The organism is Pseudomonas sp. JQ36, assembly GCF_053851495.1.
In genome coordinates, this window is sequence record NZ_CM132642.1 from 4,057,319 (window position 1) to 4,111,571 (window position 54,253).

Annotated in this window: 60 protein-coding genes (2 of these 60 cut by a window edge); 21 read left to right on the forward strand and 39 right to left on the reverse strand. The window is 59.8% G+C overall.

Going from position 1 to position 54,253, the window contains the following annotated elements:
• The 7 genes from thiL to nrdR form a co-directional block, all read right to left on the reverse strand.
• On the reverse strand, positions 1–947 hold the 5' portion of the coding sequence (thiL, locus tag ACS4NR_RS18275) for a thiamine-phosphate kinase (RefSeq protein WP_456018023.1). It extends 19 nt beyond the left edge of the window; 947 of the gene's 966 nt are visible here — the first part of the coding sequence; its start codon is at positions 945–947; its stop codon lies off the left edge, out of view.
• Between the two features lie 17 nt (positions 948–964).
• On the reverse strand, positions 965–1,465 hold the full coding sequence (nusB, locus tag ACS4NR_RS18280) for a transcription antitermination factor NusB (RefSeq protein ID WP_095139119.1): 501 nt from the start codon (positions 1,463–1,465) through the stop codon (positions 965–967).
• Positions 1,462–1,938 (reverse strand): 6,7-dimethyl-8-ribityllumazine synthase, encoded by a 477-nt coding sequence (gene ribH, locus ACS4NR_RS18285; RefSeq protein ID WP_003228649.1) that lies wholly within the window; start codon positions 1,936–1,938, stop codon positions 1,462–1,464. The genes nusB and ribH overlap by 4 nt, the downstream gene beginning before the upstream one ends.
• A 247-nt stretch (positions 1,939–2,185) precedes the next feature.
• Complete coding sequence (gene ribBA / locus ACS4NR_RS18290) at positions 2,186–3,277, reverse strand: bifunctional 3,4-dihydroxy-2-butanone-4-phosphate synthase/GTP cyclohydrolase II (protein ID WP_003228650.1); 1,092 nt, start codon at positions 3,275–3,277, stop codon at positions 2,186–2,188.
• Between the two features lie 16 nt (positions 3,278–3,293).
• Entirely contained in the window at positions 3,294–3,956 is a 663-nt protein-coding gene (locus ACS4NR_RS18295; protein ID WP_095139117.1) for a riboflavin synthase, read from the reverse strand.
• Between the two features lie 47 nt (positions 3,957–4,003).
• The gene (ribD, locus tag ACS4NR_RS18300) at positions 4,004–5,137 is read right to left on the reverse strand and encodes a bifunctional diaminohydroxyphosphoribosylaminopyrimidine deaminase/5-amino-6-(5-phosphoribosylamino)uracil reductase RibD (RefSeq protein WP_456018024.1); all 1,134 of its coding nucleotides are present in this window, start codon (positions 5,135–5,137) and stop codon (positions 4,004–4,006) included.
• A complete protein-coding gene (gene nrdR, locus ACS4NR_RS18305) occupies positions 5,134–5,598 on the reverse strand; it encodes a transcriptional regulator NrdR (RefSeq protein WP_003228656.1) in 465 nt (154 codons plus the stop codon). The genes ribD and nrdR overlap by 4 nt, the downstream gene beginning before the upstream one ends.
• 128 nt (positions 5,599–5,726) lie before the next feature.
• Between nrdR and ACS4NR_RS18310 the strand changes: the two genes are divergently transcribed.
• From ACS4NR_RS18310 to trxA, 3 genes are all read left to right on the forward strand, one after another.
• Positions 5,727–6,191 carry a YbaY family lipoprotein gene (locus ACS4NR_RS18310; protein ID WP_095139312.1) on the forward strand — a complete coding sequence of 155 codons (465 nt, stop codon included), beginning with the start codon at positions 5,727–5,729 and terminating at the stop codon, positions 6,189–6,191.
• Complete coding sequence (locus ACS4NR_RS18315; protein WP_095139114.1) at positions 6,188–6,841, forward strand: class I SAM-dependent methyltransferase; 654 nt, start codon at positions 6,188–6,190, stop codon at positions 6,839–6,841. The genes ACS4NR_RS18310 and ACS4NR_RS18315 overlap by 4 nt, the downstream gene beginning before the upstream one ends.
• Positions 6,842–7,015: 174 nt before the next feature.
• Positions 7,016–7,888 carry a thioredoxin gene (trxA, locus tag ACS4NR_RS18320; protein ID WP_166497232.1) on the forward strand — a complete coding sequence of 291 codons (873 nt, stop codon included), beginning with the start codon at positions 7,016–7,018 and terminating at the stop codon, positions 7,886–7,888.
• A 110-nt stretch (positions 7,889–7,998) separates the two neighbouring features.
• On the opposite strand, the gene ACS4NR_RS18325 is transcribed toward trxA, so the two are convergent.
• Entirely contained in the window at positions 7,999–8,358 is a 360-nt protein-coding gene (locus tag ACS4NR_RS18325) for a hypothetical protein (protein ID WP_095139111.1), read from the reverse strand.
• 135 nt (positions 8,359–8,493) lie between these two features.
• Between ACS4NR_RS18325 and ACS4NR_RS18330 the strand changes: the two genes are divergently transcribed.
• The 5 genes from ACS4NR_RS18330 (at position 8,494) to ACS4NR_RS18350 (ending at position 12,671) form a co-directional block, all read left to right on the forward strand.
• Complete coding sequence (locus ACS4NR_RS18330; RefSeq protein ID WP_456018025.1) at positions 8,494–9,102, forward strand: DUF2796 domain-containing protein; 609 nt, start codon at positions 8,494–8,496, stop codon at positions 9,100–9,102.
• A gap of 138 nt (positions 9,103–9,240) precedes the next feature.
• Complete coding sequence (locus ACS4NR_RS18335) at positions 9,241–9,951, forward strand: ABC transporter ATP-binding protein (RefSeq protein ID WP_007966120.1); 711 nt, start codon at positions 9,241–9,243, stop codon at positions 9,949–9,951.
• 1 nt (position 9,952) lies between these two features.
• The gene (locus tag ACS4NR_RS18340) at positions 9,953–11,218 is read left to right on the forward strand and encodes an ABC transporter permease (RefSeq protein ID WP_027612941.1); all 1,266 of its coding nucleotides are present in this window, start codon (positions 9,953–9,955) and stop codon (positions 11,216–11,218) included.
• A gap of 11 nt (positions 11,219–11,229) precedes the next feature.
• Positions 11,230–11,748, forward strand: a complete 519-nt coding sequence (locus ACS4NR_RS18345; protein WP_204895774.1) for a DUF3299 domain-containing protein — start codon at positions 11,230–11,232, stop codon at positions 11,746–11,748.
• 224 nt (positions 11,749–11,972) lie between these two features.
• Entirely contained in the window at positions 11,973–12,671 is a 699-nt protein-coding gene (locus tag ACS4NR_RS18350; protein ID WP_027612943.1) for an OmpW/AlkL family protein, read from the forward strand.
• 251 nt (positions 12,672–12,922) lie between these two features.
• Here ACS4NR_RS18350 and ACS4NR_RS18355 read toward each other — a convergent pair whose 3' ends face one another.
• Positions 12,923–13,852, reverse strand: a complete 930-nt coding sequence (locus tag ACS4NR_RS18355) for an NAD-dependent epimerase/dehydratase family protein (RefSeq protein ID WP_456018026.1) — start codon at positions 13,850–13,852, stop codon at positions 12,923–12,925.
• Positions 13,845–14,729, reverse strand: coding sequence for a sugar nucleotide-binding protein (locus ACS4NR_RS18360; protein ID WP_253151946.1), 885 nt, complete (start codon positions 14,727–14,729; stop codon positions 13,845–13,847). The genes ACS4NR_RS18355 and ACS4NR_RS18360 overlap by 8 nt, the downstream gene beginning before the upstream one ends.
• Before the next feature lie 297 nt (positions 14,730–15,026).
• Here ACS4NR_RS18360 and ACS4NR_RS18365 point away from each other — a divergent pair, with 297 nt between their 5' ends.
• Positions 15,027–19,313 (forward strand): DEAD/DEAH box helicase, encoded by a 4,287-nt coding sequence (locus ACS4NR_RS18365; protein ID WP_456018027.1) that lies wholly within the window; start codon positions 15,027–15,029, stop codon positions 19,311–19,313.
• Between the two features lie 125 nt (positions 19,314–19,438).
• Here the strand turns inward: ACS4NR_RS18365 and ACS4NR_RS18370 are convergent, their stop codons facing one another.
• Positions 19,439–21,532: a mechanosensitive ion channel family protein gene (locus tag ACS4NR_RS18370; RefSeq protein WP_456018028.1), complete on the reverse strand. Its 2,094-nt coding sequence runs from the start codon at positions 21,530–21,532 to the stop codon at positions 19,439–19,441.
• A gap of 338 nt (positions 21,533–21,870) precedes the next feature.
• Between ACS4NR_RS18370 and ACS4NR_RS18375 the strand changes: the two genes are divergently transcribed.
• The 5 genes from ACS4NR_RS18375 (at position 21,871) to ACS4NR_RS18395 (ending at position 27,252) form a co-directional block, all read left to right on the forward strand.
• Positions 21,871–23,076 carry an MFS transporter gene (locus ACS4NR_RS18375; RefSeq protein WP_456018029.1) on the forward strand — a complete coding sequence of 402 codons (1,206 nt, stop codon included), beginning with the start codon at positions 21,871–21,873 and terminating at the stop codon, positions 23,074–23,076.
• A 213-nt stretch (positions 23,077–23,289) separates the two neighbouring features.
• The gene (locus ACS4NR_RS18380) at positions 23,290–24,216 is read left to right on the forward strand and encodes a DUF72 domain-containing protein (RefSeq protein WP_456018030.1); all 927 of its coding nucleotides are present in this window, start codon (positions 23,290–23,292) and stop codon (positions 24,214–24,216) included.
• A complete protein-coding gene (locus tag ACS4NR_RS18385) occupies positions 24,213–25,010 on the forward strand; it encodes an endonuclease/exonuclease/phosphatase family protein (protein ID WP_047602496.1) in 798 nt (265 codons plus the stop codon). The genes ACS4NR_RS18380 and ACS4NR_RS18385 overlap by 4 nt, the downstream gene beginning before the upstream one ends.
• Positions 25,007–26,281: a cardiolipin synthase ClsB gene (gene clsB, locus ACS4NR_RS18390; protein WP_456018031.1), complete on the forward strand. Its 1,275-nt coding sequence runs from the start codon at positions 25,007–25,009 to the stop codon at positions 26,279–26,281. Before ACS4NR_RS18385 ends, clsB begins: the two co-directional genes overlap by 4 nt.
• Positions 26,278–27,252, forward strand: a complete 975-nt coding sequence (locus ACS4NR_RS18395; protein WP_095139078.1) for a lysylphosphatidylglycerol synthase domain-containing protein — start codon at positions 26,278–26,280, stop codon at positions 27,250–27,252. Before clsB ends, ACS4NR_RS18395 begins: the two co-directional genes overlap by 4 nt.
• A 114-nt stretch (positions 27,253–27,366) precedes the next feature.
• Here the strand turns inward: ACS4NR_RS18395 and ACS4NR_RS18400 are convergent, their stop codons facing one another.
• From ACS4NR_RS18400 to ACS4NR_RS18420, 5 genes are all read right to left on the reverse strand, one after another.
• The gene (locus tag ACS4NR_RS18400) at positions 27,367–28,125 is read right to left on the reverse strand and encodes an alpha/beta hydrolase family protein (RefSeq protein ID WP_027614239.1); all 759 of its coding nucleotides are present in this window, start codon (positions 28,123–28,125) and stop codon (positions 27,367–27,369) included.
• Positions 28,115–29,224, reverse strand: a complete 1,110-nt coding sequence (locus ACS4NR_RS18405) for a DUF3182 family protein (RefSeq protein ID WP_456018032.1) — start codon at positions 29,222–29,224, stop codon at positions 28,115–28,117. Before ACS4NR_RS18405 ends, ACS4NR_RS18400 begins: the two co-directional genes overlap by 11 nt.
• A gap of 181 nt (positions 29,225–29,405) precedes the next feature.
• The gene (locus ACS4NR_RS18410) at positions 29,406–30,140 is read right to left on the reverse strand and encodes a TenA family transcriptional regulator (RefSeq protein ID WP_456018033.1); all 735 of its coding nucleotides are present in this window, start codon (positions 30,138–30,140) and stop codon (positions 29,406–29,408) included.
• A 90-nt stretch (positions 30,141–30,230) separates the two neighbouring features.
• Positions 30,231–31,424 (reverse strand): MFS transporter, encoded by a 1,194-nt coding sequence (locus ACS4NR_RS18415; protein ID WP_456018034.1) that lies wholly within the window; start codon positions 31,422–31,424, stop codon positions 30,231–30,233.
• Positions 31,425–32,555, reverse strand: coding sequence for a HesA/MoeB/ThiF family protein (locus tag ACS4NR_RS18420; RefSeq protein WP_115986884.1), 1,131 nt, complete (start codon positions 32,553–32,555; stop codon positions 31,425–31,427).
• Positions 32,556–33,127: 572 nt separating this feature from the next.
• Here ACS4NR_RS18420 and ACS4NR_RS18425 point away from each other — a divergent pair.
• The 6 genes from ACS4NR_RS18425 to ACS4NR_RS18450 all read left to right on the forward strand — a co-directional run bounded on the left by ACS4NR_RS18425 (position 33,128) and on the right by ACS4NR_RS18450 (position 37,656).
• Positions 33,128–33,796 (forward strand): YjfI family protein, encoded by a 669-nt coding sequence (locus ACS4NR_RS18425; protein ID WP_115986885.1) that lies wholly within the window; start codon positions 33,128–33,130, stop codon positions 33,794–33,796.
• A 17-nt stretch (positions 33,797–33,813) separates the two neighbouring features.
• The gene (locus tag ACS4NR_RS18430) at positions 33,814–34,512 is read left to right on the forward strand and encodes a PspA/IM30 family protein (protein ID WP_007966153.1); all 699 of its coding nucleotides are present in this window, start codon (positions 33,814–33,816) and stop codon (positions 34,510–34,512) included.
• A 197-nt stretch (positions 34,513–34,709) separates the two neighbouring features.
• The gene (locus ACS4NR_RS18435; RefSeq protein ID WP_095139068.1) at positions 34,710–35,360 is read left to right on the forward strand and encodes a DUF2491 family protein; all 651 of its coding nucleotides are present in this window, start codon (positions 34,710–34,712) and stop codon (positions 35,358–35,360) included.
• 15 nt (positions 35,361–35,375) lie between these two features.
• Entirely contained in the window at positions 35,376–35,801 is a 426-nt protein-coding gene (locus tag ACS4NR_RS18440) for a DUF350 domain-containing protein (protein ID WP_095139066.1), read from the forward strand.
• A gap of 17 nt (positions 35,802–35,818) precedes the next feature.
• The gene (locus tag ACS4NR_RS18445) at positions 35,819–36,496 is read left to right on the forward strand and encodes a DUF1190 domain-containing protein (RefSeq protein WP_443533918.1); all 678 of its coding nucleotides are present in this window, start codon (positions 35,819–35,821) and stop codon (positions 36,494–36,496) included.
• A gap of 2 nt (positions 36,497–36,498) precedes the next feature.
• A complete protein-coding gene (locus ACS4NR_RS18450) occupies positions 36,499–37,656 on the forward strand; it encodes a glutathionylspermidine synthase family protein (protein ID WP_456018035.1) in 1,158 nt (385 codons plus the stop codon).
• A 202-nt stretch (positions 37,657–37,858) separates the two neighbouring features.
• On the opposite strand, the gene ACS4NR_RS18455 is transcribed toward ACS4NR_RS18450, so the two are convergent.
• Together ACS4NR_RS18455 and ACS4NR_RS18460 are read right to left on the reverse strand one after the other, a co-directional pair.
• Positions 37,859–38,377, reverse strand: a complete 519-nt coding sequence (locus ACS4NR_RS18455) for a single-stranded DNA-binding protein (protein ID WP_007966163.1) — start codon at positions 38,375–38,377, stop codon at positions 37,859–37,861.
• A gap of 9 nt (positions 38,378–38,386) precedes the next feature.
• Positions 38,387–39,784: an MFS transporter gene (locus ACS4NR_RS18460; RefSeq protein WP_115986889.1), complete on the reverse strand. Its 1,398-nt coding sequence runs from the start codon at positions 39,782–39,784 to the stop codon at positions 38,387–38,389.
• Positions 39,785–39,975: 191 nt separating this feature from the next.
• On the opposite strand from ACS4NR_RS18460, the gene uvrA reads away from it, so the two are divergent.
• Complete coding sequence (gene uvrA / locus ACS4NR_RS18465; RefSeq protein WP_095139060.1) at positions 39,976–42,810, forward strand: excinuclease ABC subunit UvrA; 2,835 nt, start codon at positions 39,976–39,978, stop codon at positions 42,808–42,810.
• A 64-nt stretch (positions 42,811–42,874) separates the two neighbouring features.
• Here the strand turns inward: uvrA and bfr are convergent, their stop codons facing one another.
• From bfr to rpmC, 21 genes are all read right to left on the reverse strand, one after another.
• Positions 42,875–43,339 carry a bacterioferritin gene (bfr, locus tag ACS4NR_RS18470; RefSeq protein WP_247254549.1) on the reverse strand — a complete coding sequence of 155 codons (465 nt, stop codon included), beginning with the start codon at positions 43,337–43,339 and terminating at the stop codon, positions 42,875–42,877.
• A 150-nt stretch (positions 43,340–43,489) separates the two neighbouring features.
• Complete coding sequence (locus tag ACS4NR_RS18475; RefSeq protein WP_027614253.1) at positions 43,490–44,944, reverse strand: catalase; 1,455 nt, start codon at positions 44,942–44,944, stop codon at positions 43,490–43,492.
• A 239-nt stretch (positions 44,945–45,183) separates the two neighbouring features.
• Entirely contained in the window at positions 45,184–45,570 is a 387-nt protein-coding gene (gene rplQ / locus ACS4NR_RS18480) for a 50S ribosomal protein L17 (protein WP_003176402.1), read from the reverse strand.
• 42 nt (positions 45,571–45,612) lie between these two features.
• On the reverse strand, positions 45,613–46,614 hold the full coding sequence (locus ACS4NR_RS18485; protein ID WP_003186012.1) for a DNA-directed RNA polymerase subunit alpha: 1,002 nt from the start codon (positions 46,612–46,614) through the stop codon (positions 45,613–45,615).
• Positions 46,615–46,636: 22 nt separating this feature from the next.
• The gene (gene rpsD, locus ACS4NR_RS18490; RefSeq protein ID WP_003176404.1) at positions 46,637–47,257 is read right to left on the reverse strand and encodes a 30S ribosomal protein S4; all 621 of its coding nucleotides are present in this window, start codon (positions 47,255–47,257) and stop codon (positions 46,637–46,639) included.
• 18 nt (positions 47,258–47,275) lie between these two features.
• Positions 47,276–47,665 carry a 30S ribosomal protein S11 gene (gene rpsK / locus ACS4NR_RS18495; RefSeq protein WP_002555466.1) on the reverse strand — a complete coding sequence of 130 codons (390 nt, stop codon included), beginning with the start codon at positions 47,663–47,665 and terminating at the stop codon, positions 47,276–47,278.
• Between the two features lie 30 nt (positions 47,666–47,695).
• Positions 47,696–48,052: a 30S ribosomal protein S13 gene (gene rpsM, locus ACS4NR_RS18500; protein ID WP_008374135.1), complete on the reverse strand. Its 357-nt coding sequence runs from the start codon at positions 48,050–48,052 to the stop codon at positions 47,696–47,698.
• A gap of 130 nt (positions 48,053–48,182) precedes the next feature.
• Positions 48,183–48,299 (reverse strand): 50S ribosomal protein L36, encoded by a 117-nt coding sequence (rpmJ, locus tag ACS4NR_RS18505; RefSeq protein ID WP_002555468.1) that lies wholly within the window; start codon positions 48,297–48,299, stop codon positions 48,183–48,185.
• 27 nt (positions 48,300–48,326) lie between these two features.
• Positions 48,327–49,655 carry a preprotein translocase subunit SecY gene (secY, locus tag ACS4NR_RS18510; RefSeq protein ID WP_003228718.1) on the reverse strand — a complete coding sequence of 443 codons (1,329 nt, stop codon included), beginning with the start codon at positions 49,653–49,655 and terminating at the stop codon, positions 48,327–48,329.
• Complete coding sequence (gene rplO / locus ACS4NR_RS18515; protein WP_003228720.1) at positions 49,656–50,093, reverse strand: 50S ribosomal protein L15; 438 nt, start codon at positions 50,091–50,093, stop codon at positions 49,656–49,658.
• A 3-nt stretch (positions 50,094–50,096) separates the two neighbouring features.
• Positions 50,097–50,273, reverse strand: coding sequence for a 50S ribosomal protein L30 (gene rpmD, locus ACS4NR_RS18520; protein WP_003176408.1), 177 nt, complete (start codon positions 50,271–50,273; stop codon positions 50,097–50,099).
• 2 nt (positions 50,274–50,275) lie between these two features.
• Positions 50,276–50,776 (reverse strand): 30S ribosomal protein S5, encoded by a 501-nt coding sequence (gene rpsE / locus ACS4NR_RS18525; RefSeq protein ID WP_003176409.1) that lies wholly within the window; start codon positions 50,774–50,776, stop codon positions 50,276–50,278.
• A gap of 3 nt (positions 50,777–50,779) precedes the next feature.
• The gene (gene rplR, locus ACS4NR_RS18530; protein ID WP_003186037.1) at positions 50,780–51,130 is read right to left on the reverse strand and encodes a 50S ribosomal protein L18; all 351 of its coding nucleotides are present in this window, start codon (positions 51,128–51,130) and stop codon (positions 50,780–50,782) included.
• Between the two features lie 10 nt (positions 51,131–51,140).
• A complete protein-coding gene (gene rplF, locus ACS4NR_RS18535) occupies positions 51,141–51,674 on the reverse strand; it encodes a 50S ribosomal protein L6 (RefSeq protein ID WP_007966176.1) in 534 nt (177 codons plus the stop codon).
• A gap of 12 nt (positions 51,675–51,686) precedes the next feature.
• The gene (gene rpsH / locus ACS4NR_RS18540; RefSeq protein ID WP_007966178.1) at positions 51,687–52,079 is read right to left on the reverse strand and encodes a 30S ribosomal protein S8; all 393 of its coding nucleotides are present in this window, start codon (positions 52,077–52,079) and stop codon (positions 51,687–51,689) included.
• Between the two features lie 209 nt (positions 52,080–52,288).
• The gene (gene rpsN / locus ACS4NR_RS18545) at positions 52,289–52,594 is read right to left on the reverse strand and encodes a 30S ribosomal protein S14 (RefSeq protein ID WP_003228726.1); all 306 of its coding nucleotides are present in this window, start codon (positions 52,592–52,594) and stop codon (positions 52,289–52,291) included.
• A gap of 13 nt (positions 52,595–52,607) precedes the next feature.
• Entirely contained in the window at positions 52,608–53,147 is a 540-nt protein-coding gene (rplE, locus tag ACS4NR_RS18550) for a 50S ribosomal protein L5 (protein ID WP_003210069.1), read from the reverse strand.
• A 20-nt stretch (positions 53,148–53,167) separates the two neighbouring features.
• The gene (gene rplX / locus ACS4NR_RS18555; RefSeq protein WP_003186046.1) at positions 53,168–53,482 is read right to left on the reverse strand and encodes a 50S ribosomal protein L24; all 315 of its coding nucleotides are present in this window, start codon (positions 53,480–53,482) and stop codon (positions 53,168–53,170) included.
• Between the two features lie 11 nt (positions 53,483–53,493).
• On the reverse strand, positions 53,494–53,862 hold the full coding sequence (rplN, locus tag ACS4NR_RS18560) for a 50S ribosomal protein L14 (protein ID WP_002555479.1): 369 nt from the start codon (positions 53,860–53,862) through the stop codon (positions 53,494–53,496).
• Positions 53,863–53,885: 23 nt separating this feature from the next.
• Entirely contained in the window at positions 53,886–54,152 is a 267-nt protein-coding gene (gene rpsQ, locus ACS4NR_RS18565) for a 30S ribosomal protein S17 (RefSeq protein WP_003194644.1), read from the reverse strand.
• 2 nt (positions 54,153–54,154) lie between these two features.
• Positions 54,155–54,253: the 3' portion of a 50S ribosomal protein L29 gene (gene rpmC, locus ACS4NR_RS18570; RefSeq protein ID WP_002555481.1), read on the reverse strand. The gene runs 93 nt beyond the window's last position; 99 of the gene's 192 nt are visible here — the last part of the coding sequence; the start codon falls outside the window, past its right edge; it ends in the stop codon at positions 54,155–54,157.

The following is a 54,253-nucleotide window of genomic DNA, read 5'->3' on the forward strand; positions in this document are numbered from 1 at the left end:
TGTTGATAACCCCGGATTTGCGGGGTGATGTCGTGTCCTTCGCGATCCAGCAGCGCCACGCCCTGACCCTGCACCACACGCCCGATCACATGGATCGGCCAGCCATCGGCCAGCAGCGCCGGCAACTCGACGGACGGTAGCGTGAAGGCCAGCACATAGTCATCGCCGCCGCTCAACGCCGCCCGTTCCGCGCCGCGCTGGCCGAGAAACGCCACTAAAGCATCGGACAACGGTACGCGCTCACGTTCAACTTCGAGTCGAACCTGCGAAGCCAGAGCGATATGCCCGCAGTCGGCGAGCAGGCCGTCGGAGATATCGAGAGCCGCAGTGGCCTTGCCACGCAGCGCCTGACCAAGAGCCAGTTGCGGCTGGGGCGACCAGTAATGATCGAGCAACGGTTGGGCGATCTGCGGATCGGCTTCACGCTGGCCAAGCACCAGCGGCAAGGCACCAGCGGCATTGCCCAACTCGCCGCCGACACAGAGCAGATCGCCCGGTTGCGCGCCGCTACGGGTCAAGGCCTGCCCGGCCGGAACCCGACCGAACACCGTGACCGTCAGGCTCAACGGCCCGCGCGTGGTATCGCCGCCGACCAACGCTACACCGCAGCCCTGCGCCATGCGGTTCAAACCGCGAGCGTAAGCTTGCAGCCAATCGGCGGTCACCGTCGGCACAGTCAGGGCAAGGGTAAAGGCAACGGGCGTGGCGCCCATGGCGGCCAGGTCGCTGACCGCGACGGCCAGCGAGCGCTGACCGAGCAGAAACGGATCGCAGGGATCGGCGAAATGCACACCGGCCACCAGCGTATCGGTGGAGATCGCCAGCTGTTCCCCGTGGGGAACCGCCAGCAAGGCGCAGTCGTCGCCGATCCCCAGAGCAACGCCCTCGCCGCCCTGCGCACAAGGCGCGGCAGCGAAGAAATTGCGGATCAGCTCAAACTCGCCCATGAGGTCTCAAGCGCGTATCAGCGCTTGAACGCCTTCACTTCAGCTTCACGCAGGCGCGGAGCCAGCTTGTCGAGAACGCCGTTGACGAACTTGTGGCCGTCGGTCGAACCGAAGACTTTGGCCAACTCGATACCTTCGTTGATCACAACGCGGTACGGCACGTCGACGCGCTTGAGCAGCTCCCAGGTGGACAGGCGCAGCACGGCCAGTTCAACCGGGTCCAGCTCTTCGATCGGCAGATCCAGGCAAGGCGCCAGGGCGGTGTCGATTTCGCTCTTGAACTGCGGAACCCCGTGCAGGATCTCGCGGAAGTAAGCGCCATCGACATCGATGAAATCGTTATCAACGCGGAACTGCGCTTCGATCTCGTTCAGTGACTGCTTGGCCATGTGCCATTGATACAGGGCCTGAGTGGCGAGCTGACGAGCTTCGCGACGCTTGGCGCTTTTCGACGGCTTGCCGGCATCCGCAGGTTTCGGATCGCGCGGGTTGAAACGATCGCTATCGTCGCTAATCACTTGGCCTCCAACTGCGCCAGCAGGCTGACCATTTCCAGAGCGGACAGGGCAGCTTCAGCACCTTTGTTGCCGGCCTTGGTGCCGGAACGTTCGATGGCTTGCTCGATTGAATCAACGGTCAGGACGCCGAACGCGACCGGTACGCCGAACTCCATGGACACCTGGGCCAGACCCTTGGTGCACTCGCCTGCTACGTATTCGAAGTGCGGAGTGCCGCCACGAATGACCGCGCCGAGGGCGATGATGGCTGCGAACTCGCCTTTCTGGGCGACTTTCTGCGCAACCAGCGGGATTTCGAAGGCGCCAGGCGCGCGGATGATGGTGATGTCGCTTTCGCTCACGCCGTGGCGAACCAGGGCATCAACTGCACCGCTGACCAGGCTTTCAACCACGAAACTGTTGAAACGGCCCACTACCAGAGCGTAGCGGCCTTTAGGGGCGATGAAGGTACCTTCGATGGTCTTCAGGGTCATTCGTCAGATCTCTTAAAGAGCCGGGACGCGTTTCGTACGCATCCCTCAGTGATATTTGAACCGCGAATACAGCGTCGGAAATCGCACTCGGTGTTCACTTGCACATCTTTGTGGCGAGGGAGCTTGCTCCCGCTTGGGTGCGCAGCGCCCACAACAGGGGCCGCTCCGCAGCCCAGCGGGAGCAAGCTCCCTCGCCACAATAAATCAAATATGCCTTGAGCGAACAACGAGGCCAAAACCCGGCGTCTTATTCGGAGGGCACGTATTCTACAACTTCCAGATCGAAACCGGATATCGCATTAAATTTCATTGGCGCAGACATCAGGCGCATTTTGCGTACGCCGAGGTCACGCAGGATCTGCGAGCCGGCACCGACGATGCTGTAAGTGGTCGGTTTTTTCACCGCCGCCTGCTCACCGGTTTCGCGGATATGCGCCAGCAGCACATCGCCGTCCAGCGGGTGGCCGAGCAACAGCACCACACCGCTGCCGGCCTCGGCCACCGCAGCCATCGCGGCGCGCAGGCTCCAGCGGCCCGGTTGCTTGACCATCAGCAGGTCGCGCAGCGGGTCCATGTTGTGCACACGAACCAGAGTCGGTTCCTCGGCGCAAACGGTGCCCAGTGTCAGGGCCATGTGCACGTCGCCTTCCACCGAATCACGATAGGTCACCAGGTTGAATTGGCCCAGTTCGCTGTCCAGCGGCTGCTCGGCAATCCGCTGAACGGTACGTTCGTGGATCATCCGGTAGTGAATCAGGTCGGCGATGGTGCCGATCTTGATGTTGTGTTCGGCGGCGAACGCTTCCAGCTCGGCGCGACGGGACATGGTGCCGTCGTCGTTCATCACTTCGCAGATCACGCCACTTGGTTCGAAACCGGCCATGCGTGCCAGGTCGCAGGCGGCTTCGGTGTGACCGGCGCGGGCCAGGGTGCCGCCGGCCTGGGCCATCAGCGGGAAGATGTGGCCCGGGCTGACGATGTCTTCAGCCTTGGCGTCTTTTGCCGCAGCCGCTTGCACGGTGCGCGCACGGTCGGCGGCGGAGATACCGGTGGTGACGCCTTCGGCAGCTTCGATCGATACGGTGAACTTGGTGCCGAAACCGGAACCGTTGCGCGGGGCCATCAGTGGCAGCTTCAACAGCTCGCAGCGCTCGCGGCTCATCGGCATGCAGATCAGGCCACGGGCGTGCTTGGCCATGAAGTTGATGTGCTCGGCCTTGCAGCATTCGGCGGCCATGATCAGGTCGCCTTCGTTCTCGCGGTCTTCGTCATCCATGAGGATGACCATCTTGCCTTGGCGGATGTCTTCAACCAGTTCTTCGATGCTATTGAGCGCCACAAGGCACCCCCTTCAGTCAGGATTTGAGGTAGCCGTTGGCGGCCAGAAAGCTTTCGGTAATGCCGCCAGCGCTTGGCTCAGCAGCCTTGTCGCCGAGGAGCAGACGCTCCAGGTAGCGCGCCAGCAAGTCGACTTCCAGATTTACCCGGCGACCCGGCTTGTAGGAAGCCATGATGGTTTCGCTCAGGGTGTGCGGAATGATCGTCAGCAGGAATTCGGCGCCATCGACCGCGTTCACGGTCAGGCTGGTGCCGTCGACGGTGATCGAACCTTTATGGGCGATGTACTTGGCCAGTTCTTTCGGCGCGCGAATGCGAAATTCCACGGCGCGGGCATTGTCGCTGCGCGACACCACTTCGCCGACACCGTCGACGTGACCGCTGACCAGATGCCCACCGAGACGGGTGGTCGGGGTCAGGGCTTTTTCCAGATTGACCGGGCTGCCGCTTTTCAGGTCATTCATCGCGGTGCAGTCGAGGGTTTCGCGGCTGACGTCAGCGGCAAAACCGTTGCCCGGCAGCTCAACCGCCGTCAGGCACACACCGTTGACGGCGATGCTGTCGCCGAGTTTGACGTCGCTCAGGTCGAGCTTGCCGGTTTCGACGTGCACCCGCACATCACCGCCCTTGGGGGTCAGTGCGCGGATACTGCCGATGGATTCGATGATGCCGGTAAACATGGGGTTCTCCTTGAGAACGAAGCCAGCGCTAAGGCGATGGCCGGGAATTATACGCTCGCCGAAACGACTGGCGTCGCAGTGACTCGCCAGTCATCGCCAACCGCGCGGATTTCAGTGATTTTCAGCTCGGGGGCCTCCTTCATATAGGCCAGCGGCCAGTCCAGCAGCGGCCGCGCCGTGGAGCCGAGGAACTTGCCGGCGATGAAGATCACGAACTCGTCGACCAGACCGAGTTGGGCAAACGCGCCGGCCAGACGCGGGCCGGCCTCGACCAGCACTTCGTTGACGCCACGGTTGGCCAGTTCGATCAGCAGTTGATGCAGATCGACCTGACCGTCGTCACCCGGCACGATCAAACATTCAGGGCCATTGGCATATTGCTCTTCGACCGCCATGCAGGTGGCGACCAGCGCCGGGCCGGCCTTGAAGAACGGCGCATCCAACGGCACCCGCAAGCGCCCGTCGATCAGCACCCGCAGCGGCGGACGGCTGATGGCCAGTGCGGTTTGCTCGGCATCCAGACCCAGTTCGTCGGCGCGCACGGTCAGGCGTGCGCCGTCGGCCAGTACGGTGTCGGCGCCGGTCAGCACCACGGCGGCCTGCGCGCGCAAACGCTGCACGGCGGAACGTGCAGCCGGGCCGGTGATCCACTGGCTCTCGCCGCTTTCCATCGCCGTGCGACCGTCCAGACTCATCGCCAGCTTGACCCGCACGAACGGCAAGCCGTGTTCCATGCGTTTGAGGAAACCTTGATTGAGCTGGCGCGCCTCGGTTTCCAGCACGCCGCTTTCGGTGGCGATGCCGGCATCAGCCAGACGCTGCAAGCCACGCCCGGCAACCTGTGGATTCGGATCGCGCATCGCGGCGACCACCCGAGCGACCCCGGCAGTCACCAACGCATCGGCGCAAGGCGGTGTGCGGCCATGGTGGCTGCACGGCTCAAGGGTCACGTAAGCCGTGGCGCCTCGGGCCCGTTCACCGGCAGCGCGCAGGGCGTGGACTTCAGCGTGGGGTTCGCCGGCGCGCTCATGAAAGCCTTCGCCGACAATCTGCCCGTCACGCACGATCACACAGCCAACCCGGGGATTGGGATGGGTGGTGTAGTGGCCCTTGCGCGCCAGTTCCAGCGCGCGTGCCATGAAGTGGGTGTCGAGGATCGCCTGCTCGGCGGCGCTGGTCATTCCTTCACCGGTTCGCGGGCGAGGCGGTCGATCTCTTCGCGGAACTCGTTGAGGTCCTGAAAACGCCGGTAGACCGAAGCGAAACGGATGTAGGCCACTTCATCGAGCTTTTGCAGCTCGGCCATCACCAGTTCGCCGACCACGAGGGATTTGACCTCCCGCTCGCCGGTGGCGCGCAGCTTGTGTTTGATGTGGACCAGAGAGGATTCAAGGCGCTCGACGCTCACTGGACGTTTCTCCAGCGCGCGTTGCATGCCGGCGCGGAGTTTTTCTTCGTCGAACGGTTGGCGGCTGCCGTCGGTTTTGATCAGGCGCGGCAACACCAGTTCGGCCGTCTCGAATGTCGTGAAACGTTCGCCGCAGGCCAGGCATTCACGCCGGCGGCGCACCTGTTCGCCCTCGGCGACCAGACGCGAGTCGATGACCTTGGTGTCGTTGGCACCGCAGAAGGGACAGTGCATGGTGGCTGGCAACAAAAAAAGGGAGGGCCATGGTAGCGCATCCCCGTGGCAAGACAAGCCATAGGGTTTGCGGTATACAGACTGGCATGATCGTTTGATCCATGGATTTCATTTTGCTGGAGCTGCCAATGCCGCTACGACCGCTCGTTTTGCTCAGTCTTTTCGCCCTGCTGGTGGCCTGCGGCAGCGATAAACCCAAGCCGCAGCCGCCGACACCAGGCCCTGCGCCGCAACAGGCGCAGAAAAAAGCCAAAGAGGCCGCCGACCTCGGCCCGCTGCCGGCCTATCAACGGGAACTGAGCGGCACCCTGCAAGGCGTGCCGGCCGGGGCTGAAGTCGAGCTGGCGCTGCTGGTGATCGATGAAAAATCGCGCCCGCAACAACTGCTCGCCAGTTCCAGCCTGATCGGCAACAACCAGATCCTGCCGTTTCGCCTGCGCTTCAATCCGGAGTCATTTCCGGCCGGCGCACGGGTTGAGCTGCGCGGTCGTGCCACGCAGTCGGGCCAGTTGATCCTGCACCTGCCGTCGCAAACCATCACCCAGCCGACCACTCAGGCAATGGGCCAGCTGCAATTTGTCAAAGCACCATGACGGCACCGCTCGACCTGCAACAGGCGCTGGGGGAATTGCTCGGTGATGCGCGGCTCAAGGCCTGCGCATTACCGGATACCGATTTGCAGCTGTGGCTGATCGACGGTGACAACATGCACCGCGAGTTCAGCCCGGATGAAACCCGGCGCATCCTCCACGAACCGCCCTATTGGAGCTTCTGCTGGGCCAGCGGTCTGGCGGTGGCGCGCTATCTGGCCGAGTTCCCGGAATGGGTGCGCGGCAAGCGCGTGCTGGATTTCGGCGCCGGCTCGGGCATTGCCGGGATCGCCGCCGTGAAGGCCGGGGCGCTGGAAGTGGTGGCCTGCGACCTCGATCCGCTGGCGATTGCCGCGTGCCGGGCCAATGCTGAACTCAATGATGTACAGATGAGTTATTCGACGGACTTCTTTGCCGAGGCTGATCGCTTCGATCTGATTCTGGTGGCGGATGTGCTCTACGACCGCGAGAACCTGCCGCTGCTCGACGCGTTTCTAAGCCGTGGCCGCGAGGCGCTGGTGGCAGATTCGCGGGTTCGGGATTTTCGTCATCCGTTGTATGAGCGGATCGAAATGCTTGAGGCGATGACACTACCGGATCTGGCGGAGCCGGAAGAATTTCGGCATGTGAGCCTGTACCACGCGCGTCGCTAGTTAAAAGCTTCGCGAGCAAGCCCGCTCCCACAGGGGTAACGCATTCCAAATGTGGGAGCGGGCTTGCTCGCGAAAGCGTCCTGCCGGGCGACACAACTCTAAAACCTGTCCCGCTTCCGGCCACACCCCGCCAAGCCGTATAGTTGCCCCATCCACGCTTTTACGAGATCCCCCATGAGTCAGCAAACGCCGTACATCTTCGACGCCACGACTGCCGATTTCGACCAGTCGGTGATCGAAGCTTCCTTCAACAAACCGGTGCTGGTGGATTTCTGGGCCGAGTGGTGTGCGCCATGCAAGGCGTTGATGCCGATGCTGCAAGGCATTGCCGAGAGCTATCAGGGCGAACTGCTGCTGGCCAAGGTCAACTGCGACATCGAACAGGACATCGTCGCCCGCTTCGGTATCCGCAGCCTGCCGACCGTGGTGCTGTTCAAGGACGGTCAGCCAGTGGACGGCTTTGCCGGTGCGCAGCCGGAATCCGCGGTGCGCGCCCTGCTCGAACCGCATGTGCAGATGCCGCCGCCGGCCGCCGCCGACCCGTTCGAACAGGCGCAAGCGCTGTTTGACGATGGCCGTTACGCCGATGCCGAAGCGGCACTGGTGGTGATGCTCAACGAAGACAACAGCAACGCCAAGGCGCTGATCCTCTACGCCCGCTGCCTGACCGAGCGCGGCGAACTGGGCGAAGCGCAAACCGTGCTCGACGCAGTCAAGAGCGATGAGCACAAGGCTGCACTGGCCGGGGCCAAGGCGCAGATCAAGTTCCTCGGCCTGGCCCGCGATCTGCCGGATGCCGCCGACCTCAAGGCGCGTCTGGCCAAAGATCCGCAGGACGACGAAGCGGTGTATCAACTGGCGATCCAGCAATTGGCGCGTCAGCAATACGAAGCGGCGCTGGAGGCCTTGCTCAAGCTGTTCATCCGCAACCGCAGCTACGGCGAAGGGTTGCCGCACAAGACCTTGCTGCAGGTGTTCGAACTGCTGGGCAATGATCACCCGCTGGTGACCGCTTACCGGCGCAAGGTGTTCGCTGCGCTTTATTAAGATCAAAAGATCGCAGCCTGCGGCAGCTCCTACATTTGATCGTGTTCACCCGTGTTTGCGGACGAACGCTGAAACTGTAGGAGCTGCCGCAGGCAGCGATCTTTTGCGTTTCACTCGATCCAGCTGTAAAGCGGCGTATCCCCGCCGCTCGCCACTTTCACCTGTGAACTGTGGCGCAAGCGCACCAGCAGGCGTTTGCCTGCGGCCGCGCTGCCGGTCAATCCCTCAAGCTGCTCCAGCAAATCCGGCCCGCTGAGCTGCCCGGCCTTGCGCAACAGATCCTGCGCGACCTGCCACAACGCATCATCCTGGTTCAATGGTTTCGCTGCCGGCGTGCTCAATGCCGCTTCAGGCTGATCGCCCTGCGGCTGCGCGCCAAGGGCTGCACCAAGCTTCGCCCAATCGCTGTCATCCAGTTCCACCGTCAAATCCACCGGCATCGCGCCGACGGTTCCGCGTATCCGCAACATCTGCTTCGCTCCTGCACATTTCTGACCTGCATGCTCCCACGGGACTTGTGCATCGCCAAGCGCACGGGCAAACTCTGCGGACTTTCGTTATAAGATTACATAACAAACTCTTCACTTTACTTCCCGGAGACCGCCATGCGTCGTCTGCTGCTCGCTTTGCCGTTTGCCCTGTTGCCGCTGGCCATCGCCCACGCCGCCGATGAGCACGATCATGACCACGAGCACGAGCACGGCAGCCTCGGTGCCCACGAACATGGCGTCGGCCGACTGAACGCTGCACTCGACGGCCAGACCCTGGAGCTGGAACTGGAAAGCCCGGCGATGAACCTGGTGGGCTTCGAACACGCCGCCACCAGCGACGCCGACAAGGCCAAAGTCGTCGCCGCCCGCGCCAAACTGGAAAACCCGCTGGCGCTGTTCAGCCTGCCAGCCGCCGCCGGTTGTAAAGTCACCAGCCAGGAACTGGAAAGCCCGCTGTTCGGCGACAAGCCGGCTGCCGACGAGCATGACGATGATGACCACGACGAAGATGCCAAGGGCGGTGAAGCGCATCATCACGATCACAGCGAAATCCACGCGCACTATCAATTTACCTGCGCGGCCCCGGGTGCTCTGAAGACGCTGGATCTGGCGAACATCTTCAATACCTTCCCGGCCACCCAGAAAATTCAGGTACAACTGATCGGCCCGAGCGGTCAGCAAGGTACCGAAGTGACGGCCAAGGCGGCTGCCCTGAATTTCTGATCACACCGAAAATCCCCTGTGGGAGCGGGCTTGCTCGCGAATGCGGTGTGTCAGTCAACATAGATTTGGCTGATCCACCGCATTCGCGAGCAAGCCCGCTCCCACAGGGTTATGTGTTCACTCCATGAATCTGGTGCCATGACCCAAGCACTCATCGAACTGTCCGACCTGGGCTTCAACTGGCCCGGTCACCCGCCGCTGCTGGACATCCCGGCGTTTCGCCTGGAGCCGGGCGAAACCCTGTTCCTCAAAGGCCCCAGCGGCAGTGGCAAGACCACCCTGCTCGGCCTGCTCGGTGGCGTGCAGAAACCCGGGCGCGGCAGCATTCGTCTGCTCGGCCAGGAACTGACCGAACTCGGTGCCGGCGCCCGCGATCGCTTTCGTGTCGACCACACCGGCTACATCTTCCAGCAGTTCAACCTGCTGCCGTTTCTCTCAGTGCGCGAAAACGTCGAGTTGCCCTGCCACTTCTCCAAACTGCGTGCCGAGCGGGCGAAACAGCGTCACGGCAGCGTCGATCAGGCTGCAGCCACCCTGCTCGCCCACTTGGGCTTGAAAGATGAAAGTATCCTCGGTCGTCGCGCCGATTCGCTGTCGATCGGTCAACAGCAACGGGTCGCCGCCGCTCGTGCGTTGATCGGCCAACCGGAACTGGTGATCGCCGACGAACCGACCTCGGCGCTGGATTACGACGCTCGGGAAAACTTCATTCGTCTGCTATTCGCCGAATGCCGCGAAGCCGGATCGAGCCTGTTGTTCGTCAGCCACGACCAGAGCCTGGCGCCGCTGTTCGACCGTCACCTGTCCCTGGCCGAGCTTAATCGCGCCGCCACGTCTGCCGAGGTCTGAGATGTATCTGTTTCGTCTGGCCATGGCCAGTCTGGCCAACCGCCGCTTTACCGCCCTGCTCACCGCGTTCGCCATTGCTCTGTCGGTGTGCCTGTTACTTGCCGTCGAGCGCGTGCGCACCGAGGCCAAGGCCAGTTTCGCCAGCACCATCAGCGGCACCGACCTGATCGTCGGCGCCCGCTCCGGTTCGGTGAACCTGCTGCTGTACTCGGTGTTCCGCATCGGCAACGCCACCAACAACATCCGCTGGGACAGCTTCGAACACTTCGCCAGCAACCCGAAAGTAAAATGGGCAATCCCGATGTCCCTCGGCGACTCCCATCGCGGCTACCGGGTGATGGGCACCACCGAAGCCTATTTCGAGCATTACCAGTACGGGCGCCAGCAGCATCTGCAACTGGCTGACGGCCGGGCGTTTGCCACCGATCCGTTCGAAGTGGTGCTCGGCGCCGAAGTCGCCGAAGCGCTGCATTACAAGCTCGGCGACCAACTGGTGCTGGCCCACGGCGTGGCAGCGATCAGTCTGGTCAAGCACGACGACAAACCGTTCACCGTGGTCGGCATTCTCAAACGCACCGGCACCCCGGTGGACCGCACGTTGCACATCAGCCTCGGCGGCATGGAAGCGATTCACATCGACTGGCACAACGGCGTGCCGGCCCGGGGCAACGGGCGCATCACGGCGGACCAGGCGCGCAACATGGACCTGACGCCACAGGCGATCACCGCGTTCATGCTCGGTCTCAACAGCAAGATTTCCACCTTCGCCCTGCAACGCGAAATCAACGAATACCGCGGCGAGCCGATGCTGGCGATCCTGCCGGGCGTGGCCTTGCAGGAATTGTGGAGCCTGATGAGCACCGCTGAAAAGGCGCTGTTCGTGGTCTCGCTGTTCGTGGTGCTGACCGGGTTGATCGGCATGCTCACGGCGATTCTTACCAGCCTTAACGAGCGTCGCCGCGAAATGGCGATTCTGCGTTCGGTCGGTGCGCGGCCGTGGCACATCGCGAGCCTACTGGTGCTGGAAGCCTTCGCCCTGGCGCTGACCGGCGTAATCGCCGGGCTGGCCTTGCTGTACATCGGCATCGCCGCCGCGCAGGGTTATGTGCAGGCCAATTACGGTTTGTATCTGCCGCTGGCGTGGCCGAGCGAGTATGAATGGACGCTGCTCGGTGGCATTCTGGCGGCCGCGCTGCTGATGGGCAGCGTGCCGGCCTGGCGCGCGTATCGCCAATCTTTGGCCGATGGCCTGTCGATCCGTTTATGAGGATATTCACCATGCCCCGCGCCGTGCTCGCGCTGCTGTTGCTGGTTGCCCTGCCTGTGTGGGCAGCGGCGCCGAAAGACCTGACCTGGTCGGAGATGATCCCGCCGGACGCCGCGCCGGAAGTGCCGAACATGACGCCGTTGCACGACCTGTCGAAGATGAGTGATGCGCTGTCCGCCGAGTCGGCGCCAGCCGCCAAGCAGGACATGCCCAACGCGCCGGTGGTGCAGAGTCTCGACGGGCAGAACATCCGCCTGCCGGGCTACATCGTGCCGCTGGAAGTCAATGAAGAAGGACGCACCACCGACTTCCTGCTGGTGCCGTACTTCGGCGCCTGCATCCACGTGCCGCCACCGCCGTCGAACCAGATCGTGCATGTGAAAAGCGAGCTGGGCGTGAAGCTCGACGAGCTGTATCAGCCGTACTGGGTCGAGGGACCGTTGCAGGTCAAGGCGTCCACCAGCGAACTGGCCGATGCCGGGTATCAGATGGCGGCGGACAAGATTTATGTGTATGAGCTGCCGGAGTGAATCCCGGTAGTTTTTGTATTGTTTGATCCGGCCTCTTCGCGAGCAAGCCCGCTCCCACAGGTGACCGCGTTCCAAAGTGGGAGCGGGCTTGCTCGCGAAGGGGCCGGCCAAGGTTCCACAAAAAACCGCGGCATCACTGTTTCATTGAGCTGAGTCAAAAGACCGTATCAGTTGGCTTCATACCATAGGACATCAGAAACTTTTAACGTCCTTTTGGAGCCCCCATGAACAAGTCCTTGCTCAGCGCCTCGCTGTTTGCCCTCGCGCTCGCAGCCCCGCTCGCCCACGCCCACGAAGCCGGCGACATCATCGTTCGCGCCGGTGCGATCACCGTCAACCCGAAGGCCGACAGCTCCAATGTCAAGGTCGATCAGGGTCCGTTGAGCGGCACCAACCTGGGCGGCAAGGCGACCATGAGCAGCGACACCCAATTGGGTCTGAACTTCGCCTACATGCTGACCAACAACATCGGGATCGAGTTGCTGGCGGCCTCGCCGTTCGAGCATGACGTAAAAATCAAAGGCACCGCGCTGCCAGCCGCCAACGGCAAACTCGGCACCCTGAAACACCTGCCGCCCACCCTCAGCGTCGTGTACTACCCGCTGGATGCGAAATCGCCGTTCCAGCCCTACATCGGCGGCGGCATCAACTACACCTGGATCTACGACGAGCATGTCGGCAGCGAAGCCCAGTCCAACGGCTTCAGCAACTTCAAGGCGAAAAACTCCTGGGGCCTGGCCTGGCAGGTCGGCGCTGACTACATGCTGACCGACAACATCATGCTCAACGCCCAGGTGCGCTACATCGACATCGACACCCGCGCCACCGTCGAGAACAACGCGGTGGCACCGGGCACTCGTGCCAAGGTGAATGTTGATGTCGATCCGTTTGTGTACATGGTGGGTCTGGGCTACAAGTTCTAATCAACATTCGAACATTCGCGTGGTGGTGAATGCGGGCTAATGTGGCGAGGGAGCTTGCTCCCGCTGGGCTGCGAAGCAGCCCTGAACAAGGCAAAAGCGGTGCTTCAGAAAAACCGCGTTGACTGAATTTGCGACTGCTGCGCAGTCGAGCGGGAGCAAGCTCCCTCGCCACAGGGATTGCACCGAGCGTCAAAGCGATACCCCGCCCACAAAAAAGGCGCCTGCAAAGGCGCCTTTTTTGTTTTTTCGATTTAGCGTCCCAGCAACCGCGCCAGCCCCACGCGCATCGGCGTCGGCTCCGGCAGCTTGAAGCGTTGCAGCAAACGCGTGTTGTTCGCCCGCGAATGACGGATGTCGCCGGAGCGCGCCGGGCCGTAGCTGACCGGCGGCAGCTCGCCGACCACTTCCTGCAGCGCTTGCAGCATCTGCTTGAGGTTCATCGCCTGATTCCAGCCGACGTTCATCGCGCCCACTTCCACTTCAGGCTTGTCGATTGCCTGCACCAGCACATCGACCAGATCCTCGACATAGAGGAAATCGCGGGTTTGCTCGCCATCGCCGAACACGGTGATCGGCAGGCCTTTCTGCGCCCGCTCGCTGAAGATGCTGATGACCCCGGAGTACGGCGAGGACGGATCCTGGCGTGGGCCGAAGATGTTGAAGAAGCGGAAGATCACCGGCTCCAGGCCATGCTGGCGACGGTAGAAATCGAAGTAGTGCTCGCCGGCCAGTTTGTCCGAGGCATACGGGGTCAGCGGGGCTTTTGGTGTGTCTTCGTCGATCGACTCGCCTTCACCATTGTTGCCGTACACCGCTGCGCTCGACGCGTAGAGCACACGCTTGACCCCGGCCTGGCGCATGGCTTCGCAGACATTCAGGGTGCCAATGAAATTGCTCTGGTGGGTTTTCACCGGGTCGTCCACCGACGCCTGCACCGAAGCCACCGCCGCCAGGTGGGCGACGGCGCTGCAGCCTTGCATGGCCTGCGCGACCAGCGCGGCATCGGCGACGTCACCGACGATCAGTTCGACCTGCGGGTTGTCCAGCGGCAGGTTGGCACGTTTGCCGGTCGACAGATCATCGAGAATCCGCACCGAGTGGCCCGCAGCGAGCAATGCATCCGTCAGGTGCGAGCCGATGAAACCGGCGCCGCCGGTGATTAAAACAGGGCCTTCAGCCATGACGATAAAACCTATCCAGTAAAGCCGGGAGTGCGGCGCGCCAGGCGCGGGGCTTGATCCCGAAAGTGTGCAGAATTTTCTTGCAGGCGAGTACCGCGTGCTGCGGTTCCTCGGCGGCGTCCGGCCGCGCGGCGTGGGCCTGAGCGGTCGGTGCTTCGATTGCCAACTGATGCAGGCTGCGCGCCTCGGTCAGAATCGCCTGACCGAGCGCCAGCGGCGTGGTCGCCTCGTGGCCGGCGTAATGGTAAGTGCCCCACAGCGGCGCCGCGCAATCGAGCTGCTTGAGCACCGAAATAATCACCCGTGCCGCGTCATCGACCGGAGTCGGATTGCCCCGGCGGTCATCGGCCATGAGCAATTCGTCCGGTTGTTCGGCGCGGGCGAGGAAGCGCCCGAGGGTGCCTTCAGGGCTGTCATCAAGCAGCCAGCCGAAGCGCAGCAACACGTGTTGCGGGCAAGTGGCGCGGACACTTTGCTCGATGCGCCACAGTGCCTGACCGCGCAGGCCCAGCGGCACCGGTTCGTCTTTTTCGCTGTAGGCGGTCGCCCGCGAACCGTCGAACACCCGATAGCTGGAAGGCTGCACGAGGATGATGTTGTGGTGCTGGCACAGCTCGGCCAGCCGCTCGATGGCGCGTTCTTGCCCGGCCAGTCGGATTTCGCTGACGGTCTCGGCCTGGAACCAGTCGAAATAGTAGGCGAGGTTGATCAACGCATCCGGACGGGTATCGTCGAGCAGTTGCGTCAGGCTCGCGGCATCCCAGCCGTCTTCTGGCGGGCGGGGGGCGAGGAAACCGATGTCTTCTTCCGCACCGAGGCGAATCAGCGCCTGCCCAAGGGCATTTCCGCCGCCCAGTAACATAAGGCGCATTCGCATAGAGTCAGCAGGCCCAGTCTGATTGGAACGATGGCTTTAGCGACGGTGCTTGTGACACCCGTCGTCGATAATTGCCGGAATCGTTGCATTTTGCGGGTTTAGTGCGCAACCGTCACCCGTAAAGTATAGATCCCTGGCATTTGTGGCGTTGCAGCGGGCCTCTTCGCGAGCCAGCCCGCTCCCACAGTTGACCGCATTCCCCTGTGGGAACGGGCTGGCTCGCGAAGAGGCCCGGCCAAACGCTGAAGATCCCAGCGGTACTTGCATCTTGCCGCCCCCACCCGCATAACTTGAGCCATGAATCTGCCCATCCCCAAGGACGCCGCCCTGGCAGGCTTTCACCCCGCCGTCAGCGCCTGGTTCAGCAGTACCTTCCCGACGGTCACCGCCGCCCAGGCCCGCGCATGGCCGTTGATCCGCCAGCGCCGCTCGACGCTGATCGCCGCGCCCACCGGCTCTGGTAAAACCCTTACCGCGTTCCTCGCCGTGCTTGACGACCTCGTCCACCGTGGCCTGGAAAATCCCGAAGGCCTGCCCGACGAAACCCTGGTGGTTTACGTTTCGCCGCTCAAGGCGCTGTCCAACGACATCCGCATCAACCTGCAAACTCCGCTGGCCGGAATCACCGAGCAACTGCGCCAGATGGGCCTGCCCGAATTGCAGATCACCACGGCAGTGCGCACCGGCGACACCCCGCAAAAAGACCGCGCAGCCATGCGCAAAAGTGCGCCGCACATTCTGGTGACCACCCCGGAATCACTGTACGTGCTGCTCGGCTCCGAGTCCGGGCGCAAAATGCTCGGCAACACACGCACGGTGATCATCGACGAGATCCACGCCATCGCTGCCGGCAAACGCGGCAGTCACCTGGCGCTGAGCCTAGAACGCCTGCAGGCACTGTGTGCCGAACCCTTGACCCGCATCGGCTTGTCCGCCACGCAAAAGCCGATCGATGCCGTGGCACGGTTTCTGGTCGGCACCGATCGCCCGTGCGAGATCATCGACATCGGCCACGCCCGGCCACGGGATCTGGGCATCGAAGTGCCGCCGGTGCCGTTGTCGGCAGTGATGGCCAACGATGTCTGGGAACTGGTCTACGACCGCCTCGCCGAACTGGCCCGCGAGCACCGCACCACGCTGATTTTCGTCAATACCCGGCGCTTGGCGGAACGCCTTAGCCGCCACCTCAGCGAGCGCCTCGGCAAGCACGCAGTCGCCGCGCACCACGGCAGTCTGGCCAAGGAATTCCGCCTCGACGCCGAACAGCGGCTCAAGCGCGGCGAACTGCAAGTGCTGATCGCCACGGCCTCACTGGAATTGGGCATCGATATCGGTGAAGTCGATCTGGTCTGTCAGATCGCCTCGCCGCGTTCGATTGCCGGGTTTCTGCAAAGAGTCGGGCGCTCCGGGCACCAGGTCGGCGGTACGCCCAAGGGCCGCTTGTTCGCCACCACCCGCGACGACCTGATCGAATGCGCCGCCCTGCTCGACTGCGTGCGCCGTGGCGAACTCGACACCCTGCACATTCCCCAAGCGCCGCTGGATGTACTGGCGCAGCAGATCATCGCCGAAGTCAGTTGCCGGGAATGGGCGGAAGATGCGCTGCTGGCACTCTTCCGCAAAGCCTCGCCCTACCGCGATCTCGACGAAAAACACTATCAAGCGCTGCTGGCGATGCTCGCTGAAGGCTATAACGGTCGTCAGGGCATCCGCAGCGCTTACCTGCACCGCGACGCCGTCAGCCGCACTCTGCGCGGCCGTCGCGGCGCGCAACTGACCGCCGTGACCAGCGGCGGCACCATCCCCGACAACGCCGACTACAGCGTGCTGCTGGAACCGCAGGGTCTGAGCATCGGCAGCGTCAACGAAGACTTTGCCGTGGAGAGCATCGCGGGTGATGTGTTCCAGCTCGGCAACACCTCCTACCGAATCCTGCGGGTGGAAACCGGCAAGGTGCGGGTCGAGGATGCCCAAGGCCAGCCGCCGACCATTCCGTTCTGGCTCGGCGAAGCCCCGGGGCGCAGCGATGAATTGTCTGCGGCGGTGGCGCGCCTGCAAGCGACCCTCGACGAACTGCTCGCAGCCAGCCCCGGCGATCTGCAACCGGCGCTCGACTGGCTGACCGCAACCCTCGGCCTGAACCGCGCCAGCGCCGAACAACTGGTGGACTATCTCGCCCGCGCTCGCCTGACCCTTGGCGCCCTGCCCTCGCAGGACACGCTGTTGATGGAACGGTTTTTCGACGAGTCCGGCGGCACCCAGTTGATCATCCATTCACCCTTCGGCAGCCGCATCAACCGCGCCTGGGGCCTGGCCCTGCGCAAGCGTTTCTGCCGCACCTTCAACTTCGAACTGCAAGCTGCCGCCAGCGAGGATGCGATCGTGTTGTCGCTGTCCACCAGTCACAGTTTCGAACTGGATGATGTCTGGCGGTACCTGCACAGCAACAGCGCGGAGCACATCCTGATTCAGGCAATTCTCGACGCGCCGTTGTTCGGCGTGCGCTGGCGCTGGAATGCCGGGGTCGCGCTGGCGTTGCCGCGTTTTACCGGCGGGCGCAAAGTTGCGCCGCAGTTGCAGCGGATGAAAAGCGAAGACCTGATTGCCAGCGTGTTCCCTGATCAGATCGCCTGCCTGGAAAACCTCGCCGGCGAGCGGGAAGTCCCTGAACATCCGCTGGTGGAACAAACCCTCGACGACTGCCTGCACGAGGCCATGGACAGCGACGGCTGGCTCAACCTGCTGCGGCGCATGGAGCGCGGCGAGGTGCGGTTGATCAGCCGCGATCTGCCGGCTCCGTCACCGCTGGCGGCAGAAATTCTCAGCGCGCGGCCGTACGCCTTTCTCGACGATGCACCGTTGGAGGAACGCCGCACCCAAGCGGTGCTCAACCGGCGCTGGAGCGATCCGCAGTCCACCGATGATCTCGGTGCACTGGACGCCGACGCCATCGACGCGGTGCGCGAGGAAGCATGGCCGACGCCGGCCAACGTCGATGAAATGCACGAGGCGCTGATGAGCCTGGCGTGCGTCGACGAGGCTGAAGTTGAGGCCAACGAGGATTGGCGTGGATGGCTGGATAGATTGACTGCCAGTGGTCGAGCCTGCCGCCTGATGATTAATCCTCAACATTCGTTGTGGTTGGCGCGTGAACGCCTGACGTGCCTGTTGGCGCTTTATCCACAGGCCACGCTGCGACCGCTGCAGGAAGCTCTACCCGGATTCAACGAGCCGTGGACGTTCGAACAAGCGTTGGTCGAAGTGATCCGAGCACGGCTCGGTGCGTTCGGCCCGCTGCCGCTACCGGCGATTGCCGAACCGCTGGCATTGCCCACTGCACAAGTCGCACAAGCCCTCGCGCAACTGGAGCGCGAAGGCTATGTGCTGCGCGGGCATTTCACCCTGGGTGTAGCTGTTGAGGAATGGTGCGAGCGGCATCTGCTGGCGCGCATTCATCGCTACACCGTCAAGCGTTTGCGTAGGGAAATCGAGCCGGTAGCACTGCAGGATTTCACGCGTTTTCTGTTCGACTGGCAGCACCTGTCCCCCGCTACGCGCGGTCAGGGCAGCGCGGTGTTGCCGGCGATTGTCGGCCAGTTTGAAGGTTACCCGGCAGCGGCTTCGGCGTGGGACAGCGACATCCTCCCCGCACGCCTGAAGGACTATTCGCCGAGCTGGCTGGATGACCTGTGCCGCAACGGCAAACTGGTGTGGACGCGGCTCAGTGCCCGGCAGAAAGTCAGCGGCACGGCGTTGCGCAGTACGCCGATTGTGCTGTTGCCGCGCAGTAAGGTCGGGTTGTGGAGTGCGCTGGCCGAACAGACGCCGGTCTGTGAACTGTCGCCAAAAACGCAAAAGGTCCATGAGGCGCTGAGTCTGCAAGGCGCGCTGTTTTTCGATGAGTTGATTCACGAGGCGCACCTGCTGCGCACCGAGCTGGAAATCGCCTTGCAGGAACTGGTTGGCGCTGGCCTGGTGAATGCCGACAGCTTCGCCGGTTTGCGCGCCCTGATTACCCCGGCGAGCAAGCGCCAGCAACGCAGCAGTCGTCGCGGACGTGGAGCGTTTATCGGCGGCATGGACGATGCCGGGCGCTGGGCGTTGTTGCGGCGCGGGGCGGCTGTGGACAACAGCGAGACGCTGGAACACGTTGCGATGACGTTGCTGCGCCGCTACGGCGTGGTGTTCTGGCGTCTGCTGGAGCGCGAGGCGGATTGGCTGCCGAGCTGGCGCGAATTGCTGCGCACATTTCATCGGCTGGAGGCCCGTGGCGAGATTCGCGGCGGGCGGTTTGTCAGTGGGCTGGCGGGGGAACAGTTTGCCTTGCCGGAGGCGATTCCGTTGCTGCGGGAGGTTCGGCGGCGGGCGCATGACGGCAATTTGATCGCGGTGTGCGGGGTGGATCCGTTGAATCTGGCCGGAACGTTGTTGCCAGGGGCAAAGGTGCCGGCATTGGCGAGCAATCGGTTGGTGTATCGCGATGGCGTGCCGGTTGCTGCCGAGATTGCTGGCAAACAGGTTTTCTGGACTGAGCGGGATCAGGTGGCCATGGAGCAGGTGCGTAGCAAGCTGATCCGGCATTGATATCGACAGCTCCGGCCCTTTCGCGAGCAAGCTCGCTCCCACAGGGGATCTGCGGCGTTCACACATTCAATGTGGGAGCGGGCTTGCTCGCGAAGAGGCCGGCAATCCCGCTGCAAAATCGGCAATCAAGTACTCGACTTTTGCGGCACCTCGTTCGCCACCAACTCCCCCTCACCCTGCCGCTTGGGCAACAAAACCTGCTGTGGATAAGTCTGCGCGAAGTGCACCTCAGGGCTGTTATCCACAAGCTTTTTCAAACGTTGGTTGAACGCCCGGCTCACTGCATATTGCCCACCCGACACGGTACGGAATTGCGCAGTCAGCACCACACCGTTCAAGTCCATCCGGTCCACCCCGAACACATCCAGCGGCCCTTGCAGGTTGTACTTGAGGAACGGGTCTTCGCGGATCGAATCGCCAGTCTCGCGGATCAGCTCGATGGCCTTGTCGACGTCGGTGTCGTAGGTGAACTGCACCGAGAAAAACGCGTAGGCAAACTGCCGTGATTGATTGGTCACTGCCTTGATCTGGCCGAACGGCACCGAATGCACAAACCCCTTGCCGTCACGCAGACGCAGGGTGCGGATGGTCAGGCCTTCGACGGTACCGGCGTGCCCGGAGTCGAGCACCACCCAATCGCCGATCGACAGGGTGTCCTCGATGATGATGAACAGCCCGGTGATCACGTCCTGCACCAGTTGCTGCGAACCGAAACCGATCGCGAGACCGACCACCCCGGCACCGGCCAACAGTGGCGCAACATTGATGCCGAGGTTGGCCATGGTGGTGATCGCGCAGATCACCACCAGGATGATTTTGATCGCGTTGCGCAGCAGCGGCAGGATGGTTTTCACCCGGGTGCTGGGCTGGCGCGACGAGCGTTTGCTGACCGGTGGCTTCAACGCTTCCTGAATCGCCGTGTCGAGCACCACCCACAACAGCCACGTGACGAGGAAGATCAGACCGATGCTGCTCAACGCGTTGCTGATCGCCCGGCCGATCGTGCTGCTCTGGGCGAAATCGAGCAATGAAACGCCCCAGATCCGCCCGAGAATATCGATGAAGGCAATCGCAATAACGATCCGCAGCAACGCGTGCAACAGGCTGAGAAAGCGTTCCTTGTAGGCGCTGCTGCGCTGGATCGCTTCGGCCTTTCGCGACTTGAACAGGTGCTGGAGGATGGTGCTGAGGAACACCGTGCCGATCAGCAGCACCGTGGTGAACAGCGCACAGCGCAGGGCCTTCTGATTGTCCTCACCGATGCCGATCAGATTGACCGCCGAAACCAGCACCATCAGCACGATCGGCCAGTACCAGAGCCCGGAAAAAATCCGCAGCGACTCCTGCAGCGACGGCTGTTTCAGACGTTGCGCCAGCGGTCGGTTACGAATCAGATGCGCCACTGGCCGACGCAGGCGAATCACCAGCAGACCGAAGATGATCGAAGCGATCAGCCCGGTAAACACCGCGACGCTGCTGGTGATATTGCCGCCCAACTGACGGGCGATCTGTGGGCTGGTCAACGCATCACTGAGGGCGGCGAGAAAGCCGATCAGGAACAGCGGTTTCGGGCAGTAGTCGCGGATGATCCGCGCGGCTGGTCGTTTGTGGCCGACGTTGAACATCACCACCACGCACAACAGCATCGAGGTGGAGAAAATCCCGCTGCTGGTGGCATACGCCAGACACAACGCCAGCGCCCGACCCACCGAGGCTTGCAGAAAGTGGCTGACGTACAGCGTCAGCGGCAGGCAGATCAGCGCCGGCACGGTGTACGGCAGCAGGTAACCCGCCAGATCCTGACTGCGTTGGCGTGTACGCAGCCAACGGCCCTGACTCAGCCGCTTGGCCAGCAGGCTGCCGAGCACCGTAAGCAACGCGAAGGCGCCAAGCCACACGCCGGACAGCATCAGGAAATCTCCGGCGACGCTCCAGCCGGATCGGTTCGACGGCTGGTTGACCAGTTTGTCGACTTCGTCCGCCGCACGGTCGGCACGCAGACGCCAGGCGTCGACCAGATGCTCGTTGAGATCGAGTTTGTCTTGTACATCGTCGATGCTCGAACTGATTGCACCGAGCAGACCGCCCTGCACGATGGGCTCGGGTTTGGCCGCTTCTTCAGCAGCGGCCGGAACGCCCGGCAGCGTGGCGGCTTCGAGTTCGCTGGTGCCGAGAAACAGCAGCGCTCCCAGCACAATGGCGATCCTGAACTTGATCAAAACTCCGATCCCTCTTGGCTGAACCTGTAAGGAACTGATCGGTAATTGTCTGGCAAGTTCAAGAGCACCCTCACCCCAGCCCTCTCCCCGAGGGAGAGGGAGCCGACCGAGTTGTGCTCTCGAGCTACATCGACCTGAAATATCCAGCCGAACTCAATATTGAGTGCAACCGAGATCAGCTCCCTTCCCCCTCGCCCCTTTGGGGGAGAGGGTTGGGGTGAGGGGGAGCGCTTTTGACCTTTGCGTCCAAGGCAAATATCAAATGCCCAACCCTGTATTTTTCCGCAAAACCCAAACCCCGACACTGCGCTCCATTCAACCTCTACCGGAGTGCAGTCATGCCCATCGCCTTGCTCGCGCTGACCCTCAGCGCATTCGCCATCGGGACGACCGAGTTCGTCATCGTCGGCCTGTTACCCACCATCGGCACCGATCTCGGCGTCAGCCTGCCGTCCGCCGGGCTGCTGGTCAGTCTGTATGCACTGGGCGTTGCCATTGGCGCCCCGGTGCTGACCGCCCTCACCGGCAAAGTCCCGCGCAAACTGTTGCTGCTATCGCTGATGGTGCTCTTCACCCTCGGCAACCTGCTGGCGTGGCTGGCGCCGAGTTATGAATCGCTGGTGCTGGCGCGGATCGTCACGGGTCTGGCACATGGGGTGTTCTTCTCTATCGGCTCGACCATCGCCACCAGTCTGGTGCCCAAGGAAAAAGCCGCCAGCGCGATCGCGATCATGTTCACCGGCCTCACCGTGGCCTTGGTCACAGGCGTGCCGCTGGGCACGTTCATCGGTCAGCATTTCGGCTGGCGCGAAACCTTCCTCGCCGTCTCGGCGCTGGGTGTGATCGCCTTCATCGGCAGTCTGCTGTATGTGCCGAACAACATTGCCCACAGCAAACCGGCGTCCTTGCTACAGCAACTGCAAGTGCTGAAACAACCGCGTCTGCTGCTGGTGTACGCGATGACCGCAATCGGTTACGGCGGCTCGTTCATTGCCTTCACCTTCCTCGCGCCGATCCTGCAGGACCTCTCCGGTTTCAGCGCCGGCACCGTCAGCCTGGTGTTGCTGGTGTACGGCGTGTCGGTGGCGGTCGGCAACATCTGGGGCGGCAAACTGGCGGACAAACGCGGGCCGATCAGCGCCCTGAAAATCATCTTCGCCCTGCTCGCGGCCGTGTTGTTCGTGCTGACCTTCACCGCCGCCAATCCATGGCTGGCGCTGGCCACGGTACTGGTGTGGGGCGCGGTGGCGTTCGGCAACGTGCCGGGGTTGCAGGTGTATGTGGTGCGCCAGGCTGAACATCACACGCCACAGGCGGTGGATGTGGCATCGGGGCTGAACATTGCTGCGTTCAACCTGGGGATTGCCGGTGGTGCGTGGGGCGGCGGGTTGATCGTCGAGCATTTGGGGCTGATTCACACAGCATGGATCGGTGGCCTGGTGGTGTTGCTGGCGTTGGCGCTGACCGCGTGGAGCGGGCGACTGGATCGCCTCGGTCCGACCTATGCCGAGCCGGCTGAAGGCCGAGTATTCACGGGTCATTGAGTAACCCTGTGGGAGGGGGCTTGCTCCCGAAAGCGGTGTATCAGTCGCCATCGATGTTGACCGAACCACCGCCTTCGGGAGCAAGCCCCCTCCCACATTAGCTTTGTGTTGCTCTCAGGGATGTACCGTCCGTAAAGCCACCGAAACTTTCCCGAACCGCCCGCAGTCATCAGCAGACACAGGCTGTACGAGGACTGACAACGGGAGGGCGGCATGGCAACGATTCACATCGGTATTTCCGGCTGGCGCTACGTTCCGTGGCGCGGGGATTTCTATCCGAAAGGACTGGCGCAGAAGCGCGAACTGCAATTCGCTTCGCGGGCGGTCAACAGCATCGAAATCAATGGATCGTTCTACGCGCTGCAACGACCCGAACGTTACGCGCAGTGGTACGACGAAACGCCGGACGACTTCGTATTCAGCGTCAAGGCGCCACGCTTCATCACCCACGTCCGGCGCTTGCGCGAGATCGAAAAGCCGCTGGCGAATTTCTTCGCCTCCGGGGTGTTGGAGCTCAAGGAAAAGCTCGGGCCGATCCTCTGGCAGTTTCCGCCGAACTTCAAATTCGATCCCGAGCGCTTCGAACACTTCCTCTCATTGTTGCCCCACGATACCGAAGCCGCTGCCGCACTCGCCCGCCAGCACGACTCGCATCTGCACGGCCACGCCAGCCTCAAAGCCTGGCGCAAAAAACCGCTGCGTCATGCGGTGGAGATCCGCAACGACACCTTCATCGATCCCGACTTTGTGCGGCTGTTGAAACGCTACAACACTGCTCTGGTGATCGCCGACACCGCCGGCAAATGGCCGTACCGTGAAGACCTCACCAGTGACTTTGTCTACCTGCGCCTGCACGGTGCCGAGGCGCTTTATGCCAGCGGTTACACCGACGCCGCGTTGAACAACTGGGCTGAACGCATCGACGCCTGGCACCACGGCCAGCAGCCCGGCGATGCGCATCTGATCGCGCCGCGCCTCAAGCCGCGGGCGCGCAAATCCCGCGAAGTATTCTGCTATTTCGACAACGACATCAAAGTCCGCGCGCCCTACGACGCGCGCAGCTTGCTCCACCGATTCGAGCTGGACAGAACGCTCACCACCACCCCCGGCGAACCGGTTGCCGAAGGGGTGCTGGCATGAGTATTCCAGAGCCGGTCGGGTTCACCGACGAGCAGACCAGCGTTGAAGTGTCGGTGCGCCGTTTCACCGTACTGACGGTCAACACGCACAAAGGCTTCACCGCGCTCAATCGACGTTTCATCCTCCCGGAGTTGCGCGAAGCGGTGCGCAGCGTGGCCGCCGACGTGGTGTTCCTGCAGGAAGTTCACGGCACCCACGAACATCATCCCAAGCGCTACAGCAACTGGCCGACGATGCCGCAGTACGAGTTCCTCGCCGACAGCCTCTGGCCGCAATTCGCCTACGGGCGCAACGCGGTGTACCCAGAGGGTGATCACGGCAACGCGTTGCTGTCGAAATTCCAGATCATCCGCCACGATAACCTCGACGTGTCGATCAGCGGCCACGAGAACCGTGGTCTGCTGCATTGCGTGCTGCGCATGCCGGGCGATGGCGTCGAAGTGCATGCGATCTGCGTACATCTGGGCCTGCGCGAAAGCCATCGCAATGCGCAATTGAAACTGCTCGGTGAGCGTCTGGCGGAGCTGCCGGTTGACGCGCCGGTGATCGTCGCCGGTGACTTCAACGACTGGCGCCAGCGCGCCGACGCGTTGCTTGAACCCTGCGGCCTGCGCGAGGTGTTCGCCGAGCATCACGGCAAACCGGCGCGCAGCTTTCCGGCGCGTCTGCCGACGCTGCGGCTCGATCGTATTTATGTACGCAACCTCAAGGCCAGCCAACCGAAAGTCCTGGCCAACCGGCCCTGGTCACACCTTTCCGACCACGTCCCGTTATCGGTGGAGATCGAACTATGAGCAGCGCACCGCTGGAGAAATCCGCCGTGGAACCGATCAGCATCAACCCGCCGGTACGCGAGCCCGGGCATGTCGATGTCGAGTACGGCTGGCAGGGCAACAACCGCGTCGAGTTACTGGAAAACGGCGAGGAGTATTTCCCCCGGGTGTTCGACGCCATGCGTGCGGCGAAGAGTGAAATTCTGCTGGAGACCTTCATCGTTTTCGAAGACAAGGTCGGCGCAGAGTTGCAGCAGATTTTGATCGACGCCGCTCGGCGTGGCGTGCGCACCACCGTCAGCCTTGACGGTTTTGGTTGTGGTGAGTTGACCACCGCTTATCTCGCGGCACTGAGCGACGCCGGCGTGCACCTGCAGATATTTGACCCGGCGCCCAAACACTTGGGTTTTCGCACCAACTGGTTCCGCCGTCTGCACCGCAAGATCGTGGTGGTCGACGGACTGATCGCGTTCATTGGCGGGATCAATTTCTCCGGCGATCACCTGGCCGATTTCGGCCCTGAAGCAAAACAGGATTACGCGGTGCAGGTTCAAGGGCCGGCGGTCGCTGACATTCATCACTTCGCCCTGCTGCAAAGTGGTCGCCCGGGGCGCGCACGCTTCTGGTGGCAGCGTCGGCGCCAGCGCCGGGCAGACATGGCTTTCAGCGACCACGACGGTCAGGTGCGTCTGGTGTTTCGTGACAACGATCAGCACCACACCGATATCGAGGACGTGTACTTGCACGCATTGCGCCGGGCCAAACGCCGGGTGGTAATCGCCAACGCCTACTTCTTCCCCGGCTACCGCCTGCTGCGCGAGATCCGCAATGCCGCGCGCCGTGGCGTCGAGGTGCGACTGATCCTGCAAGGCCAGCCGGACATGCTGGTGGCGAAACTGGCCGCGCGCATGACCTACGACTACCTGCTCAAGGCCGGCGTGCAGATCCACGAATATTGCCAGCGCCCGCTGCACGGCAAAGTCGCGCTGGTGGACGAGGAATGGAGCACCGTCGGCTCGAGCAATCTCGACCCGCTGAGCCTGTCACTGAATCTGGAAGCCAACGTGCTGATCCGTGATCGCGCGTTCAATCAGCATCTGTTCCAGCGCCTCGAAGACCTGAGCCAGAACCACTGCAAGGCGATGGATGCCAGCATGTCCCCGCGCGGGCGGATCTGGCACATGACCGTGGGGTTTCTGGTGTTCCACTTCCTGCGGCATTTTCCGGCGATGGCCGGTTGGCTGCCGGCGCATAAACCGCGGCTCAAGCCGTTTCGAGGGCGCACGTCATGAGCCACTCCCACGCACACTCGGCGCCAGCGACTCACTCTCGATGGAGTCGCTGGAAACGTCCGCTGACGCTGCTGTTTTTCCTTGCGTTGATCGTGTTGCTGACGATGTTCGCCACGCGTATCGAATGGGCGGAAGTCCTGCAAACCCTGGCCGACTTCAAGGTGCGCACGCTGATCATCGCCGCCAGCCTGACCTTGTTGAGCTTTCTCACCTACGCCAGTTTCGACCTGATCGGCCGCACCTACATTCGCCAGGACCTGACCTGGAAACAGATCCTTCCGGTGGGGATCATCAGCTATGCGTTCAACCTCAATCTCAGCGCCTGGGTCGGCGGGATTGCCATGCGCTATCGGCTGTATTCGCGCCTGGGGGTGAGCAAAAGCAACATCGCCAAGATTCTCGGTCTGAGCCTGGCCACCAACTGGTTCGGCTACATGACAATTGCCGGCGTGGTGTTCAGCAGCGGCCTGGTGAGCATGCCACCGGGCTGGAAAATCAGCAGTGGCGCATTGCAGGGCATCGGTGTGTTGCTGTTGCTGGTGAGTGCCGGTTACCTCGCCGCTTGCCAGTTTTCCAAGCGCCGCGAGTGGTCGATTCGCGGGGTGGAAATCAACCTGCCATCCCTGCGCATGGCCGCCCTGCAATTGCTGCTCGGTGCGCTGAACTGGTCGTTGATGGCGGCGGTGATTTTCACTCTGCTGCCGAGCAAACTGGATTACCCATTGGTGCTCGGCGTGCTGCTGATCAGCGCGATTGCCGGGGTCATCACCCACATTCCGGCGGGGCTCGGGGTGCTGGAAGCGGTGTTCGTCGCGCTGCTGCAGCACGAGGCTTCGCGGGGCAGTCTGGTGGCGGGGTTACTGGCGTATCGGGCGATTTATTTTCTGCTGCCGTTGTTGATTACGGTGGTGATGTATTTGTTGGTCGAGGCCAAGGCCAAGGCGTTGCGAATCGAGAAGACGCCCTCCTGAGTTTTTGGTTATGGCTGATGGCCCCTTCGCGAGCAAGCCCGCTCCCACAGGTAGAAAGCATTCCAAATGTGGGAGCGGGCTTGCTCGCGAAGGCGTCCGAAGAGACACCACAACTCATGTGGACTGAATAATGCTCAATCGCTCACCGACCACCATCTCGGTAATCCAGTCCACCAGAATCGAGGTGTAAGCCTGCTGCGAAACCGGCTCGCTCAAGGCATGGTCGGCGCCGTCGATGATCCGGTGCGTCAGCGAATGCGTCTGCTGACAGGCGGCGCGGTAACTCATGATCGTCGCGTGGGGCACGTAGTCATCGGTTTCCGATTCCACCAGCAACACATCCCCGGTGAACTGCGAACAGGCGTGCAGCGCACGGTTGCTGTCTGCACGGACCAACGTCGCCCGATAGTCGCGCAGGTCGGCCTTGTCCAGTTCACGCTTGGGCGTGTGCCATTGCTCGTCGCGATACAGCGCCGGCACCCGCAGCGCCAGCCAGCGCACCGGACGCAACGAGGTGAGGATCGAAGCCAGATAACCGCCGTAACTGGTGCCGACCACCGCAATCGCCGAGGTGTCGAGCGCCGGGTGCGCGAGCAGGCGGTCGTAAGCTGCGAGCAAGTCACGCAGGTTGTCTTCGCGCGTCACCCGCGTCAGCGGAATGCCGGTGCCACCGGTGTGCCCGCGCAGGTCGAAGGTCAGGCAGACACAACCGAGACCGGCGATGCCCTTGGCGCGCTCAAGATCACGTTCCTGGCTACCGCCCCAACCGTGCACAAACAACACGCCGGGGACTTTCGATTTTGGACTGAGAAACGTCCCACTCATCTGTTCGTCATCAATGTCGATCTGAATGCTTTCGCTTCTAGCCGTCATAGGATTTGACCGTTACGTATTTGAGAAGGAATTCACTGTTCTCCGCTGGCCCGCGATAGATTTCGATGGCGTCCGCCGGCAGGCTTTGATCGCTATAGGTTTCTACGGTCGACACGCGGATCGCCGGCATCTGCGGATCATTGACGAAGCTCTGCAACGCGGCCAATTCAGCGCTGCTGGCACCGCCCATGCGCCAGGATTGTTCGAGCACCCCGCTGCGGGGTTTGCCATTGCTGTCCAGCCCTTGCGCAATGTCGTAGTTGCGACGTGAGGCGTAGAAACCCGGGTATGCCTCGTCTGCCGCCCGATCGAAGATCTGTGCCTGCTGGATGGCCAGTCGCACATCGTCCGGCAAATCCAGCGCCAGCAGATTTTCGTAGCCGCCCTGCACTACCAGCAGATTCGAACCGCCATAGACATCTTCGCCATGGGCATCCTTGGTCAAGTATTGATCACCGCAGTAGCTCAGCACTTTGTCGCCGATGAATGACTGGCCGACGCTGTGGGTAAAGACCTTGCTCAAGTCCTGTTCGAGCACCACACCATCGCGGAACAACACTTTCGCTTCTGCCCGGGCCAGTACTTCATCGAACGCATCGAGGCTGTTGATAACTTCCTGGCCACGACCGGCACAAGCGTGAATCGGCTTCAGGCGGACCGGCCCGCTGTACAGCAAGTGCTCGGCGGCGGGCCGTGCATCTTCCAGTGCAAACACGCTCAGGCCATCGAGCACCACATCGCGCACGCGCTCGGCGAATTGCGGCGCCCAGCCCTGTGGCGCGTGAGCCAGATGACTGCGCAAGCCGTGGCTGATGGCTTTGGTGCAAATGAAATCGTGTTCGACGTACCCGCCCCACAAATCGCCGGGGCCCTTGATACCCAGATTGCGCGCGCTGGCCGCGCCGACAATGGTCTGGGTCGGCAGCCAATACAAATCGCGACCGCGATGCTTCTGCGGATCAAAACTCCCGCCGAAGCTGAGCCCCAGAATTTGCGCCAGCCAGCGGGCCAGCGCCTTGTTGGTCTGCACTTCATGTTGCGGCGCCCCGGCACGAACCGAATGGGCGACGACCACTTTCCTGCTCGACATCGGGGTCATGCGTCCCCCTTCAAGCTACTTGATGAATGTAATGAGAGAAGTGCAGAGATCAGGCCAATCGCCTGGGGCCAGAAATACCCTATGAATCAATCGCTTGAGCATAGGGTGGTGGCATCAGGCCTGTTTCAATCTGCACGACTGCCAGCGAATCCGCGGCAATTTGCACGAAACGGGTCGCCAGCTACCGCTGACTGACTTCCTTCCAGATGGCATCGAACATGACACAACGTTTGAGCATAGCCTGACGCCCGGTTTGAATCGCAAGCCGCTTGGCCTCAGGAATCTGGTGAGTCAGTCGCTGCAGAATTCCCAACATGGTAATCGCATGATCCTCATCCTCTTCGATGTGCAAGCGAAAGAACTCCAGGCCTTCCTCACTGATGTTCAGTCCCTCCAGCGCCAGCAGAATCGGTCGGTAAATCAGCGGCACAATGGCTTCGGCTCCCAGGCAGAGTGCCGCGAGGCCCTCGACAGGATTTTCACTGCGGCAAAGCTGCATGATGCATTGGGTGAAATCCACGGTCTGAGGTAAAGGCAATTCAGCCAAGGGATGGGTGCCCAGGATCCGTAGCGACCTTTGAAACAGCTCGGCATGTGTGAGCTTGTTGTCACCATCAATGCCCATTTCCTCCTGCATGTTTTCCATCAGCAATTTGATGTCGTCAAGGGATTCGAGGCGATTGATGATCGCACACAGAAAGCGGGTAAAGTTTCGCGAGTAGTAATGATGCTGGATCAGAAAGTAACGCATCCCCTGCAGCGAAACATGACCGTCTTGCATTGCCAGCAACAGTTCATGATTAACCAATTCATCTAACGCATCAGCGTCCAGCCATTCGTCCCATAATGTGCCTCCGGTTATGAATTTAATGACCTTCGCCCTATCGCCGCCATTCAACTCTTTGTCTTCATCCAACTTTAAATTCCTTTTAATTCTTTATCAGCCATCCAGCCGATCGAAACTTTCCAGTTATTCCGAAACACCGAAAAACTTACAAAACCGTATTCATTGTGCGTCGCTGTAAATGACCGGGCGCTCAAACCTGGCCAGAAAGTAAGCACATAGAGAGGCGAAAATGATGCACAGACCGCCTGACGCAAGAATCACAGCGCTGCTTGAGAAATGCAGTAACAGCCATCCACTCAGCAGGCTCGCCGGCGGAATCGCGAGGTAAGCAATGAGCCGTGTAACTCCTACCGTTCGCCCAAGAATGGTTTGCGGAACCACTTGCTGGCGATAGGTGAAAAAAGCGATGACCACCACGGATTGGCAACCGGTAGAAAGCGCCCACAGTGCCGAAAGTGACCACGGATCGTTGGCCATCGCCCCCATCAGCGTGAACACTCCGGCCAGCAAACAGCTTCGACGGATAAGAATGCCGGCCGGATATCTCTTCACCAGAAACGCACCCATAGCCGATCCGGCGACAGCACCCGCACCAATGAGCCCGTAGTAATAGCCGACATCACTCAATGGCACGGCCAGTAGCGTGGTGTAGACATAGACAAGGCTGGCACCGATCAAGGCAAAACCGAAATTGCAGAAAAAGAACAGCATGACAAACGAACACAGTTCTCGCTGCTGGATGACATACAGCAGTCCGGCTTTGATTTCCGTGAATACCCGCGTGGTGGCAGGCGCAGGCTTACCCTGCTCTTTCAGCAAGAAGCAAAGCGGCAGGGATAGCGCAAATCCGACAATGCTGCCAATCAGCAACTGCTCCTTGGTACTGAAGGCCAGCAAGGCTGCAACGCCGATTGGTGCAACGATGCGAATGATGTTGTCACTGGCATTGACGATTGCATTGAACCGGTGGAGCTTGGCCCCTTCGATCAGTGCGGGCGCAATACTCTGGAAGACCGGGTGGTGGGTGGCGCCGACGCTTGCCAACAGAAAGCTCAGCAGTAACAGGGTGATACTCAAGCTGTTCCCGGACAGCGTATTCACGGCAGCATATATAAGGCAGCCGGCGACGATGTTGATCAGATCACCACCGATCAGAAAACGCCGTTTGCTGTAGCGATCACTCCATACACCGGCGAAGGGCGTGACCAGTATGTAGGGCGCCATCGCGGCGAAAAAAGCCAGCGACGTCCAGACTGGGGAGCCTGTCTGCTCATAAACATAAAGCGGGATCAGAAACGCGATGGCCCATGAACAGATGGACGTGATGGCATAGGACGCCAGGAGTTTGAACATCTAGACGATCTCCGCCTGACGCGACCGTTGCGCGTTCGCGAGATGTCCACACACCGTGCAGTCCGGATTCTGTTGCCAGACTTCAGCAACGCTGACGTCCAGGTCGTCGAATGTGAATTCCTTGAGCTTGTTGGTCAATTGTGGCGGTTGGCAGCCGGTGATGATCTTGACCGTTTCGCTGACCATCATCCCAGCGGTGACGGCCACCAAAGTCACAAGAGCCGGGCCGGGATGCTCATAAGTGATGTCGTGCTGTTTGGCCATGGTCGAAACGCTGTTCACCAGGCTGCTCTTGTTCCGCGCCGACGTCAGCCAGCAAGCACCGCAGCCCGAGGAGCCAGGCACCACCGAATAAAACACCGAGCGGCGTACATCAAGCCCGCCTGAAATGAAGGGTACGCCCTGTTCAACACAGGCCTCATTCAGCCAGTCGGCCATGTAGTTCGCGGGTTTATCGGCGACACAAATCACAATATCGTGACCGCGTACGATGCCGGCGACGTCTTGCGCCGACTGGAGGCGGGTTTCGTGAGCAGTAATGTCGAGGTGACTGTTGAATTCAAGCAACCTGCGCCTGGCCGTTGCAACCTTTGGCATGCCAACGTCAGTTTCCTTGTAAAGGATCTGCCGGTTCAAATTGCTCATCTCGATCGTGTCAAAATCGAGGATCGTCAAGTGGTGGACGCCCAGCGCCACCAGGTCGAACAGGATATGGGTGCCCAGACCACCGCAGCCCAGTACGCAGACCCTGGCCGCGCGCAGTTTTTCCTGGGGGGTGAACTTGTTCTCGCCCACAGCCGCCATCGACCCGAAAAAGTCGATGTTGCGGGAAAATCTGATGCGATCATGATCCGAAAGTGAAGTCGTTTCAAAGGCATCCGGACTTTCGACCAGCCGGTATTTGATCAGATCTTGCGCAACGCTACGGATTTCGTCCTGACCCACCCCGGGATAACGGTCTGCCACCTGGGTAATCAACTCCTCATAGGGTGTACGGCCATCAAGTGCCTTGATGAACTCCCAGACAGCACCGTGCAGGTCGGGGATTTTTGCGTATTGACCGTTAAAACGCAGAACTACCTGACCATCAAGTTTGAACGGAATAATCGTCGGTTTAAGACAAAGCTTCATATTCGAGCCTCGATCGCTATTAAAACAAGTTAGTAAAAGAACCAGGGCCGCGAAGGCCCCGGTTCTTACTGATCAGATCAGCCGATCTGAGAATCGCCAGCGGAAGATGCTTTTTCGAAAGTCATTATGATTTCCTCAAAAGTTGAAGGGCCGGTGGTCCAAGCTGTTTTTCCACCGGGGTGAAGGTGTGCACACCCCAAAACTAGAATAAGTTTTCAGTGGTTGCGAACCGAGCTTGTTTCTTAATATTACTCACACCAAACACACTTCCTACACCCTCGCCAAGTGCCGCAATTACCTCTTACGGAAACATACAAAAACAATGTAGGAATTATCTTCAATATTTAAACAGCAAAAAATCATATCGGGAGAATTGAAAATAAATTCGCCTTCCAGACAATAAACATCAGCAATTAATCGGCCCCCCCTCATCACCCAAGGTCAACGCTCGCAACCACCACCTCTCAGCGATTTCGACAGGCTGAAAAAATCTCACGCGTGAGCCATTGATGGCATTTTGAATTGGTTGTAGTGTGGCTCACGCGTGAGATGTTCATAACGGAGTCATTGCCATGAAAAGTCGCTCCCCCACCGTTGCATCAGAGAGCCCACAGGGAGAGCGCTCGAAACCGTCCGCGAAAAAACCGTCGAGCTTCTACATGAAGCAGATGCGCGCGGGCCTGGCTGCCGCCGGTTATGTGAAACACGAAACTTGGGTACTTCCGGAAAACCGAAGCTTGCTCAAGCAGATGGAGCAACAGCTACGCCAACCGATTCTGGCTGGCTCATTCATGTCGGAGAATTACATGAGCGCAGGCAACAACTGGAACATCGATAGCCTCTTCAACGCCCTCAAGGCACTGGACGAGGTGGCTTCGCAGGAGATCACGCTGTCTCTGATCCAGAGCTCCGAACCCAGCATCAGGCTGGAAATGAACGAATTCGGCGGTCTGCCGATTCACATCGCCTTGGCTGGTCAGCAGATCATCGTTGACACCGTGCTGGTGGATATCGATTCGATCACTGACGTGCACGCCTTCAACGACGCCGTGCTGCGCAGCCGGGAAATGTTCCCGCTGTCGTCGATCGGCATCGAGTCGATGCCCAACGGCCAGACCGTTTACAACATGTTTGGCGCCCTCAGCGCCGACTCGAGCCTGACCAACGTCGTCACCGAGGTGAAAACCCTGGTCGACAACGTGCAGCGCGCGAGCGAAGCCTTCGAACACTTCTTCAAGTAATCAACAGGGAATATCCAATGACTCAGTCCATCTGGAGCAAGTTGTTCACCGCTCTGCGCGGCGGCGCCAATGAAGTCGGCGAAGCGATCGTCGACCAACAGGCCCTGCGCATCCTCGATCAGGAAATCCGCGACGCCGACACCGCGCTGTCGAATGCCCGCCGTGAGCTGGTCACCATCATGGCCAAGCACAAGCTGGCCGCCGATCGCGTGAGCGAGTACGACGCCAAGATCAAGGATCTGGAAGCCAAGGCGGTTTCCGCACTGAACGCCGGCCGCGAAGACCTGGCCATGGAAGTGGCCGAAGCGATTTCGACCCTGACCAACGACCTGACCGCCGAGAAAGCCCAGAGCGACGAGTTCGGCACCTACGCCGAAAACATGCGCAAGGACATCAGCAAGGCCGAGTCGCGGATCAAGAGCCTGCGCCAGCAAGTGGACATGGCCAAGGCCCGTGAAAGCGTGCAAAAGGCGCAGGTCAGCGCGTCCATCGCCAGCGGCGGTGCCAACGGCAAGCTGGAAACCGCTGTCGGCACGCTGAACCGTCTGCAGGCCAAGCAGCAGCAACGTGCTGCCGAGCTGAGTGCCGCCGATGAACTGGCTGACGCTTCGACCGGCAATGACCTGGAACGCAAACTGCGCGACGCCGGCATCACGCCGAACGAAGGCAGCGCCAATGCGATTCTCGAGCGTCTGAAGCAGAAGTCCGCTCAGTAAGCGTTTGCACAAAAACCTGTGGGAGCGGGCTTGCTCGCGAAAGCGATTTGTCAGTCATTACTTTAGCTGCCTGACACTCCGCCTTCGCGAGCAAGCCCGCTCCCACATGGTTTACGGCGTGTCGTTCGTCGCCCGGCCCGGTACACTGGCGGCGCTTTTTACGACGAACACCTCCACCCGCCTCAAGGAATGTACCCATGGGATGGTTCAAAGACTTGCTGGGCACCAGCAACTGGCAGACCGCTGCGCCAACGCCAACCGTTGCCAGTGGCCCACTCGGGATGGCACAAGGCAAAGGCGTGCGATTCGATTCGACCCTGGCCTTGCTGCTTGATGGCAGCACCTCGGTACAGGTTCCGGCTGCAGAGGCAATCTGGAGCGCCGGCTGGATCGACCTCGGCCAATCCAACAAGCTGCATCGCTACTACCTCAATAACGAAGACTTCTGGCTGCAGATCCACGTCACCGGTGACGACCAGATCGAGTCGGTCACCCTGTTCAACTACCTCAGCTACGTGACCGTCAACAGTGACGCCGAGCTGCAGCGCCTCGCCGGCCCCGCAAGCCCGATCGGCCTGCCGATCTACACCCACGACGGCGTCCAGTACAGCCGCGAATGGGGCACCGAGCAGGGCCAGACCGAACTCGTTCCGATGACCGAACACGTGGTCAACCCGGACGAGAGCTACACCATCGAACACCACTCCATGCTTTACGCGCGCGAGACCGGCCTGACCGATCGCCGCGAATTGCTGCTGTTCTCCGTCGAACAGGACGAGGAAGGCACCGTCAGCCTGAGCACCTCGCTGGGCATTTCGCTGTACACGACTGATTTGAGCACCATTTAAATAAGGAAGTTTTCCATGCTGGAAGTGCTGGCCGTTTCCCTGAACAAGACCGCACTGGTCGGTTTCGTCGTCTACCTGATCGGCGCCGTGTTGCTGTTCATGCTGTTCCAGTTCGTCTACACCCGTATCACGCCACACAAAGAGTTCGAGCTGATTCGCTCCGGCAACATCGCTGCCGCCATCGCTCTGGCGGGCGCGATCATCGGCTTCGCGATTCCGGCCAGCAATGTCATCGCGTTTTCGGTCAACGTCCTCGATTTTGTGCTGTGGGCGGTGATTGCTGCCGTGGTGCAATTGCTGGCATTCCTCGCCACAAGCCTGGTGCTCAAGGGCACGTCGCAGCGTATCGCCAACGGTGAAATCGCCTCGGGAATCTACGTGGCCGCGGTGGCTATCAGCGTCGGCATGCTCAACGCCGCGTGCATGACCCCGTCCAACTGATCGGCAGGAAGCCTTCGATGAAACGCAGCAAGTACGTTCAACTGTCCCTCGCCGCGTCGGTGGCGCTGGCGATCTCCGGCGAGGTTACCGCGCAGGAGCAGCAACGCTTCCAATCTGTCGAGGAGTGCGTCGGCGCCGAAGTGGCCGCCGATGTCTGCTCCAATGCCTACGTCGCGGCTCTGACCGAACACCGACGCATTGCACCGGCCTACGATGACAAGGCCAAGTGCGACGCCGACTTTGCCGCCGACTGGTGCCAGAAAAACTCCGATGGCCGCTTCGTGCCCAAACTTGGCGGTTTCAAGGTGCCGCAGAACGGCGAGGCGCCACAGGACCTGAATGCGCTTGCCAATGCGCAGATGCCTGCCGGTGAAGCCGCCGCCGCGCAGAACGCACAAAGTACTTCTCACTCGTCCGGCGGCGGCAACGGTTGGCTGACGGGCTGGCTGATCGGCAATGCGATGAGCAACAACGCCAATCGCACGGTCTATCGCGATCGCGATACGCGCCAGACCTACAACACCTCGACGCAGTACCGCAAAATCGAATCGGCACCGGCTACCCGCACCGACACCCGCTACGACAGCACCCGGAGCAAACCGGTCAACGTCGCTTCGTCGACGTCCCGCGGCGGCTTCGGCAGCCAGTCTTCCGCGCGCAGCGGTTGGGGCGGCTGGGGCAGTTCGAGCAGCTGACCATGAAGAAGATCCACTGCGCCGAGCGCCCCGACTGGAAACAGACTGCCGAAAGCCTCGGCTTTCTGTTCCACACCATCGACGACGAGCCGTACTGGGACGAAAGCGCCTACTACCAGTTCACGCTCGCGCAGATTGAAAACGATCTGGAGGATCCGACCACCGAACTGCACGAGATGTGCATGGACCTGGTCGACCGCGTGGTGCACAGCGAAGAGCTGCTGGATCGCCTGAGCATCCCGGCGCCGTACTACGACATGATCCGCACGTCCTGGCTGGAAGGTCATCCGCATCTGTATGGGCGTATGGACTTTTCCTACAACGGCAACGGCCCGGCCAAGCTGCTGGAGCTCAACTACGACACGCCGACCAGCCTCTATGAGGCGGCGGCGTTTCAGTGGGGTTGGCTGGAGCAGTGCATCGAGCGCGGGATGCTGCCGCGCCATGCCGACCAGTTCAACAGCATCGATACCAAGCTGCACCAGGCGTTTGCCGAGTTGCAGCTCAAGCGGCCGTTCTACTTTGCTTCGATGAAAGACTCGGTCGAAGACAAGGGCACCACCGACTACCTGCGCCTGATCGCGGAAAAGGTCGGGATCGAATCCAGGCACATCGACATCGAAGACATCGGCCTGACCGCCGAGGGTCGCTTCGTCGATCTGCAGGATCGCTGGATCCCGCACCTGTTCAAGCTGCATGCCTGGGAATTCATTTTCCACGAGCCGTTCGGCGCAGCGATTGCGGAAAGCGATACGCAGTTTTTCGAACCGGCGTGGAAGTCGATCCTGTCGAACAAAGGCGCGCTGCCGCTGCTGTGGGAATTGCACAAGGGCCATCCGAATCTGCTGGCAGCGCATCTTGATCCGAACCCGGCCAGTGCGGTGCCCAAGGGGTGGGTACGCAAACCGTACTTTTCCCGCGAAGGCGCGAATATCGAGCTGCAAACGGCAGAAGGTCTGATCGTCAAAGAAGACGGGCCCTACACCGATGCGCCATTCATCTTGCAGGAATTTGCGCCATTGCCGAAGTTCGACGACAGCTACACGCTGGTCGGCTCGTGGGTGATTGGTGATCAGGCGGCGGGGATCGGCGTGCGGGAAGACAACAGTCTGATCACCAAGGATTCCAGCCGGTTTCTACCGCACCTGATCCTCGACTGAACCACACATCCGCATTTGTGGGAGCGGGCTTGCTCGCGAATGCGGACTGCCATTCAACAAATGCTTTGACTGACCCGACGCCTTCGCGAGCAAGCCCGCTCCCGCAGGAGAGATCAGTGGTAATCGCGGACCTTGCGCCACAAAAAAGGCCCGTCGTTTTGAACGACGGGCCTTTTTTATTCAGCGCGGATGCAGCAACGAATCAGAACGGAATGTCGTCATCAAAGCTGTCGAAATCCGGAGCCGGTTGCGGTGCAGCCTGCTGTGGAGCCGGGGCTGGACGCTGTTGCGGAGCCGACTGTTGCGGACGCGGAGCCTGTTGACGTGGCGCCTGCTGCTGGTAGTTATTGCCACCGCCTTGTTGGTCGCCCTGTTGTGGACGGCCGCCGAGCAGTTGCATGGTGCCTTGCATGTCGACCACGATTTCGGTGGTGTAACGCTTGATACCGTCTTTTTCCCACTCGCGGGTCTGCAGCTTGCCTTCGATGTACACCTGCGAACCCTTACGCAGGTATTCGCCGGCGATTTCGGCAACCTTGCCGAACATCGAAACACGGTGCCATTCGGTCTTCTCGACCTTTTGACCGGTTTGCTTGTCGGTCCACTGTTCGCTGGTTGCCAGACTCAGGTTGGTCACGGCGTTACCGTTAGGCAGGTAGCGAACTTCGGGATCCTGGCCGCAAGTGCCGACCAATATGACTTTGTTAACCCCACGGGCCATAACGTTCTCCTAGGCTTCGCAAGCAGCCCCGGCCGGGTTGTTCACCAGGCGTTCGAGGGTGTCGCGATCCACTAATTCTTTGTCCAGTTTGATGTAAACAGCCGCTTCATCAGCAACTATCACTGCATCTGTTACCCCTACGAGGGCCTTGAGGCGCTCGACCAGACCCGCTTCGCGGATCGCCTCGGGCGACAACGGCAAGCGCAGGCTCGTCACGTAGGGAGGTTCGCGCATGGTAACAGCAAAGGCCAGCCAGATGGCAGCCAGACCCGCACATCCAAGGAACACAACCGACAGACCGCCATGCTGAAACAGCCAGCCGCCGAGTATCCCGCCAAGTGCCGAACCGAGGAACTGGCTGGTGGAATACACGCCCATCGCCGTGCCCTTCCCGCCTGCCGGTGAAACCTTGCTGATCAGCGACGGCAACGAAGCTTCCAGCAGATTGAACGCGGTGAAGAACACCACCGTGCCGATCACCAGAGCCCGCAAGCTGTCACCGAACTGCCAGAAGAATAGCTCAGTGAGCATCAGCGTCAGGACGGCGCCGAGCAAAATTCGTTTCATTTTGCGTTTCTTCTCGCCGTAGATGATGAACGGGATCATGGCGAAGAACGAAATCAGCAGTGCGGTCAGGTAAACCCACCAGTGCTGCTCCTTGGGCAAACCAGCCTTTTCCACAAGGGCCAACGGCAGGGCGACGAAGCTCGACATCAGCATCGCGTGCAGCACGAAAATGCCCAGATCCAGGCGCAGCAGATCCGGGTGTTTGAGTGTCGGCATCAGAGCCTGACGCGCCACGCCGGATTCTCGATGGCTCAACGGCCCGGTGGATTTCGGCACCATGAACATCACGATGACGATCCCGAACAGGGCCATACCGCCAGTGGCGAGGAACAGCCCGGACAGGCCAAACGCGCGGGTCAGCAACGGCCCGACCACCATGGCCACGGCGAACGACAGACCGATGGTCATGCCGATCATGGCCATGGCTTTGGTACGGTGTTGTTCACGGGTCAGGTCGGAAAGCAGTGCCATGACCGCAGCGGAAATCGCCCCGGCGCCTTGCAGGATGCGTCCGGCAATCACGCCCCAGATCGAATCGGACTGAGCCGCCAGCACACTGCCGAGAGCGAAGACCACCAGCCCGAGGAAAATCACCGGACGCCGGCCGATGCGGTCGGAAATGATCCCGAACGGAATCTGGAAAATCGCCTGGGTCAGGCCGTAAGCGCCAATCGCCAGCCCGATCAGGGCCGGGGTCGCTCCCGCCAGGTCCATGCCGTAGGTCGCCAGTACCGGCAACACCATGAACATGCCAAGCATACGGAAGGCGAACACCAGGGCCAGACCGCTCGCTGCGCGGGTCTCGCTGCCACTCATGCGTTCGCTGTGGGGATCGTGCATGGAAAAACCTCGTGTGAACCGGCGGCGATTCTACCAGTCCCATCGAAAGACGGGGTATATCGCGACGCTATGACGCGTATAGATGAAACTCTCTTCATGCAAGGTAAAAAACCCTTCGTTTGATAGTGTGCATCCATCCAGTATTTGCCCGTATACTCCTACGTTTTCGACGCCCGCCGAGCGAGGCCACTTTGGACAAGATCCTGATACGTGGGGCCCGTACCCACAACCTGAAGAACATCGACCTGACCCTGCCACGGGACAAACTGATCGTCATCACCGGCCTGTCCGGATCCGGCAAGTCGTCCCTGGCCTTCGACACGTTGTACGCCGAAGGTCAGCGCCGCTATGTCGAATCCCTGTCGGCCTACGCCCGACAGTTCCTGTCGATGATGGAAAAGCCCGACGTCGACACCATTGAAGGCTTGTCGCCGGCGATCTCCATCGAACAGAAGTCGACCTCGCACAACCCGCGCTCCACGGTCGGCACCATCACCGAAATCTACGACTACCTGCGTCTGCTGTATGCACGCGTCGGTACGCCGCGCTGCCCGGATCACGACATCCCGCTGGAAGCGCAGACCGTCAGCCAGATGGTCGACCTGGTGCTGGCGCAACCGGAGGGCAGCAAACTGATGCTGCTGGCGCCGGTGATCCGCGAGCGCAAGGGCGAGCACTTGTCAGTGTTCGAAGAGCTGCGCGCCCAAGGCTTCGTCCGCGCCCGGGTCAACGGGCGGATCTGCGAACTCGATGAACTGCCGAAACTGGATAAACAGAAGAAGCATTCGATCGATGTCATCGTCGACCGCTTCAAGGTTCGCGCCGATCTGCAGCAACGTCTGGCCGAATCTTTCGAGACCGCGTTGAAACTGGCGGACGGCATTGCCCTGGTCGCGCCGATGGATGATGAGCCGGGTGAAGAGATGATCTTCTCCGCGCGCTTCGCCTGCCCGATCTGCGGCCACGCGATCAGCGAGCTGGAACCCAAGCTGTTCTCCTTCAACAACCCGGCCGGTGCCTGCCCGACTTGTGATGGTCTGGGTGTGAAGCAGTTCTTCGACATCAAGCGTCTGGTCAATGGTGAACTGACCCTGGCCGAAGGCGCGATTCGCGGCTGGGACCGGCGCAACGTCTATTACTTCCAGATGCTCGGCTCACTGGCGTCGCACTACAAGTTCAGCCTGGAGAAGCCATTCAACGAACTGACCGCCGAACAGCAGAAGCAGATCCTGCACGGCAGCGGCTCACAGAATGTCGACTTCAAGTACCTCAACGACCGCGGCGATATCGTCAAACGTTCGCACCCGTTCGAAGGCATCGTGCCGAACCTTGAGCGTCGCTACCGCGAAACCGAATCGGCCAGCGTGCGCGAAGAGCTGGCCAAGTTCCTCAGCACCCAGGCTTGCCCGGATTGCCGCGGCACTCGTCTGCGTCGTGAGGCGCGGCACGTGTGGGTTGGCGAGAAAACCCTGCCGGCGGTGACCAACCTGCCGATCGGCGATGCCTGCGTGTACTTCGGCGAACTGAAGATGACCGGGCGGCGTGGCGAAATCGCCGACAAGATCCTCAAGGAAATCCGCGAGCGTCTGCAATTCCTGGTCAACGTCGGCCTCGACTATCTGTCGCTGGATCGCAGCGCCGACACCCTGTCCGGTGGCGAAGCACAGCGCATCCGCCTGGCGAGCCAGATCGGCGCCGGCCTGGTCGGGGTGCTGTACATCCTTGACGAGCCGTCCATTGGCCTGCATCAGCGCGATAACGACCGTTTGCTCGGCACCCTCAAGCACCTGCGCGATATCGGCAACACTGTGATCGTGGTCGAGCACGACGAAGACGCGATCCGTCTGGCCGACTATGTGGTGGATATCGGGCCGGGCGCCGGGGTGCACGGCGGGCAGATCGTGGCTGAAGGTACGCCGGCCGAAGTCATGGCGCACCCGGACTCACTGACCGGCAAATACCTGTCGGGCCGGGTGAAGATCGAAGTGCCGGCCAAACGCACACCACGCAACAAGAAGCTGACGCTGTCGCTCAAAGGTGCGCGCGGCAACAACCTGCGCAACGTCGATCTGGAAATCCCGATCGGCCTGCTGACCTGCGTGACTGGTGTTTCCGGCTCGGGCAAATCGACGCTGATCAACAACACGCTGTTCCCGTTGAGCGCTACTGCACTCAATGGTGCGACCACGCTGGAAGCGGCCGCACATGACAGCATCAAGGGCCTGGAGCATCTCGACAAGGTCGTCGATATCGATCAGAGCCCGATCGGCCGTACGCCGCGCTCCAACCCGGCGACCTACACAGGGCTGTTCACGCCGATCCGCGAACTGTTTGCCGGCGTGCCTGAGTCGCGCTCCCGTGGTTACGGCCCGGGCCGTTTCTCGTTCAACGTCAAGGGCGGTCGTTGCGAGGCGTGCCAGGGCGACGGCCTGATCAAGGTCGAAATGCACTTCCTGCCAGACATCTACGTGCCGTGCGATGTGTGCAAGAGCAAGCGCTACAACCGCGAAACCCTTGAGATCAAATACAAGGGCAAGAGCATCCATGAAACCCTCGAGATGACCATTGAGGAAGCCCGGGAATTCTTCGACGCGGTACCGGCGCTGGCGCGCAAGCTGCAAACGTTAATGGATGTGGGCCTCTCGTATATCAAGCTCGGGCAATCGGCAACCACGCTGTCCGGTGGTGAAGCGCAGCGGGTCAAACTGTCACGCGAGCTGTCCAAGCGCGACACCGGCAAAACTCTGTATATCCTCGATGAGCCGACCACCGGACTGCACTTCGCGGATATTCAGCAACTGCTCGACGTGCTGCATCGCCTGCGCGACCACGGCAACACGGTGGTGGTGATCGAGCACAATCTGGACGTGATCAAGACTGCCGACTGGCTGGTGGATCTGGGGCCGGAGGGCGGCTCCAAGGGTGGGCAGATCATCGCCACCGGCACCCCGGAGGAAGTAGCCGAGATGAAGCAGTCTCACACCGGTCACTACCTCAAACCGTTGCTGATTCGCGATCGTGCTTAATCGCCGGGCATGAAAAAACCCCTGTCACTTCATCAGTGACAGGGGCTTTTTTTGTATCTGGCAATCAGGTGTGGGATTGCAGGTAATTCTCAAGACCGATCAGCTTGATCAGGCCCAACTGCTTTTCCAGCCAGTAGGTGTGATCTTCTTCGGTGTCGTTGAGCTGAACCCGCAGGATCTCGCGGCTGACGTAATCCCTGTGCTGCTCGCACAGTTCAATGCCTTTGCACAGTGCGGCGCGGACTTTGTACTCCAGACGCAGATCGGCTTCGAGCATCTCCGGCACGGTGGTGCCGACATCCAGATCATCCGGACGCATACGCGGAGTGCCTTCAAGCATCAGGATCCGCCGCATCAGTGCATCGGCGTGGCCGGCTTCTTCTTCCATCTCGTGGTTGATTCGTTCGTAGAGCTTGGTGAAACCCCAGTCCTCATACATCCGCGAGTGAACAAAATATTGGTCACGCGCGGCCAGTTCGCCGGTCAGCAACGTGTTGAGGTAATCGATAACGTCTGGGTGGCCTTGCATCGCCCTACATCTCCCTGCTTGAAAGTCTGTAGTTTGAACCAAGCTGACCAGAAGGTCACCCCGTTTCGCGCAATAAAAGCGAAGATATTCTGAGAAAAGCGGCCTAAATAACGCAAAAACCGCCCTAATGAGGGCGGTTCTGCTTCTCGTTTAGACTTCGTTAAGCTGTACGTCGAGCAGCTTTGCGATTGCTTCTCCATACGCCGGATCGGCCTTGTAGAAATGCTGCAACTGACGATCAACCACATCAGGTGAAACACCGCTCATGGCGCCAGCGATATTGCTGACCAGCAAAGCTTTCTGCTCGTCGCTCATCAGACGGAACAGCGCACCGGCGTGGCTGTAGTAATCGGTGTCTTCGCGATGATCGTAACGGTCAGCAGCACCGCTCAAGGCCAGCGCAGGCTCGGCGTAGTGCGGCGCTTGCTTCGGCGATTCGATGTAGCTGTTCGGTTCGTAGTTAGGTGCTGCACCACCATTGCTGCCGAAGGCCATCGAGCCGTCGCGCTGGTACGTATTCACCGGGCTGCGCGGCGCATTCACCGGTAATTGTTGGTGGTTTGTGCCCACGCGATAGCGATGTGCATCGGCGTAGGCGAACACGCGGCCTTGCAGCATGCGATCCGGCGACAGACCGACACCTGGCACCATGTTGCTCGGACCGAATGCGGCTTGCTCGACCTCGGCAAAGTAGTTCAGCGGGTTGCGGTTCAGCTCCAGTTCGCCGACTTCGATCAGCGGAAACTCCTTTTGCGACCAGGTCTTGGTCACGTCGAACGGGTTCTCGTAGTGCGCTGCAGCCTGAGCCTCGGTCATGATCTGAATGCATACGCGCCATTTCGGGAAATCGCCACGCTCGATGGCTTCGAACAGATCACGCTGAGCGTAATCCGGATCGGTACCCGCCAGGCGCGCAGCATCGGCCGGTGCCAGGTTCTTGATGCCCTGCTTGGTTTTGTAGTGCCACTTCACCCAGTGACGCTCACCTTTGGCATTGATCAGGCTGTAGGTGTGGCTGCCGAAGCCGTGCATGTGACGGTAGCCATCGGGAATGCCGCGATCCGAAAACAGAATGGTCACCTGGTGCAGTGCTTCCGGCGAATGCGACCAGAAGTCCCACATCATCTGCGCGCTTTTCAGGTTGCTCTGCGGGAGGCGTTTCTGGGTGTGGATAAAGTCGGGAAACTTCAACGGGTCACGGATGAAGAACACAGGAGTGTTGTTGCCAACGATGTCCCAGTTGCCTTCCTCGGTGTAGAACTTCAGAGCGAAACCGCGTGGATCTCGCTCGGTGTCAGCCGAGCCACGTTCGCCGCCTACAGTGGAGAAGCGCAGGAACGTCGGGGTTTGTTTGCCGACGGCCTCAAACAGTTTGGCGCTGGTGTACTCGGTGATATCACGGGTCACGGTGAACGTACCGTAAGCACCCGAGCCTTTGGCGTGCACGCGGCGCTCAGGAATGTTTTCACGGTTGAAATGGGCAAGCTTCTCGATCAGATGAAAATCGTCGAGCAGTAGCGGCCCACGAGGACCGGCGGAGCGAGAATTCTGGTTATCGGCGACAGGTGCGCCACTGGCGGTCGTAAGCGTTTTGATCTGGCTCATACGGTCTTCTTCCTCTGTCAGTCTTGAAACTGCCGGCTAATCGGCTTGCTGGGAAGTATTGATCATCGATATGACACCTACAAATTCATTAACTTGTAGTCACCGATAGATAATTACTAATTATGCTTCCCGGCACATAGTGACAACAGAACAATGTCAGAAGCTTGTACGAACAGCGCATTTCTTGCGGGCACAAAAAACCGGGCACTAGGCCCGGTTTTTCGTTTCAGACTGACGTCTTACTCGGCGGATACAGCTTCGCCAGCAGTAGCACGATCAACCAACTCGACGTACGCCATAGGCGCGTTGTCGCCAGCGCGGAAACCGCACTTGAGGATGCGCAGGTAGCCACCCTCACGGGTAGCGTAACGCTTGCCCAGGTCGTTGAAGAGCTTACCAACGATAGCTTTCGAACGAGTACGGTCGAAAGCCAGACGGCGGTTAGCCAGGCTGTCTGTCTTGGCCAGAGTGATCAGCGGCTCGGCAACGCGGCGCAGTTCTTTGGCTTTTGGCAGAGTAGTCTTGATCAGCTCGTGCTCGAACAACGACACCGCCATGTTTTGGAACATGGCCTTGCGGTGCGAGCTGGTGCGGCTCAGGTGACGCCCACTTTTACGATGACGCATGGTTCATTCCTTACCAAACACTACGTTCGGTGATTACGACGATCAGGCAGTCGCCTTGTCGTCCTTCTTAAGACTTGCAGGCGGCCAGTTGTCGAGGCGCATGCCGAGGGACAGACCGCGGGAGGCCAGAACGTCCTTGATTTCAGTCAAGGATTTCTTGCCCAGGTTCGGAGTCTTCAACAGCTCTACTTCGGTACGCTGAATCAGGTCGCCGATGTAGTAGATGTTTTCCGCCTTAAGGCAGTTAGCCGAACGTACAGTCAGTTCCAGATCGTCAACCGGGCGAAGCAGGATCGGATCGATCTCGTCTTCCTGCTCGACAACCACTGGCTCACTGTCACCTTTGAGGTCGACGAACGCAGCCAACTGCTGTTGCAGGATGGTTGCAGCGCGGCGGATAGCCTCTTCAGGATCCAGAGTACCGTTGGTTTCCAGATCAATAACCAGCTTGTCCAGGTTGGTACGCTGCTCGACACGGGCGTTTTCCACCACGTATGCGATACGGCGAACCGGGCTGAACGAAGAGTCGAGCTGCAAGCGACCAATGCTGCGGCTTTCGTCTTCATCGCTCTGACGCGAGTCGGCTGGTTCATAACCACGACCACGAGCTACGGTGAGCTTCATGTTCAGGGCGCCGTTAGACGCCAGGTTAGCGATTACGTGATCGGGGTTAACGATCTCGACATCATGATCCAGCTGAATATCGGCAGCGGTAACCACCCCCGAACCCTTCTTCGACAAGGTCAGCGTAACTTCGTCACGACCGTGCAGCTTGATGGCCAGACCTTTAAGGTTCAACAGGATTTCAATTACGTCTTCCTGTACACCTTCGATGGCGCTGTACTCGTGGAGCACACCGTCAATCTCGGCCTCGACTACTGCGCAGCCGGGCATTGAGGACAACAGGATGCGGCGCAGCGCGTTGCCCAGGGTGTGGCCAAAACCACGCTCGAGAGGCTCGAGAGTGATCTTGGCGCGGGTTGGACTGACAACCTGCACATCAATGTGGCGGGGTGTCAGGAACTCATTTACCGAAATCTGCATGGATGCACCTATTTTCTAGCCCTTACTTGGAGTAGAGCTCGACAATCAGGCTTTCGTTGATGTCGGCGGACAGATCACTGCGAGCAGGAACGTTCTTGAAAACGCCCGACTTCTTCTCAGTGTCTACTTCTACCCATTCTACGCGGCCACGTTGGGCACACAGATCGAGAGCTTGGACAATGCGAAGTTGGTTTTTTGCTTTCTCGCGAACTGCGACCACGTCACCAGCACGAACCTGATACGACGGAACGTTTACGGTCTGACCGTTAACGCTGATCGACTTGTGCGATACCAGCTGACGGGATTCGGCACGAGTCGAACCAAAGCCCATACGGTATACAACGTTGTCCAGACGGCATTCGAGCAGTTGCAGCAGGTTTTCACCGGTTGCACCTTTCTTGCCAGCAGCTTCTTTGTAGTAGCCGCTGAACTGACGCTCGAGAACGCCGTAGATACGACGGACCTTCTGCTTTTCACGCAGTTGGGTGCCGTAATCGGACTGGCGACCGCGGCGTTGGCCGTGGATACCAGGTGCTGCTTCAATGTTGCACTTCGATTCGATCGCGCGCACGCCGCTCTTCAGGAAGAGATCGGTGCCTTCGCGACGAGCGAGTTTGCATTTTGGACCAATGTAACGAGCCATTCTTTACAATCTCCTGGATTACACGCGGCGCTTCTTCGGCGGACGGCACCCGTTGTGCGGGATTGGCGTCACGTCGGTGATGCTGGCGATCTTGTAGCCACAGCCGTTCAAAGCGCGGACTGCGGATTCACGACCTGGACCTGGACCCTTGACGTTAACGTCGAGGTTTTTCAGGCCGTATTCCAGCGCAGCTTGACCAGCACGCTCAGCAGCTACTTGAGCAGCGAACGGGGTGGACTTGCGGGAACCGCGGAAACCCGAACCACCGGAGGTAGCCCAGGAAAGAGCGTTACCTTGACGGTCGGTAATGGTCACGATGGTGTTGTTAAAAGAAGCATGGATGTGGGCGATGCCATCAACCACTGTCTTTTTAACTTTTTTACGAGGACGAGCAGCAGGTTTTGCCATGATTAAATTCCTGTCGATTCGCTGGGGCGATTACTTGCGGATCGGCTTACGCGGACCTTTACGGGTACGCGCGTTGGTCTTGGTACGCTGACCGCGTACTGGAAGACCGCGACGATGACGCAGACCGCGATAGCAACCGAGGTCCATCAAGCGCTTGATTTTCATGTTGATTTCGCGACGCAGGTCACCTTCAGTGGTGAACTTCGCCACTTCGCCACGCAGCTGTTCAATTTGCTCGTCGCTCAGATCTTTGATCTTTGCTGCTGGGTTTACCCCAGTGTCTGCACAGATTTTCTGCGCAGTAGTGCGACCGACACCATAGATGTAGGTCAGCGAGATAACAGTATGCTTGTTATCTGGAATGTTAACGCCTGCAATACGGGCCATTCAGTGGGACTCCAATTGACAGCTACCTACGCCCCGGAAGCCAAGAAATAGGGCGCGAGATAATATCGCTGTAATAACAAATAATCAACCCGGCAGCGCACTAGCTGCCGGGCTTGAAGCACAATCACACTCAGCCTTGGCGCTGTTTGTGACGCGGTTCCGCGCTGCAAATTACTCGAACAACACCTTCGCGGCGAATAATCTTGCAGTTACGGCACAGCTTTTTCACCGATGCACGAACTTTCATCACCAACTCCTCGAACCTTATGGGTACTCAGCGCAACATTCCGCTGCCGTAACCCTTCAGGTTGGCTTTCTTCATCAGGGATTCGTACTGGTGCGAAACGAGGTGCGATTGTACTTGGGACATGAAGTCCATCACAACCACGACCACGATCAGCAACGAGGTCCCGCCAAGGTAGAACGGAACGTTGGCTGCAACCACCAGGAACTGGGGCAACAGGCACACGGCCGTCATGTAAAGAGCACCGAACATGGTCAAGCGAGTCAAAACGCCATCAATATAGCGTGCAGACTGCTCACCTGGACGGATGCCCGGAATAAAGGCACCGGACTTCTTCAGGTTTTCCGCTACGTCTTTCGGATTGAACATCAACGCCGTATAGAAGAAGCAGAAGAAAATAATCCCTGCACTAAACAGCAGAATATTCAACGGCTGACCAGGAGCGATCGACTGCGAGATGTCCTGCAACCAGCCCATACCTTCAGACTGACCAAACCAGGCACCCAACGAAGCCGGGAACAGCAAAATGCTGCTCGCGAAAATAGCCGGAATAACACCGGCCATGTTCACCTTCAGCGGCAAGTGGCTTGTCTGCGCAGCAAAAACCTTGCGGCCCTGCTGACGCTTGGCGTAGTGAACAGCGATACGACGCTGGCCACGCTCAATGAACACCACGAAACCGATAATCGCTACTGCCAGCAAACCGATGGCAACCAAGGCGAAAATATTGATATCACCCTGACGCGCAGACTCGAAAGACTGCCCGATTGCTCTCGGAAGACCGGCGACGATACCCGAAAAAATCAACATCGAGATACCGTTACCTACACCACGCTCAGTAATCTGCTCACCCAGCCACATCATGAACATCGCGCCAGCCACAAAAGTGGATACCGCGACGAAATGGAAGCCAAAGTCACCAGTGAACGCAACGCCCTGCCCCGCCAGACCAATGGACATGCCAATAGCCTGAACGAGAGCGAGGACGACGGTGCCGTAGCGGGTGTACTGGCTGATCTTGCGACGGCCAGCTTCACCTTCCTTCTTCAACTGCTCCAGCTGCGGGCTGACGGCGGTCATCAGCTGCATGATGATCGATGCCGAAATGTACGGCATGATCCCCAATGCAAAGATGCTCATCCGTTCCAGCGCGCCGCCGGAGAACATGTTGAACAAGCTAAGAATGGTCCCCTCATTCTGTCGAAACAGGTCTGCGAGTCGGTCCGGGTTGATACCTGGAACCGGGATGTGTGCGCCTATTCGGTAGACGATAATCGCCAGGAACAGAAAACGCAGACGAGCCCAGAGTTCAGACATACCGCCTTTGCCGAGCGCAGAGAGAGCACCTTGCTTAGCCATTTATTCCTCGAACTTGCCGCCAGCTGCTTCGATAGCCGCACGCGCACCTTTGGTGGCGCCGATTCCCTTGCCGATAGTGACAGCGCGAGTCACTTCACCGGACAGCATGATTTTCACACGCTGTACGTTGACGTTGATCACGTTGGCATCTTTCAGGGACTGCACGGTGACGATGTCGCCTTCCACTTTAGCCAGCTCGGACAGACGCACTTCTGCGCGGTCCATGGCTTTCAGGGAAACGAAACCGAACTTCGGCAGGCGACGATGCAGCGGCTGTTGACCGCCTTCAAAGCCTGGAGCAATAGTGCCACCGGAGCGGGAGGTTTGACCTTTGTGACCACGGCCACCAGTCTTACCCAAACCGCTACCGATACCACGGCCCGGACGATGCTTTTCGCGACGGGAACCCGGCGCTGGACTCAGATCATTGAGTTTCATCGATTAACCCTCGACACGCAGCATGTAGTAAGCCTTGTTGATCATCCCGCGATTCTCGGGAGTATCCTGGACTTCTACAGTGTGACCGATGCGACGCAGACCCAGACCCTTAACGCACAGTTTGTGGTTAGGGATGCGGCCGGTCATGCTTTTGATCAGCGTAACTTTAACGGTAGCCATGATCAGAAGATCTCCTTGACAGTCAGGCCACGCTTTGCAGCGATGGACTCAGGAGATTGCATGGCTTTCAGACCTTTGAAAGTGGCGTGAACCACGTTTACCGGGTTAGTCGAGCCGTAGCACTTGGCCAGAACGTTCTGAACGCCAGCAACTTCGAGGACAGCACGCATAGCGCCGCCAGCGATGATACCGGTACCTTCAGAAGCAGGCTGCATGTACACCTTCGAAGCGCCGTGAGCGGACTTCATTGCGTACTGCAGGGTAGTGCCGTTCAGGTCAACTTGAATCATGTTGCGGCGAGCAGCTTCCATTGCCTTCTGGATCGCAGCAGGCACTTCACGCGACTTGCCACGGCCGAAGCCAACACGCCCTTTACCATCACCAACCACGGTCAACGCGGTGAAAGTGAAGATACGGCCGCCTTTAACGGTTTTGGCTACGCGGTTAACTTGAACCAGCTTCTCAATGTAGCCTTCGTCGCGCTTTTGGTCGTTATTTGACATAACTTAGAACTCCAGCCCAGCTTCACGAGCAGCATCAGCCAGCGCTTTAACGCGGCCATGGTACTTGAAGCCAGAGCGGTCGAAAGCCACTTGCGAGACGCCAGCGGCCTTAGCACGCGTAGCGACCAGCTGGCCAACCTTTGTGGCCGCGTCGATGTTGCCAGTGGCGCCATCACGCAGTTCTTTATCCAAAGTCGAGGCGCTTGCCAGGACTTTGTTGCCGTCGGCCGAGATGACCTGGGCGTAGATGTGCTGCGACGAGCGGAACACGCAGAGACGCACGACTTCGAGTTCGTGCATTTTCAGGCGTGCTTTGCGAGCGCGACGCAGTCGAGTAACTTTTTTGTCGGTCATTTGCTATGCCCTACTTCTTCTTGGCTTCTTTACGACGGACGACTTCGTCCGCGTAGCGCACACCTTTGCCTTTGTACGGCTCTGGTGGACGGAAGTCGCGGATCTCAGCGGCCACTTGACCTACCAGCTGTTTATCGATGCCCTTGATCAGGATATCGGTCTGGCTAGGAGTCTCAGCGGTGATGCCTTGCGGCAGTTCGTAATCCACTGGGTGCGAGAAGCCAAGAGCCAGGTTCAGCACCTGACCTTTTGCTTGCGCCTTGTAACCAACACCGACCAGCTGGAGCTTACGCTCGAAGCCTTGGCTTACGCCTTGGACCATGTTGTTTACCAACGCACGCGTGGTACCGGCCATTGCGCGAGTCTGTTGATCGCCATTGCGAGCAGCGAAACGCAGCTCACCAGCTTCCTCAACGATCTCAACGGACGAATGGATGTTCAGTTCAAGAGTACCCTTGGCACCCTTCACCGAAAGCTGTTGGCCTGCGAATTTTACTTCGACACCGGCTGGCAGCTTAACGGGGTTCTTAGCGACGCGAGACATGCTTATCCCCCCTTAGAACACAGTGCAAAGAACTTCGCCGCCGACACCGGCAGCGCGCGCAGCACGATCCGTCATCACACCTTTGTTGGTGGAGACGATAGACACGCCAAGACCGCCACGAACTTTCGGCAGATCTTCAACGGACTTGTACTGACGCAGGCCTGGACGACTAACGCGCTTCACTTCCTCGATGACCGGACGGCCTTCGAAGTATTTCAGCGAGATGGACAACGACGGCTTAGCGTCGGTGGTGATCTGAAAATCCGCGATGTAACCTTCGTCCTTCAGGACTTTTGCTACAGCCACCTTCAACGTGGAAGACGGCATGCTTACGACAGACTTTTCAGCCATCTGGGCATTACGGATTCGAGTTAGCATGTCCGCTAACGGGTCCTGCATACTCATGGGCTAGACGCTCCTAATACAGAAAAATTAGCCTTGCGGCTACTACATGTCGCCGAGAAACTCCGGGCATGAAAAACACGGGCTCAGGCGAGCCGGTCATTCTAGACACACCCCAGAAATGAATCAAGCCCCAAAAGGGGCTTGATTCAGATTCAAGGCCACCGATGGTCAGGTTCTTGCGACCCCGACCATCAAGGCTTTGACAGCGATTACCAGCTGGCTTTAACCAGACCTGGAACGTCACCACGCATTGCCGCTTCACGCAGTTTGTTACGGCCCAGGCCGAACTTGCGGTAAACGCCGTGCGGACGACCAGTCAGGCGGCAACGGTTACGCATGCGCGAAGCGCTTGCGTCACGTGGTTGCTTCTGCAGAGCTACGGTAGCTTCCCAACGCGCTTCTGGACTTGCGTTCAGATCAACGATGATAGCTTTCAGCGCTGCACGCTTGGTGGCGTACTTGGCAACAGTAAGCTGACGCTTCAGCTCACGGTTTTTCATGCTCTTCTTGGCCATTTTCCTACTCCAATCAGTTGCGGAACGGGAATTTGAAAGCACGCAGCAGAGCGCGGCCTTCATCATCGTTCTTGGCAGTGGTGGTCAGGGTAATGTCCAGACCGCGGAGAGCATCGATCTTGTCGTAGTCGATTTCCGGGAAAATGATCTGCTCTTTCACGCCCATGCTGTAGTTGCCACGACCATCAAAGGACTTGGCATTCAGGCCGCGGAAGTCGCGAACCCGAGGCAGGGAGATCGACAGCAGACGATCCAGGAACTCGTACATACGCTCACGGCGCAGAGTCACTTTGACGCCGATCGGCCATCCTTCACGGACTTTAAAGCCAGCGATGGATTTACGAGCGTAGGTCACAACGACTTTTTGGCCGGTGATCTTTTCCAGGTCAGCAACAGCGTGCTCGATGACTTTTTTGTCGCCGATCGCTTCGCCCAGACCCATGTTCAGGGTGATTTTGGTAACGCGCGGAACTTCCATCACGTTCGAAAGCTTAAGTTCTTCCTTAAGTTTCGGAGCGATTTCCTTCCGGTAAATCTCTTTTAGTCGTGCCATGGTCTTCTACCTAGCAGTGTTCAAGCATCAACCGCTTTTTGGGTCGACTTGAAGACACGAATTTTCTTACCGTCTTCTACTTTGAAACCAACGCGGTCAGCCTTGTTGGTTTCGCCGTTGAAGATGGCGACGTTGGAAGCGTGCAGTGGCGCTTCTTTCTCGACGATACCGCCCTGTACGCCCGACATCGGGTTAGGCTTGGTATGACGCTTGACCAGGTTCAGACCACCAACAACCAGACGGTTGTCAGCAAGAACCTTCAGCACCTTACCGCGCTTACCTTTGTCTTTGCCGGCGATCACGATGATCTCGTCGTCACGACGAATCTTTTGCATGTCGGATCTCCTTACAGCACTTCTGGGGCGAGCGAGACGATCTTCATGAACTTCTCAGTACGAAGTTCACGGGTCACTGGCCCAAAGATACGGGTGCCGATCGGCTCTTGCTTGTTGTTCAGAAGAACAGCAGCGTTGCCATCAAAGCGGATAATGGAGCCATCAGCACGACGTACGCCGTGACGAGTGCGGACTACAACAGCAGTCATCACTTGGCCTTTTTTCACTTTACCGCGAGGAATTGCTTCCTTCACGGTAACTTTGATGATGTCACCGATACCAGCGTAACGACGATGGGAGCCACCCAGCACCTTGATGCACATAACGCGGCGAGCGCCGCTGTTATCGGCCACATCGAGCATGGATTGAGTCTGAATCATATAATTTCTCCGACCCCTAGCCCTTAGACTTCCACAGCGCGTTCGAGAACATCAACCAGCGCCCAAGACTTGGTCTTGGCCATCGGACGAGTTTCACGAATAGTGACTTTGTCGCCGATGTGGCACTGATTGGTTTCGTCGTGCGCGTGCAGCTTAGTCGAACGCTTAACGTATTTACCGTAGATCGGGTGCTTAACGCGACGCTCGATCAGAACGGTGATGGTTTTGTCCATCTTGTCGCTGACAACACGGCCAGTCAGCGTACGGACAGTTTTTTCGGCTTCAGCCATGATCACTTACCTGCCTGCTGGTTGAGCACAGTCTTCACGCGAGCGATGTCACGCTTAACTTGCGAGAGCAGATGAGACTGCCCCAACTGGCCAGTTGCTTT

What these genes read in the sequence shown, in the direction of transcription:
- ribH (WP_003228649.1), bottom strand. Translation starts at nt 1,938, where the DNA reads ATGACCCTGAAGACCATCGAAGGTACCTTCATCGCCCCTAAAGGCCGC.
- ACS4NR_RS18295 (WP_095139117.1), bottom strand. Translation starts at nt 3,956, where the DNA reads ATGTTTACCGGCATCATCGAATCCATCGGCAGTATCCGCGCACTGACC.
- ribD (WP_456018024.1), bottom strand. Translation starts at nt 5,137, where the DNA reads ATGACCAGCGCCGCCGAGCAGGCGATCCTCGACACCCACTTCATGGCA.
- nrdR (WP_003228656.1), bottom strand. Translation starts at nt 5,598, where the DNA reads ATGCACTGTCCCTTCTGCGGTGCCAACGACACCAAGGTCATCGACTCG.
- ACS4NR_RS18310 (WP_095139312.1), top strand. Translation starts at nt 5,727, where the DNA reads ATGCCGCTACGACCGCTCGTTTTGCTCAGTCTTTTCGCCCTGCTGGTG.
- ACS4NR_RS18315 (WP_095139114.1), top strand. Translation starts at nt 6,188, where the DNA reads ATGACGGCACCGCTCGACCTGCAACAGGCGCTGGGGGAATTGCTCGGT.
- trxA (WP_166497232.1), top strand. Translation starts at nt 7,016, where the DNA reads ATGAGTCAGCAAACGCCGTACATCTTCGACGCCACGACTGCCGATTTC.
- ACS4NR_RS18325 (WP_095139111.1), bottom strand. Translation starts at nt 8,358, where the DNA reads ATGTTGCGGATACGCGGAACCGTCGGCGCGATGCCGGTGGATTTGACG.
- ACS4NR_RS18330 (WP_456018025.1), top strand. Translation starts at nt 8,494, where the DNA reads ATGCGTCGTCTGCTGCTCGCTTTGCCGTTTGCCCTGTTGCCGCTGGCC.
- ACS4NR_RS18335 (WP_007966120.1), top strand. Translation starts at nt 9,241, where the DNA reads ATGACCCAAGCACTCATCGAACTGTCCGACCTGGGCTTCAACTGGCCC.
- ACS4NR_RS18340 (WP_027612941.1), top strand. Translation starts at nt 9,953, where the DNA reads ATGTATCTGTTTCGTCTGGCCATGGCCAGTCTGGCCAACCGCCGCTTT.
- ACS4NR_RS18345 (WP_204895774.1), top strand. Translation starts at nt 11,230, where the DNA reads ATGCCCCGCGCCGTGCTCGCGCTGCTGTTGCTGGTTGCCCTGCCTGTG.
- ACS4NR_RS18350 (WP_027612943.1), top strand. Translation starts at nt 11,973, where the DNA reads ATGAACAAGTCCTTGCTCAGCGCCTCGCTGTTTGCCCTCGCGCTCGCA.
- ACS4NR_RS18355 (WP_456018026.1), bottom strand. Translation starts at nt 13,852, where the DNA reads ATGGCTGAAGGCCCTGTTTTAATCACCGGCGGCGCCGGTTTCATCGGC.
- ACS4NR_RS18360 (WP_253151946.1), bottom strand. Translation starts at nt 14,729, where the DNA reads ATGCGAATGCGCCTTATGTTACTGGGCGGCGGAAATGCCCTTGGGCAG.
- ACS4NR_RS18365 (WP_456018027.1), top strand. Translation starts at nt 15,027, where the DNA reads ATGAATCTGCCCATCCCCAAGGACGCCGCCCTGGCAGGCTTTCACCCC.
- ACS4NR_RS18375 (WP_456018029.1), top strand. Translation starts at nt 21,871, where the DNA reads ATGCCCATCGCCTTGCTCGCGCTGACCCTCAGCGCATTCGCCATCGGG.
- ACS4NR_RS18380 (WP_456018030.1), top strand. Translation starts at nt 23,290, where the DNA reads ATGGCAACGATTCACATCGGTATTTCCGGCTGGCGCTACGTTCCGTGG.
- ACS4NR_RS18385 (WP_047602496.1), top strand. Translation starts at nt 24,213, where the DNA reads ATGAGTATTCCAGAGCCGGTCGGGTTCACCGACGAGCAGACCAGCGTT.
- clsB (WP_456018031.1), top strand. Translation starts at nt 25,007, where the DNA reads ATGAGCAGCGCACCGCTGGAGAAATCCGCCGTGGAACCGATCAGCATC.
- ACS4NR_RS18395 (WP_095139078.1), top strand. Translation starts at nt 26,278, where the DNA reads ATGAGCCACTCCCACGCACACTCGGCGCCAGCGACTCACTCTCGATGG.
- ACS4NR_RS18400 (WP_027614239.1), bottom strand. Translation starts at nt 28,125, where the DNA reads ATGACGGCTAGAAGCGAAAGCATTCAGATCGACATTGATGACGAACAG.
- ACS4NR_RS18405 (WP_456018032.1), bottom strand. Translation starts at nt 29,224, where the DNA reads ATGACCCCGATGTCGAGCAGGAAAGTGGTCGTCGCCCATTCGGTTCGT.
- ACS4NR_RS18415 (WP_456018034.1), bottom strand. Translation starts at nt 31,424, where the DNA reads ATGTTCAAACTCCTGGCGTCCTATGCCATCACGTCCATCTGTTCATGG.
- ACS4NR_RS18420 (WP_115986884.1), bottom strand. Translation starts at nt 32,555, where the DNA reads ATGAAGCTTTGTCTTAAACCGACGATTATTCCGTTCAAACTTGATGGT.
- ACS4NR_RS18425 (WP_115986885.1), top strand. Translation starts at nt 33,128, where the DNA reads ATGAAAAGTCGCTCCCCCACCGTTGCATCAGAGAGCCCACAGGGAGAG.
- ACS4NR_RS18430 (WP_007966153.1), top strand. Translation starts at nt 33,814, where the DNA reads ATGACTCAGTCCATCTGGAGCAAGTTGTTCACCGCTCTGCGCGGCGGC.
- ACS4NR_RS18435 (WP_095139068.1), top strand. Translation starts at nt 34,710, where the DNA reads ATGGGATGGTTCAAAGACTTGCTGGGCACCAGCAACTGGCAGACCGCT.
- ACS4NR_RS18440 (WP_095139066.1), top strand. Translation starts at nt 35,376, where the DNA reads ATGCTGGAAGTGCTGGCCGTTTCCCTGAACAAGACCGCACTGGTCGGT.
- ACS4NR_RS18445 (WP_443533918.1), top strand. Translation starts at nt 35,819, where the DNA reads ATGAAACGCAGCAAGTACGTTCAACTGTCCCTCGCCGCGTCGGTGGCG.
- ACS4NR_RS18450 (WP_456018035.1), top strand. Translation starts at nt 36,499, where the DNA reads ATGAAGAAGATCCACTGCGCCGAGCGCCCCGACTGGAAACAGACTGCC.
- ACS4NR_RS18455 (WP_007966163.1), bottom strand. Translation starts at nt 38,377, where the DNA reads ATGGCCCGTGGGGTTAACAAAGTCATATTGGTCGGCACTTGCGGCCAG.
- ACS4NR_RS18460 (WP_115986889.1), bottom strand. Translation starts at nt 39,784, where the DNA reads ATGCACGATCCCCACAGCGAACGCATGAGTGGCAGCGAGACCCGCGCA.
- bfr (WP_247254549.1), bottom strand. Translation starts at nt 43,339, where the DNA reads ATGCAAGGCCACCCAGACGTTATCGATTACCTCAACACGTTGCTGACC.
- ACS4NR_RS18475 (WP_027614253.1), bottom strand. Translation starts at nt 44,944, where the DNA reads ATGAGCCAGATCAAAACGCTTACGACCGCCAGTGGCGCACCTGTCGCC.
- rplQ (WP_003176402.1), bottom strand. Translation starts at nt 45,570, where the DNA reads ATGCGTCATCGTAAAAGTGGGCGTCACCTGAGCCGCACCAGCTCGCAC.
- ACS4NR_RS18485 (WP_003186012.1), bottom strand. Translation starts at nt 46,614, where the DNA reads ATGCAGATTTCGGTAAATGAGTTCCTGACACCCCGCCACATTGATGTG.
- rpsD (WP_003176404.1), bottom strand. Translation starts at nt 47,257, where the DNA reads ATGGCTCGTTACATTGGTCCAAAATGCAAACTCGCTCGTCGCGAAGGC.
- rpsK (WP_002555466.1), bottom strand. Translation starts at nt 47,665, where the DNA reads ATGGCAAAACCTGCTGCTCGTCCTCGTAAAAAAGTTAAAAAGACAGTG.
- rpsM (WP_008374135.1), bottom strand. Translation starts at nt 48,052, where the DNA reads ATGGCCCGTATTGCAGGCGTTAACATTCCAGATAACAAGCATACTGTT.
- rpmJ (WP_002555468.1), bottom strand. Translation starts at nt 48,299, where the DNA reads ATGAAAGTTCGTGCATCGGTGAAAAAGCTGTGCCGTAACTGCAAGATT.
- secY (WP_003228718.1), bottom strand. Translation starts at nt 49,655, where the DNA reads ATGGCTAAGCAAGGTGCTCTCTCTGCGCTCGGCAAAGGCGGTATGTCT.
- rplO (WP_003228720.1), bottom strand. Translation starts at nt 50,093, where the DNA reads ATGAAACTCAATGATCTGAGTCCAGCGCCGGGTTCCCGTCGCGAAAAG.
- rpmD (WP_003176408.1), bottom strand. Translation starts at nt 50,273, where the DNA reads ATGGCTACCGTTAAAGTTACGCTGATCAAAAGCATGACCGGCCGCATC.
- rpsE (WP_003176409.1), bottom strand. Translation starts at nt 50,776, where the DNA reads ATGTCAAATAACGACCAAAAGCGCGACGAAGGCTACATTGAGAAGCTG.
- rplR (WP_003186037.1), bottom strand. Translation starts at nt 51,130, where the DNA reads ATGACCGACAAAAAAGTTACTCGACTGCGTCGCGCTCGCAAAGCACGC.
- rplF (WP_007966176.1), bottom strand. Translation starts at nt 51,674, where the DNA reads ATGTCTCGCGTCGCTAAGAACCCCGTTAAGCTGCCAGCCGGTGTCGAA.
- rpsH (WP_007966178.1), bottom strand. Translation starts at nt 52,079, where the DNA reads ATGAGTATGCAGGACCCGTTAGCGGACATGCTAACTCGAATCCGTAAT.
- rpsN (WP_003228726.1), bottom strand. Translation starts at nt 52,594, where the DNA reads ATGGCCAAGAAGAGCATGAAAAACCGTGAGCTGAAGCGTCAGCTTACT.
- rplE (WP_003210069.1), bottom strand. Translation starts at nt 53,147, where the DNA reads ATGGCACGACTAAAAGAGATTTACCGGAAGGAAATCGCTCCGAAACTT.
- rplX (WP_003186046.1), bottom strand. Translation starts at nt 53,482, where the DNA reads ATGCAAAAGATTCGTCGTGACGACGAGATCATCGTGATCGCCGGCAAA.
- rplN (WP_002555479.1), bottom strand. Translation starts at nt 53,862, where the DNA reads ATGATTCAGACTCAATCCATGCTCGATGTGGCCGATAACAGCGGCGCT.
- rpsQ (WP_003194644.1), bottom strand. Translation starts at nt 54,152, where the DNA reads ATGGCTGAAGCCGAAAAAACTGTCCGTACGCTGACTGGCCGTGTTGTC.